We start from the raw sequence: 57,671 nt of genomic DNA, 5'->3' as shown, positions 1-57,671 counted from the left end.
TCTTTACTAGATAAAATATTAAAATAAAATTTTCTACTAATATTTTATCCAAGCAACTATGATACTGAAATTTATTTTCAATTATAGATCCATAATGGTTATTTGTCAATCTCTAGTTTATATAAAATACTTCTAATATATTACACTTATATCTATAAGCTTTCACTACTTGATAGACTCTTTTATTTCCTTTAACATTTCAGTAGTAGATACTATACCACCTGATGATATATACCAAAGTTCTGGATTTAATGAAATAATCTTGTTATTTCTATATGCCTTTGTAGTTTTTATTAGATCATTTTCTAATATTTTATTCACTGACTTATGTCCCCCTTGAACAACAGCCCCTCTATCCACAACAAAGATATAATCTGGATTTTTTTCTACAACATATTCAAAGGATATCTTTTGACCATGAACTGCTGTGTCTATATGTTCATCTGAAAGTGGAAATCCAAGTTCTTCATGTATAATCCCAAATCTTGATCCTTTTCCATAAGCACTTAATGCTCCATCATTAGCTAAAATCACTAAAGCCTTTTTCCCACTTTCACTAGCCTTCTTGTTTATATCTTTTACTGAATCATCAAGTTTCTTAATTTCATCTTTTACAAAATCTTCTTTATCAAATACTTTCCCTAATTTTTCTAAATTACTTTTAACTGACTCCATATATTTCCCATTCTCTGTATTAAGCTGTATTGTAGGAGCTATTTTATTAAGTTCTTCATATACCTTAGACTGTCTTGCTGATATAAATATTACATCTGGCTTAATCTCATTTAACTTTTCAAAATTAGGTTCAAATAAAGTACCTACATCTACATACTTATCATCTTTATATTTTGATAAGTAGCTTGGTATATTTGACTTTGGAAGTCCTTTTATTTCTATTCCCATTTTATCCAAAGAATCTAAAGTACCATAATCAAAAACTACTACCTTTTTAGGATTCTTTTTTAAAGTTGCCTCTCCAAGCTTATGAGTGATCTTGATATCTACACTACTTGCTTCCTGTTTTTTATTTTCCTTAGGTTTAAAAAACAAAGCTCCACCCACAATAAATACTATTAAAATTCCTACTATTGTCCATACTTTTTTATTCATTTAATTCACCTCAATAATTTATTTTAATTATTAATTCTAACTAATTAAGATAATATAATATATAGATAGCTAAATTAGAAATATATACAAATTCTTTGGTCCTCTATATCTTTTATATTAAAATCCATTTCATATATATTACTTAAAATATTTTTATCTATAATATCATGAGTATTGCCTTCACTTGCTACAACTCCATTTTTTAGAGCAACTATATAATCTGAATAGCAAGAGGCAAAGTTAATATCATGTATGACTAAAATAACTGTTTTATTTCGCTCCTTAACCAACCTCCTTAAAATTTTCATAATCTGCACTGAATGTTTCATATCTAAATTGTTTAAAGGCTCATCTAAAAGTATATATTCTGTGTTTTGAGCAACTATCATAGCTATATAAGCTCTTTGCCTTTGACCTCCACTTAGCTCATCTAAATATTTATTTTCTATATCCTTAAGTTCTAAATAGGCTATAGCATCATTAACATATTTTAAGTCCTCTGATGAAAGATTACCATTACAATAAGGAAACCTTCCAAAACTCACTAATTCTTTAATCGTTAACCTTATATTTGTATGATTGGATTGCTTTAATATAGATATTTTCTTTGCTAAGCTTTTATTATCCCATTTAGAAACTTCTGTCCCATCTATAAACACCTGTCCTACATCTTTAGTGATAAGACGGCTTATTATAGAAAGCAAAGTGCTCTTTCCTGCTCCATTAGGACCAATAAAAGAAGTTATTTTTCCTTTTTCTATATTTAAAGACACGTCATCTATAACTTTCTTATGTCCATATCTTTTTGTTACATTTTTTATTTCTATCATAGTTTACTCTCCTTTAACAGTAAATACATGAAATAGATTCCTCCAATGAAGTTTATTATTACGCTTAAGGTTGTACCAAAATTTAAAAATCTTTCAACAATAAATTGTCCTCCGACTAAAGCTATAATACTTATAAATACAGAACCTATAATTAAATACTTATGCTTATAGGTATTTATAAACTCATAGGTAAGATTTACAGAAAGTAACCCTAAAAAAGTTATAGGCCCTACTAATGCTGTAGATATAGATACTAATATTGAAACAACTATAAGCATTTTTTTAACAACTTTATCGTAGGAAACACCTAAATTTATTGCCTGCTCCCTTCCTAAAAGCATTACATCTAAAACTTTCACATAATCATATATATAGGCTATAACGAGTAAAATTACTATAATACATATAAGGATAACATCAGTATTTACCTTATTAAAACTTGCAAACATCTTATCTTGAATTACTAAAAATGCATTAGGATCAATTATTGTCTGCATAAAAGCTGCTAAACTTTGAAATAGTGTTCCAAATATTAATCCTGTTAAAAGTAAAAAGAAAATATTTTTATCCTCTCTTTTAAATAAAAATTTGTATAAAATCATTGAAAACACCACCATAAGGCTGACGGATATAAGGAAATTAAAATTGCTACTCATAACAACCATACTATTAGCTCCAAAGATAAATACTACAAAAGTTTGTATAAACATATATAAGGAATCTAATCCTAATACACTAGGAGTTAATATTCTGTTGTTAGTTATAGTTTGAAATATCATTGAAGAAAAAGCTATGGAACCTGCAGTTAAAGATATAGCTAATACCTTTAGAAATCTCCTTGGCAGAACATAATCATAATTGCCTTTACTTATTCCTGTAAATATGAATAATACTATAAGAGCTATAGAAAAAACACCTAATAAAACTACTCGTCTTCTACACTTCATTGCCATTCCTCCTAAACAAGAGATAAAGGAATACTGTACTTCCTATAACCCCAACTACAAGTCCTATAGATATTTCATAAGGATAAATAATTAATCTACCTAGTATGTCACAGCCTAAGAGAAATACTGCTCCAAGCAATGCTGTACTATAAAGACTATTTTTTAAATTATCTCCTTTATAAAGAGTAACTATATTAGGTACTATAAGACCTAAAAATGGTATTTTTCCTACAGTAATAACTACCAGTGAAGATATTAATGCTACTATTACAAGTCCTATATTTATGATTCTGTTATAATTAACACCTAAATTCTTAGAGAAATCCTCTCCCATACCTGCTACTGTAAATTTATTAGCATAAATAAAAGCTATGACTACAATAGGTAGACTCAGATATATAAGCTCATAATTTCCTTTAATAATTAAAGAAAAATCTCCTTGAAGCCAAGAGGCTATACTTTGAATAAGATTATATTTATATGCAAAAAACGTAGTTATTGAATCTATTATATTCCCAAGCATTATACCTACAAGTGGTATAAATATAGAATTTTTAACTTTTATTTTCTTTAAAATTTTCATAAATAAGAATGTGCCTAATAAAGAAAATATAAAAGAAACTATCATTTTTTCAGTGAGAGTTGCGGAAGGAAATATCATTAAAGCAACTAAAATCCCAAGTTTTGCACTATCTACAGTTGAAGCTGTATCTGGTGATACAAATTTATTCCGACTTATTTGTTGCATAATAAGTCCTGCTATACTCATACTCCCTCCTACTACAATAATACTTATAAGTCTTGGAATTCTACTGATTAATAATACCTTAAGCTTTACATCATCTGAATTAAATATATCTACAAAGCTAATATCTTTTACTCCAATAAATATTGAACAAATAGATAAAATAATTAATGCCAAAATTAAATATCTCTTTTTCATTCTTCATCTCCTTTAGGAACATTCAAAAAACATCTTATGGTATAATTTTGCATTTTAACCTGCCTTATATGTAAACAACATTATATTTGACACCTCCAATACTCATTGATATAATCATTCACATATATAATTGTTTTTGATATTCATTATCAACAACATTGTACAACCTTATTTATTTTTTAACTTTAATTATATTTAGATTTTTATAACTATATTTAGATAATTTTAAAGGAGTGAGATATACTTGTCTGATGCAAATAAACATATATGTTCTATTGCTGAAAAGTTCTTTTTATGTACTAATATCCCAATAAAATCTTTTAGTTACAAAGGTGACTTAATAGATTCCAGAGGATATAATTACATGTTTCAAGATTTATTTGATGATAATAACATCTATGAAAAATTAGATAAGGATTCTATGACTAAAAATGGGTATTGCACTATAAGTACTAATGATTTGAATAAAGTTAATTTTACAGCTTTTTATATTTGCCCTAAAACTGTTCATAAAGGTGTATATATCATAGGACCATATTCTTCATCTAAAGGAAATAACAATGGTGTACCCTATAAGCCTCTTTGCTGTATTCCTCATTTGATTTCTCTTTTAAGAAATATAGCTCTAGATAGTAGATACATTAAAGAAAAAGTTCTTACACGTAAAATGCCAAATAGTCTCCATATTAGAAAGGCTATGGATCTTTTAGATGCGAATTATAGTGATGATATATCTTTAGATGATATATCTCGACATTTAAAAATAAATAAATCTTATTTTTGTTCTATATTAAAAAAAGAAACGGGGAAAACTTTTTCCCAGCTTGTAAATGAAATTAGAATAGAAAAAAGTAAAGAGCTTTTAACAAAAAATAATTTATCTATATTAGAAATTGCTCTTTCTGTTGGATTTAATAATCAAAATTATTTTAGTTCAACCTTTAAAAAATTTAATAATAAAACTCCTATTGAATTTAGAAATGAAAACCTCATACTACAATAAAATATTGATTACATTTAAACAATACTTCCTCCTGTAAGATGAGAGTCAATAAGACACAAAAACAATAGTGCAACACTTTGTTGCACTATTAAAGATAGAGCCTTTATAAAATTATAGGACAAAATAATAAAAATATTTTTACAATAAACTTGAATCTAAAGAGTAGTTATTATCTCTATAATAAACTTGGTTCCAACTCCAAGCTCACTTTCTACTCTAATATGCCCACCATGAGCTTCTACTAAAGTTTTTGTTATGGTAAGACCAAGACCTGTACCTCCTGTAGTTTTATTCCTTGATACATCACTTCTATAAAATCTTTCAAATATATGAGGTAAATCCTCCTTTGGAATTCCCTCTCCATTATCTTCAACCTTTATAAATATTTTATCTTCTCCCTTTGATAATGAAACCTTCACTAATCCATCTTCATTTAAATATTTATGTGAATTAGATAAAAGATTATGCATAATTTGCTTTAATTTATCCTTATCTATAAAACCATATACATCCTTCTCCAGTTTAGTAACTATTTTAAAGCCGCTTTTTTCATATAAAGGATTAAATGTTTCCACAACCTTTTCTATTTCCTTTGTAATATTTAAGTTAGTTTTATTTACAACTGTTTCGGCTTTTTCTAATTTAGAAATATTTCTTAAATTATTCACAAGATTTGTTAATCGCTCTAATTCCTCATAAAAAACTTGCAATCTTTCCTCTGTAGGCTCCCATATACCATCTATTATTGCCTCAACATGAGTTTTTAAAGTTGTAATTGGAGTTCTTATTTCATGAGCCATATCTGAAGTCAATCTTTTACGAAGAGCCTCCTGTTGTTGTAGTGTTTCTGCTAAATAATTTATAGAATTTGATAATTCCTGAATTTCTGTTGTATTACTTTTTATATTAGATCTTATATTTAAATTTCCCATTCTCATTGTATTAGCTATTTCTTTTATTTTAACCAAAGGTTTTGAAAATTGTTTTGATAAAATCCAGCTCAATATAAGCCCTAAAATAAAGGTTATGACCATAGATATAATAAAGGAATGATTTAAAGTTCTTTTAAATGTTAATGCTTCATTGTTTAAATATGAAGTACCAAAATATCCAATAGTTATCTTTCCAAAAGTTGCATTGTTCTTTTTAAGCCATTGTTCTTCTTCCTTATAATCCCCTGAATCTAAGTTTTTCATTTTCCCCATCATATTGCCCATTCCATGCCCCATCATATTGCCCATTCCATGCCCCATCATAGAATTCATCATACTCCTATGTTTAAGATGGTCATCCCCAGAGGTAAATATCTTGCTACCTTCTTTATCTTTTATTTCTATATAAAGTTCATTTAAAACTGCATATCTTTTTATTTCATCATACTTTAGTGCTTGAAAGCCTTTATCTTCTTTATACATATCTTCAATTGCCACTATAATTTGGTTTATTTTATTTTTATGTTCTTGAACCAAATATTCATTAAATCTGTTATTTATCATATAATTAGATATGGAACTAGCAATTATTATTGAACCTATAACCGCAATTAAAAATCCTAAAGAAAGTTTTTTCTTTAAAGACATTTTCATTAATTTTTTCCTCCAAATCTGTATCCAACTCCATATACAGTAGTAATATAGTTAGGTGCCTTAGGATTATCTTCTATCTTTTGTCTTATATTTTTTATATAAGTATCTACAGTCCTATCAAAACTTTCATAATCATATCCAAAAGCTTGTTCAACTAACTGTTCTCTAGTAAAAACCTGTCCTGGATTAGTTAATAATGAAACAAGCACTTTAAACTCATAAGATGTTAATGTAACCACTTTTCCCTTTTTTAATACTTTCATTTTTCTTATGTCAACTTCTAAGTCTCCATCATTAAGTATTAAATGCTCTGCCAATGGATACTTTCCTTTATATGCCCTTCTAATAAGAGCTTTTACTCTTGCCACAAGCTCCCTTACACTAAAAGGTTTTGTAAGATAATCATCTGCTCCTATAGAAAGACCTTCTAGCTTATCCTCTTCCTCTACCTTTGCTGTAAGCATAATAATTGGAACATTAGAAGATTCTCTTATCTTTGAACAAACCTCTTCACCAGATATCTTTGGTAGCATTAGATCCAATATAACTAAATGAAATGATATTTCTTTAAATAACTTAATTGCTTCTTCACCATCCATTGCAGTTATCACTTCATAACCTTCTTTTTCTAAATAAGCTTTTACCACATCTAATATCCTTTCTTCATCATCTACAACTAATATTTTAAAGAGTTTCTTCATATCTTCTCTCCTAACCATCTATATTTAAATTCTATCCCATTGCCATTATTGCTAATATTCCTAATGTTTATAAGCTTAGTATATATTAGAACTCTTCAGCTTCAGAGCTTAAAAATTCTTATACTATGTACAAGAACTATCACACAATTTAATAAATTATTTAACTAAATAATAATGATTTCTAGCACACAAAACATTAGTTAACTCTCACCTTTATTATATCAAAATAGCTAGAGATTAATCTCTAGCTATTTAAGTATATAATTTTACTATTTAGACATTATATTTTTTCTTTTTAAATATTCTTCTTCGCTAATTTCTCCTGTAGCGTATTTTTCATTAAGTATTTTTACAGCATTATTATTATTAACCATATGACTCTTAAATAGCTTTACTACTGCATATATTATACCTATAATTATTAAAAGTTTAAATATCATAGGTACAATCATCCATGTTGACCATCCACCTGTAAAGGCTGATCTACCAAATCCACATCCAAACATTTTTTTCTCATCCTCCTATAATATATTTATAATATCTTATAGAAAACATCATTATTTTCTATGAATATTATTAATCTAATTTTAAATTATATTTTTTATCCTTGTGTATGTATTTATTATAAGATGAAATTATGGAGCAATTATGAATGATTTAATAGTATATTAGTAATATTTCTTTTTGATAGAGGAGTACAATTTGCTTCTTATAATTATGAAGATTTTCTAACAAATAATGTATTCATTGAAGATATGAGTACTAAAGACTACATTAAACATTAGAGTATAACTCAACTAAAGAATGCAAAATATCTTAGAAATTTTAAGAGCTCTATGATTTCTTATGAATCATAGGGCTCTCAACATCAATAAACACCTATATAATAGATGGTTAACTATATATAAATAGTTTCATTATTCCTCAGGTTTATTTAGTTCAGCTAACTTTCTATTGTCAATTTTATTATTTTCATTATTACAACAACTTGATTTCTTATTTCCACCAAACATCATTGGTATCATTGCAATCATCATTATTGGACATAAAAATGGCACTATCTTTGTAATTATACCACTAGCACTAGGACTAATTCTTGATATAAGTGGTAAAAGTCCTACAACAGCTATAGGTAATCCACAGCAAATAACCATATGCAACATATGCTTTAATGGATTATGCTTATGAGTTCCATCTTTTCCTTTGTTATCTCCATGACAATTCATACTTGTCCCTCCAATATATTTAACTTAATTTAAAAAGCATTTGCACTATAGATAAATTGTATATTATTTATATGTAGAACATATGTAGAAACCTAAAATGTTAAAATAATATTGATATACTACAATGATAATTTCTGCAACAAGAATATAATAATATAATTTAGATGTATTTTTTCAACAACTCTAGTACCACTAATAAGACGTATATATTACTTATAATTATATTATTTACTTTCTACTTAACTTTCTTCATATAATCAACATATCTTTTTTATATACTCTTATTTATAATAAAAGTTTAGTTTCTAAAAATACAAATTTATTGTTAGTATTTTACTTAAGAAAATAAAAATCATCTAACCTTTTATTATGATAGATAAAGTATAAATTTGCTTTGTCTTATAAGTACATATTAGGAGGAATTCTATGAGTATTAAAAAAGAAAGAATCAAAGTATATGATATGACATGTACCTCTTGTGAAAATCGAGTTGAAAAAGCTATTAAAAAATTAGAGGGAGTATTACATGCAAAAGCTTCTTACATGAGAGAGTTTGTTGAAGTTGAATATGATGATAAATTATGCAACCAAAATAAAATTAAATCTGCTATAAAAAATGCTGGATACAGCACACAAAGTTCTAATGACTATAATTTTATGGGAATTCTTATAATAGCTACAGTTATTATATTCTTAGGCTTAAAGACTAGTGGTTTTGATATGGAAGAAAAGCTAACTAATGCTTCCTATATGATTCTTTTCGTAGTAGGGATTCTAACATCAATTCACTGTGTAGGCATGTGCGGTGGAATTATGCTTTCACAAAGTTTATCTAGTGAAAGTGAAAATAAGTTTGAAGCCATGAAGCCAGCAGTTTTATACAATTTAGGAAGAGTTATATCTTATACTCTACTTGGTGGGATAATTGGTGCCCTGGGTTCAGTATTTTCACTTTCTATTACTACAAAAGCAACTCTTCAAATATTTGCTGGTCTATTTATGATTATGATGGGTTTTAATATGGCTGGATTTAATATATTTAGAAAATTCCATATTAAGTTACCCCACTTTGCATGTAAATTTAAAAGCAAATCTGGGTCTCCATTTATTGTTGGTCTTTTAAATGGATTTATGCCCTGTGGACCTCTTCAAACTATGCAGCTTTTTGCTCTAGGTACAGGAAGTGCAGTAAAAGGCGCTTTATCAATGTTTATGTTTTCTTTAGGAACAGTACCACTTATGCTAACCTTTGGTGCATTATCAGGTCTTTTAAGTAAAGGTCATACTAAAAAGTTGCTTAAATTTAGTGGAGTCCTTATTATAGTTCTTGGGTTTATAATGGGTAACAGAGGTCTTACTCTTGCTGGTATAAATATTAATCCTATGAAAGCTCTGGCTAGCAATACTAGAAGTTTAGCTAATTTTTCTAATGCAAATGTTGCTAAAGCAACTTTAGAAAATGGTGTTCAGGTTATTAAAATGACTGCTAATAACAATGGTTATACACCTAATGCTTTTTATGTGGAAAAGGGAATACCTGTTAAGTGGATAATTAATGGAGAACAACTTAATTCATGTAATAATGCCATTATAGCTCAATCTATAATGGAAAAAGAATTTAAGATAAAAAAAGGAGAAAATATTATAAACTTTACCCCTGGTGACAAAGATATAAATTTTAGCTGTTGGATGGGAATGATAAGTGGCGTAATTAAGGTTGTAGATAACCTTGATGCCGTAGATACATCAAAAACTGATCCATCATTACCTCCTGCAAGCACAGGTCCTAGCTGCTGTGCTGTACCAGTAGATGAATCTTCCCAATCAGAGCAATCTAGCATTTATGGCAACAATATGGCTCTAGTGCCAACTGAAAAGTTAATTAATAAAGCTCTGCCATCTGGTGAATACCAAAGTGCAACATTTAAAGGCATGGGTTCTGAATTACAGCCATTAATAGCTGTTACAGGTAATAGTTCAAAAACTAAATTAACCTTTAATTTAAATGATTTTGATAATGCTGAAGGTAAATATATAATCTTAGATTTAGAAACTCGTAATGAAGTCTTTTCATTTACTGCAAAAAAAGGTGTAAATGAAGTAGAGTTTAACCCTAAAAAATCTGGTAGTTATGGAATATTAAAAGATAATATTATTTTAGGAATAATTGAAGTAGTTGATGATTTAAAATCCGCTGATATGGAAAAAATACGAGAAAAACATCTTGAGTAAACAAAAATATTTCTAAAATTTCTAAAAAGAGAAGTGTATTATAAATTTAATATCATCCTTCTCTTTTTTCTTATCTATCTTACTATATCTATTTCAATTTATTTTTATACCAAATTAATTCCTCCTAAATTATTATCACTTTAAAATTTTCTTTTAATATTAGTCATAATAAATCCACTTTTAGGCAATGTAGGTATTTTTATTAGACTATAGCTTAAATCCTGCTTTGGAACCTGAAACTCAATCTTATTAACAAGAAAATCTAAGCTTCCTTTCATAATTTCCATGGTAATCCCTTCTCCTGGACAACGGTGTGTCTTGACAGGATCACCTCCACCTTGAGGAATAAAAGCAAATAAGCTTCCTTTCCATTCTTTAAACCTCTCTGGATAAAATTCATTAGGTTTTTCCCATATCTGTGAATCATGATTTGTACCGTACATATCGAGTAACACTAGCATTCCTTTTTTAAATTCACATTCATTCAATATAAAATCCTTTCGCACTCTTGCACCAATAAAAGGAGAGAAAGGATAGTATCGTCGAACTTCCTGTACAAACATTTCAACATAGCTATCGCCACCTGAAATTAATTTTTCTTTACATTCTGGATGTTTATATAAAGCTAAAGCTGCAAAAGTAATAAAGGTTGAAATAGCAACAATAGGACGCAGTACATTAATAAGTTCTATGGCTGCCATTGAGGTATCCATTTGATTGCCATCAAGATCCTTATGAAAAGCCATAGCATATAGTGGTGAATCTTCTTCTGCATCCAACCTACCAGAACGAACATCTTTGATTGTCCCTCTCATCCACTTTTCCGCTCTGGATCTAGCCATTTTCCCTTTCCAATACTGTGGTCCAACTGCCCCTAAAGCATTAACCATTAAATTAAAATCCTCTGCCCGATTTTTTATTTCTGATTTATGTAATGGAACTCCTGCCCAATGACATGATATCTGGCATAAAATTTCCTTTTCCTCATTAAAAAGTACAATCTCCTTCTTATCTTCCCATTTATCAATAGAAGATTTCCATTTCTCCATTACAAGTTCAGCTAATATCTTTTGAGATACTGGAGTCATTAGTGACATAAAAAGGTGCTTTCTATGAGTATGTTCTTCATCATCCATAGTCTGGATTGCATTTTCGCCAAACAATGTTTTTTGTACCCGCTTAGGTGCTGCACCATTTCGTTGAAACAGTTCCTCCTTGTAAAACAACTTTGCAGCTTCCTCACCAGTCATGCATATTACCTTTTGTCCAAATAAGTGAGTTTCAAACAAATTAGACTGATACCTGTCGGCCCTGTTTTTGATAAATAAATACCCCTCCTGTAACAAAGCGAAAGTGTTGTCAATGCCTTTATCCTTTGGAATATGTTCCTCTATTAACATACACTTATCTTCTCCTTCTTTTCTTATTGTAAAATTAACATATACTATATCAATTAGTAAAATGTATCTTTTTTATACATAAGAATAGGTACTTCAACAAAAATAAAAATAGCAATCTTCTTATTTTTTATTTTTGCAAAGTCTTCACACTTAATAAAACCTATTTCATATTTTACATTCCCCACCATACTAAGAAATTATTCGCAGTGTGAATATTGCTGAGATAATAAACTTTCTTCAATTATCTTATCCCAGGCTGTGCAAGTAATGACTTCTATATTAAGATTCTTTTCTCACTTTTTCTCTACTTACTCTTATTATCAGTTTTTCTATTATTATTTGACTTATTTAAATCACAACAATCAAGCTTATTATTACCAAAAGATTTACCATTTTCCTGTTCTAATTTTTGTAGAAATTTTTTTAAAAACTTGAACACATTAAACTTCCTCCCGTAGCTTATTTCTGAATAATATTTTCCAAAATATCTATTACTCCTCTATTTTGTCCACTAATAGATGATTTAATTGCAATTATCCTTCAATCTATCAGAGGTATCTTGTAAACAAATAAAAATTTATTACGTTTCTATTTCGTATACTTTATATATTTTGTTTACATACAAAAATATAATACCTAAATCTTATTTCTTCATGATACTTCTAAAAAATGTTGATTTAAGCAATATACTTGTACAAAATAAATTATAAATATAGATATTGATATAAAAATCATTAAATCAAATATTGAAGTTCCTAATCTCATTTTATTTTTTATAAAAAACCATGCCTATATCTATTTTAGCTATCTACATTTTTATCAAAATAAATTTTAAAGGTAGTTCCTTCACCTTCTTCACTTTCAAGATCTATACTTGCATAATGGAGCTGCAATATATTTTTTACGATAGTTAAACCTATACCATTTCCTTCAAATTGGTGTCTACTCTTGTCTCCCCTATAAAGTCTCTCAAATATAAAAGGCAAATCTTCCTTCTTAATTCCTACACCATTATCCTTAACTTCTACAACAATTTTTTTATCACTTTTATATATTTTAATTAGTACCTCTCCGCCATCTTCTGTAAATTTAAGAGCATTAGAAAGTAAATTTATAAATACTTGTTTTAATCTATCTCTATCTCCAGTTATACTATAATCCTCATGATTTTCCATATGGTATTGCAGTTTAATATTCTTGTTTTCCGCTATTGCATAAAAATCGCTACATATATCTGCAATTAATTCATCTAAGAATATTTTTTTAAAATTAAGCTTAATACTCTCAGATTCAAACTCTTTTAATACATTTAAGTTATTTAATAATCTACCAAATCTAACTACTTCTTCATTCAAACAATTTAATCTTTCTTCTGTAACAGGTAAAACCCCATCTATCATTGCCTCTAGGTTATTTTGCAATACATTTAGTGGTGTTCTAATTTCATGAGATATGTCAGAAACTAATCTTCTTCTTAGAGAATCTTGATACTTTAATTTTTCAGCTAGTATATTAACACTTTCTCTTAAATTCTCTAGCTCTTCAATATTACTTTCAACACTTGATTTCCCATCGAAATCTCCTTTCGATAAATTTACAGACAAATTAGCAACCTCCTTAATTGGAATTGAGAATTGTTTGGAAAAGTAAAGACTTATGGTAATTATAATAACAAGAGTTAGAATTCCACTAGCAACAATACTTTTATTTATAGATGTTTTAAAACTTATATCTTCTTCAGATAATAGTAAAGAGGAATACTGTCCAATCCCCACATATCCAACTACTTCACCTTCTGATTTAATTTCAAAAGTCTTAGTATTATAAACACCTCTATCCTTTACAGGCATTGTATTTAATCTTATATCCTCTGGGTTCATACCCCATATAGTTTTTTTATTAATATCTAAAAGTGTTAAACAATAATTTCCCATATGAGCTTCATGCATCAACTCAACGCCAGAATTTTTAGTCCACTTTCCTTGTGTTTTATATACTTCTTCAAAATAAGATACTATTCTTTCGTATCTTTTATCTTGGACATCTACCATATATGCATCAAACTTTTTATTTATAGTTGCATTTACAAATAATGTTACAAGCAATATCCCCGCTACTGAGCAAATAACAAATAAAATACTTAATCTTTTTCTTATTGTATGCACTTAATTTTCACCACCAAATTTATAACCTACCTTCATAACTGTAACAATGTATTTAGGATTCTTAGTATCTTCTTCTATCTTCTTACGAATATTCTTTATATGAACATCAATAGTTCTATCATACCCATCAAAATCTATACCAAATATTTTATCTATGAGTTGTTCTCTTGATAAAACTTTACCCTTGTTTGAAACAAGTGCATACAGTATGTCAAACTCATTTGGAGTAATTGAAACTTCTTTTCCATTAACTTTTACAACTCTTTTATCATAATCAATGCTTAGCTTTCCATCATCAAAAATTAAATTTGAAGTACTATTATCTGTACTTAATCTTCTAAAAAGAGCATTAACTCTCGCTGTAAGTTCTCTAGGACTAAATGGCTTAATCAAATATTCATCTGCACCAATATTCAAACCCTCTATTCTATCATTTAAAGCTCCTTTCGCTGTTAGCATAAAAATATGCACATCTGAACTCTGTCGTATTATTTTGCACACTTCTTCTCCGCTGATATCTGGCAGCATTAAATCTAGAATTATTAATTTTATATCAATTGATTTAAATATCTCTATACCTTCTAATCCTTTTGTAGCGCAATATATTTTATATCCTTCTTTCTCTAAATAAGCTTTTAGAACTTCAGAAACTCTTTTTTCGTCTTCAATTATTAAAATGCTACTCATATATTTCACCTCTTATCTAACATAATTCTTATCTTAAAATTATACCAAACTTATTAATTTACTGTTTATTTTAAAGAGATTATATCAATTTAATTTGAAGATAATATGAAGGTTTATCCTAATATATTTAAAATAGTTGTTTTCTATTAATATAATTGAAAATAAAAAATAGTAGCCCTACTACTGTAAGTAAAAAGCTACTAATTTTTATTATAAAAAATTACATATATCCGTTTTTCTTATCTCTTGCTTCATCTTTAATTTCTTCTCTCATACCATCAAGTGCTTCTCTTCTTCTTTGATTTTTTTCTATTAGCGTTTCTTTCATTTTTTCATCATCTGTTTTTGCAATCATTTCATCTGCGAGCTCACAATTTTGGATAGTCTTAGTAATATTATATTGAATTTTATCTACATTATCTCTTCTATCATCTGGTTTATTTTTCATAACATCTATCTCCTTTATTTCATTATACCTATTTTTTATTATGGCTAGAAATATGTTTTGTTATGCAATAATATTAATAAGTTTTATCTAATCTATTTATTAATAAACTTTCTTTTTTTATATCCAATTCTAACTTTCTTTGACTGAACAGCATGTCTATTTTTTAGATTTTGTGGTAGTATTTATATACTCTATATTGCTATTTTTATCTGCCCGCATTTCTATAAAACATAAAATTCTAATAATAACTATTATAAAAATAAAACTATTAAATTTTCTTTGTCGAATAGTAACTTTTTTATTTATTCTCATTACTTATCTGTAAATATTCCTCTAAAGTAATACCCTTATTCATAATTTCTGTAGCCGCCTCTACTCCTACATACCTTATATGCCAAGGCTCAAAATTATAACCAGTAATATTTTCTTTTTCCTTTGGATATCTAATTATAAATCCATACTTATAACAATTTTCTTTAAGCCATTTATATGCTCCAGTATTAACAAAATTTTCATCTAAATTAGTATACTCAGTTGAAACTACATCCATAGCTAAACCTGTTTGATGCTCACTTGTTCCTGGGTGTGCAACATACTTATCCGCATGTTGTTGTCCATTTCTATAAATCGAATTATTATAAACGTTTACTTGATAATTATAGCTTCTATATCCTGATACCCCTAATAATATTATGTTCTCATTTTTAGCTTCCTTAAAAAGATTTTCTAAAGCTTCACTAGCTACTCTCCTTAGTCTCCTTATTTGAAAGTTTCTATTCCCTAAAAATCTTATATTAGGTACAATAAGATCATGAGGTAGATAACTTTCATCTAGTTTATTATCTCTATTTACTAATACTAAACTTTGATTTGAAATTTGTTGTTTATTATTTTTACTATTAGGTTCCTTTTTCTTAATAGCTTGTTGTTTATTATTTTCACTAACATCTTTCTTTTCTTTAACAGTTTGTGCTCTTTTAGATTCTATACTTCTGTTATATTTATTTGATAATATCTGTATAGTACATAAAATTATAACTATACTTATTATAAAATTAATTCTTCTTAATATTCGTTTTTTCTGTCTTCTATTTCTCATGTATATCCCCCTATGGCCTAATTAATTTTATCAGAGAAAAGTTTTAAAAATTTTTATTACTTGTTTCATAGTTGTTAAACTTTCTAATATAGCAAGAAAGATTGCATTATTAGTAAACTTAAACTAATTAGCAACCTTTAAAAATTTAATCTTCAAATCTATAACAAACCTTATATACAGTTTTTCAAAATAAATATCTTTGATGTGAATTTAGCAAGTAACTCCATTAAGATCTGATGTTACTAGATTTTATTCTTATCTAATTTTAAAATTACTGCTTAAACAAAAATAAAACAAAGAAAAAAGATAAAGTTCTTATAAAATTATAACACAAAATCATAAAAATATTTCTAAATAAACAAATAAATGGATATTAACAATTTGTAAATACAAATTGTTTTTCTTAAAATAATCATCTGCAATCATATGAGTATGATATAATTACCATTAGTTAAATTAACATAATGATAAAGTAAAAAACAATATAATTTAAATAAGACCTAAAGGAGGACTAGCTATGAATTTTAAGGAGATAACAATATCGGATATAAAAAAACTTGCAGATATGTATGTTGCTACATTTAATTCTCCACCTTGGAATGATGAATGGACAATTGAAACTGCCTCAAAACGCTTATATCAAATGGTAAACTGTGAATCTTCCTATGGACTTGTAGCATATGAAGATAAATTAATTTGTGGAATGATCTTAGGTAGTGAAGAACAGTATTATAATGGTATAATGTTCAATATTAAAGAATTTTGTGTAAGAAATGATGTACGTAGCAAAGGTCTTGGTACAAAAATTTTTCAAGAATTTGAAAATCGCTTAAAAGGTAAGGGAATAACTGAAATTATTTTACTTACATCAAAAGATGATAGTACAGAAGGATTTTATAAAAGAAGAGGCTTACAATCATATGATGAAATGGTTTTGATGGGTAAACAGATTTGATTACATAGCCTAAATTATACATCAATCAAAACATAAGAATCATCATAAATTGAAATCCCACTATTTCTCTTTAGTGATTCTTATTGTTTTGTTTTTGTTGAAATATATAAAATTTCTGATGAATTTAAACCAGCATAGAAAACTTCCCCTACATTATAAATAAAATCATAAAATGTTATATTTGATATTAATTTTCCTCCCATTATTCTTCCTAAGAATAATATATGTAAAAATGCTCCTAAGAATTATTTCTATAATTTTTCCTGTCATAGTATACCCCTCATGATAATATTTCCCTATTTATATATTCACCTTCCCCTTAAAAAATATCCATTTCATATTTTTAGGTTCTCTTATATAACTGTTAGGCAACTATGATCAATTTGAATAAAATTATATTAAATTCATCATCACTATTATTACTTAAGGAAAATAAAAAAAGAATCTATTTTTCAAGTATTTAGAAAATAGATTCTTTTATATTTTTTTATTTTGATTTAGTAGGTTTACATGAACTGTGACAGTCACAACAATTTCCGCTACAACAATTTCCACTTTTCTTATCTTTATAAACTTTGTGTCCAACAAGAACAAATGATCCTATTACTAATGTACCAATTATAAATGTAGCCATAATTATTATCTCCTTACGCGCTATGCGCTAATATTTTCTGTCCTATCACCTTTGATATTAGTTGAATTAGAAAAATCTTTTTGTGGTCTAAATAACATATATAAGAACCATGCTAATAATACTAAAGCAACTAATGTTCCAATTCCAAATCCTTTTCCTGTGAAAAGTAATCCTAATTGGTAAAATGTAAGTGCTACTCCATAGGCTAATGCAGTTTGATATCCAACAGCTATCCAAGTCCATTTAGCATTACCCATTTCACGTTTAATTGCACCAATTGCAGCAAAACATGGAGCACACAACAAGTTAAATATTAAGAATGAATATGCAGATAGTTGTGTAAATGATCCATGTAAAGTTTTCCAAATTTCTACACCATCTTCAGCTACTTCTCCAGCTCCATATAAAATACCGAATGTACCAACTACATTTTCTTTTGCAATTAATCCTGTAATAGTGGCTACTGCTGCTTTCCACTCTCCCCATCCTAATGGATTAAATATAGGAGCTATTACTTTACCCATTGAAGCTAACATTGAATCTGGAGTTTCTACCATTGCTAATGACCAATTGAAACTCTTTAAGAACCATATTAATCCACAAGCAAGGAATATTATAGTACCTGCCTTTTTAACAAAGGATTTTGCTCTATCCCACATATGAATAAGTACACCTCTTATGCCAGGCACATGATATTTTGGTAATTCCATAACAAATGGAGCAGGCTCACCTGCAAAAGCTTTTGTTTTCTTTAAAATTATTCCAGAACATATAATAGCTCCGATTCCAATAAAATATGCTGAAGGTGCTACCCAAGCCGCCCCTGGGAATAATGCTCCTGCAATTAAAGCTATTATTGGTAATTTAGCAGAGCAAGGCATAAACGTAGTAGTCATAATAGTCATTTTTCTATCTGATTCATTTTCAATGGTTCTAGATGCCATAATTCCTGGAACTCCACAACCTGTTCCTATAAGCATAGGAATAAATGACTTACCTGAAAGACCAAACTTACGGAATATTCTATCCATTATGAAAGCTATACGTGACATGTAACCACAATCTTCTAAAATCGCAAGACATAAAAATAATACCATCATTTGTGGTAAGAATCCAAGTACAGCTCCTACACCAGCAATAATACCATCATTTATTAAAGAAACTAACCAATCAGCAGTTCCTATAGATGTAAGGAATCCTTCTACTGCTGGAGGTATAATATCACCAAATAAAACATCATTTACCCAATCTGTAGCTCCAGTACCTATTGTTGAAATAGATAAATAATAAACAAGGAACATAACAGCTGCAAATATAGGTAATCCTAAAATTCTATTAGTAACTATTTTATCTATTTTATCAGAAGTAGTTAACTTAGATTTATTTTTCTTAACTACACATTTAGTAATTATTTTACTTATGTAATTATAACGTTCATTAGTTATGATACTTTCGCCATCATCGTCTAATTTATCTTCAAAACTAGCTACAATTGCTCCAACTTTATCTTTTGAAGATTTTGAAATATTTCCTTGTTCAATTGCTTTTTCATCATTTTCAAATAATTTTATAGCAAACCAACGTAAATGTTCTTTTGAAACCTGATTATAAATTTCATTCTCAATATCAGACAACACTTTTTCCACATCATTTGAAAAAGCATGTTCAATTACATTTTCTTTATGTGATTTAGCTAATTCTATTGCTTTATTAATTAATTCTTTACATCCATCACCTTTTAAAGCAGATGTTTCAACTACAGTGCATCCCATAGATTTACCTAACTTGTCCTTATCTATGATATCTCCATTTTTTCTAACAATGTCCATCATATTTAGGGCTATTATAACAGGAATTCCAAGCTCCATTACTTGAGTTGATAAATATAAATTTCTTTCAAGGTTTGTACCATCTACTATATTTATAATAACCTCTGGTTTTTCTCCAATAAGATAGTTTCTTGTTATAACTTCTTCTAAAGTATATGGTGAAAGTGAATATATTCCGGGCAAATCTATTACTTTTACATCTTTGTGCTGTTTTAATTTACCTTCTTTTTTTTCTACAGTTACTCCAGGCCAGTTACCTACATACTGTGAACTACCAGTTAAATAATTGAACATTGTAGTTTTACCACAATTGGGGTTTCCTACAAGAGCAATTCTTATATTTTCCATTTAATCCCCTCCTAAAAGGTATATATTTTATTTTTTTACTTTACTTCTATCATTTCCGCATCGGCTTTACGAAGTGTTAATTCGTAATTTCTAATATTTACTTCTATTGGATCTCCTAAAGGTGCCAATTTACGAACAAAAATTTCAACCCCTTTAGTTATTCCCATATCCATAATTCTTCTTTTTACAACTCCTTTTCCATGGAGCTTTACTACAGTTACTTTTTTACCACACTCAACATCTTTTAATGTCATCATAAATAATTTCTCCCTTCTAAATAATAATTCTATTAGCCATACTTTTACCAATAGCTATTCTTGAATCTTTTACATTTATTATCATGTTTCCTGATATTTCTGATATGACAGTAACGCTTTCCCCTTCTACGAAACCCAGCTTTGCAAGAAACTGCCGAACGTTATCTCGACCCGTTATTTTCTTTATTTGATTTACTTCACCTTCTCTTGCCATCGCTAATGTCATAACAATCACCTCCTATTAAGATAGTTACTCCTGACTAATCTTTTTAGTATGTATATTTTTATAAAACATCATCTCTTGAAAAGTTAATGTATTAAATTATCACCTGAAGTGTTATAATTTAAAGTTTTCTTCTATGTTAGCTTAAGCTAACGCCCGTACAAAATAAATAAGTTAGCAATACTAACTCCAATGCAATGATATTATATCACCATTGATGAATTATTTCAATAGGTATTGAAAATCTTTATCAAAATAATCGTAATCCACTCATTTCTTTAAATGAATTTATAAATTTCATAGGTTATTTGTATAAAGCCCATTCCTGTAATATTTAATTTTTTTAAAAACTACTCCATCTTTTAACCAATCCTTTTTATATTTAATATAAAGTTCACTCTTTTTCAGTAATTGCACAACATATATACTCTCTATCAATATTATTTTTATTTATCTTAATAATCTACATAACATACTCTTTGCAACATTTTAATAAATTATATAATATAAAATATGATATCATTATTTCATATTAGTAAAAAAATAAGTAGAATCCTTATTATTTAAAGATTCTACTTTATTGTGTCTTTTAGTCCAAAAGCTCACTAGCTTTTGCCCAATTAATATCTTGAGTTTTCTTTCTGAATAATATAAAAATTATCAACACCATTTTTTTTCATATCATCATTATTATCTTGCCATACTTTAGTAAGAGATTTATTATATGTTGTTGGATTACAAGGGTATTTAGAACACTCAAAACAAAAGTTCACTTTTTCTTTTTTATGGCACATATTTATACTGCATTGACATGTAGGCTTGTCACTAAAACGGCACCCTTTACAGTCTCCCTTTGAAAAATGCCTTAAAATTGCTAAAAATTCTTCATAGTGCTTAAATATAGGCATAAAATTTTTTATTTTTTCAGCCATATTTTCAAAGTTTACTAAATTCTCATTAAGTTCTTTGCTCAATAGAACTATTTTACTGTTCTCAAAACACGCACATCTTGAGCAATCATTTCCGCAAGGAGCTAAATCCTTCACAGCTTTTTCATAGTTATTCATAACCATTCCTCCTGTTATAACATAAAAATTTTTTCTTTCACTTATATAGATGCAACAAAAAGAGGAAAGTCACGTTTTATAAATAATTTTATCTAATTTTTATTAGTATACATTTCATTTATTATATGAATAACCTGTTGATACCACTCTTCAGAGGGCTTTCTATCAGGCATGTTTTTATATAAAAAATTTATTTTACCACGAACTTCATCATCAAAATTATAGTTTGATTCTTTATAATCTAATTTTGTAATTAATTTATGTTTATTAGAATTCTTTTGTAAATCATCTCTCCTTTTAGAAAACTCAATCCATGCTTTACAGCTACAAGGATTACTTACATTTAAAAGATTACAGTGCTTATAAAAAAATGAGTCTAAATTCATATGAGCACGATAAAGAAGTCCTTTTGTTGCACTCTTTGAAATACCAATCAAGCTAGAAACTTCATCTAAAGATAGTCCAAACATATCAATTAGTGAAAATGCTATTCGTTGATGTAATGTGAGGTATCTTACCATTGCTAAAAAACAGCCATTTTGTAGCTCACTGATAGCTTCTTCTACAATTACTTCATCTTCAGGTCTTGGAGGATTATATTTTAATAAGTGTTCTTCTTTTTCAAGAAGATTAATATCATCATAAAGTAATTCAGTATAATTTTTATTTTTTCTTTCATGCATTAGAAAATTATTAAAACATATTTTTCTAAGCCAAGATTTAATTGCATTTGAATCTTTTAAAGTATTAATCTTTTGCCACGCATTAATAAATGTTTCCTGTGTTAAATCCTCTGCAACAGAAGGATTACAAGATAGTTTTAGAGCATAGTTGAAAACATAACTTCCATATGTATTTATAATTCTTTCAATATCCATTAACCCACCTCATTTTCTATAATTTCTAGTAAAATTTATAAATTCATTCTATACTTTATTTCCAATTAGCAGAATTTTTTAATGTAATTTCTATTAATTTACTCATTGGCAAGGATATACTTTTGTTTTTATGATATGCAAGTTGAGTTCTGAACTTATCAAATGGTTCTTTTAATTTTACTGTCTTAAGACTTCCTTCCTTTATCTCATTTCTAACTGTATAAAAGGGTAAAAATGAAATTCCTAGGCCATTCATTACACACTTTTTAGCCGCTTCTATACTTGAAAATTCTAAAGGATTTACATATTTTATTTTTTTCTGTTTTAAGTATTTTTCAAATGCTATTCTAAAACTACATCCTTTTTCACTAAATATGATACTTTCTCTTGCCAATTCACCTTCATAGTTTGTTGATAAAAATTCTAAGTCTGCATCCGGTGCACCAATAATAACCATACTTTCATCTTTTAAATTTTTAACAATTAAATCTTTATCCGTAATTTCAGGTTCAATAGTGAATATAATGTCTAACTCTCCACTATATAATTTACTTCTTAAATCGCTACAAATTGAATTCTTTAAAATAATGTTTACCTTTGGAAATTTCTTTTTGTATTCCTTTAAGATTTTACCTAAACGATATATGGATAGGGATTCCCCTGCTCCAATAATTAGATCACCGGATACACCTTTTTCTTCTGATGTTATGTTCTTAATTTCTTTATATATATGTAACATTTGTTTAGCATATGGAACCAATTCTTTACCTACATTAGTTAAAACTATTTTCTTACCTAAACGATCAAATAAAACTTCCCCTAATTCATTTTCTAAAATTTGAATATGAGCTGTTATAGTAGACTGAGCATATCCTAAATAATCTGCTGCTTTTGTAAATCCTTCAAGTTCAACTATAGTTATAAATGTCTGCAAATGCCTAATCTCCATTAATCTCACTTCCTCATACTTTAAATATATAATATTATGATATCACATATTTTGATTATTCACTTCATTTATTTCAATTTTACTGATGGCACATATAGGGTTATACTTAAGAAAACCGAATCTGAAATATATAACTAAAAGGAGGTATTTAAAGTATGAAAAAAGTATTATTACTTCTTGCCAATGGTTTTGAAGCCGTAGAAGCAAGTGTTTTTACAGATGTTATAGGATGGAACAAATTAGAAGGTGATGGTACCACAGAATTAATAACTGTTGGAATAAGAGAAAAATTAAAATGTACTTTTAACTTCACGGTAACTCCTGAAATGCATATCAATGAAGTTAATATTGATGAATTTGATGCGCTTGCAATACCTGGTGGATTTGAAGAAACAGGATTTTATGAAGATGCTTATAGCGAAGATTTTTTAAACATAATCAGAGAATTTGATAAAGCAGGAAAAACAATAGCTTCTATTTGTGTTGGTGCATTGCCTATCGGGAAAAGTGGAATACTAGTTGGGAGAAATGCCACAACTTACAATCTAGGGAATGGTAAAAGACAAGATCAATTATCTGAATTTGGTGCAAATGTTCTTGCTGATACATCTATTGTTATAGATAAAAATATAATTACTTCCTACAATCCATCAACTGCTTTCCATGTAGCTTTCAAACTTTTAGAGCTGCTCACCTCTAAAGAAAACTGTGTTAATGTTAAGAGACTAATGGGGTTTTAGCAAAATAATAAAGTACCAAATCTACTATATTAGAACAAAAGCAATATTCTTAAAAGACGTAACAAGGACTTACTTTTTTATGGTAGGTCCTATTTTATTAAGTCTATCTTAATAATGTTAGCTATAATTACTTTACTATAAATCCGAAGTCTTATAATGCTGATAATAAAAAAGTCTTCGTCATCTATTTTATAACATATTTCAATAATATTATTGAAATTGTTTATTGGATTATAACTCCATATTTCAATATCATCATCTATTATTCTATTGATCACATTTACTCATACTTACTACAATATCCTAACATTATAAAGATTTTATATACACGTTTTTAGATAATTCTCGAAGTTTTTCCTCATCTAATATATATATTGTTTTACCCTCACATTTTATAATTGATTTTAGTTCAAGTTCTTTAAAGATTCTATTTAAATGCCTATAGGTTGTTCCGAGGAATTGAGCAATTTCTAAGAATGATGAATTTAAAATTATATAGTTTTTATCTTCTATATGTTCAACTAGATAACTAGATAATCTATTTATGAGCGGATATACAAAATTGTATGAGCTATTATTAATTGTTTCATAAAGGCTTTCGCTTAAAGAGTCTATTAAGTGGTGTAAAAACTTTATATTATCTAAATACTTTTTTCTAAGTATATCTGAAGGTATTGCTATCAAATAAGTATCCCCTACTGCATCAACGTCACAAAGTATTGGAATGTTTTTTAAAAACTCTAGATTTCCTATAGTATTAAAGTCTTTATAAAACTTTAAAAGCATTGATTTACCGTTTTCAAAGGGATAAGAAATTTTGATTTTCCCATCTACAATCAAATAATAGTATTCAAGATTAGAATCTGCTTTTAATATATATTCCTCTTTTTCATAAAAATGAAGTTGTGCATATTTTAATATATCCTTATCAAATATACTTTCTATATTATGCTTATCAATATAATGGTTTAAAAGGTCATTATTCAAAATTTTTTTCATAAGTCCTCCTTAACATGACATATGTCATATTAAAATCTATATAATTATTGTAATTTATTTATAACCTATTGTAAACCAAAACATAGGAGTAATTTATATATATAAACTTATCTCTTATAAATGACATTATACTTATCATAATTATTTTTTTAAAGAGATATTAGCAAGAATGACAAGACCTTATAAATACAAGCAAAAAATCTTAAATTATATGACGATATCCAAATGCATTAATTTATTCAACAATCTAAGATTTTTTATAAAAAATTTGTATGTTATAATTAAAAAATTAGACGTATCAGGAGGATTATTATGAAATACAATATTATAATATTTGATGCAGATGAAACTTTATTTGATTTTAAAAAATCTGAAAGAGATGCTTTTAAAAATGCTATGCTGGAATTTAATATAAAATATGATGAAAACCATCATTTAAAAGTGTACAAGGATATAAATAAAGCTATATGGAAAGAGCTTGAAAATGGACTTATTACCCAAGAAGAATTAAAGGTTGAAAGATTTAAAAGATTGTCTCATAAATTAAATATTAAATTTAATGAATATGATTTTGCAAAATTATATATGAAACATTTATCCCATGCATCATTTTTGTATGATGATAGCATAAATCTTATAGAAAGTTTACATAAAAATTATAGACTTTCTATAGTTACTAATGGTCTTAAGGATGTCCAAAATAATAGAATTAGAAAATCTATTATAGGAAAATACTTTGAAGATATAGTAATATCTGAAGAAATCCAGGTATCAAAACCAAACCCTAAAATATTTGAATATGCTCTAAATAATATGAATCATACAGATAAAAGAAATGTTTTGATGGTGGGCGACAGCTTAACCTCTGATATACAAGGAGGTATAAATTTTGGTATAGATACCTGCTGGTTTAATCCTAATAAAATTATAAATAAAACAGAAATAAAACCTACTTATGAAATTTCTAATTTAATGGAACTTAAGAATATACTTAAAAAATAGATATAAATTAATGGGGCTGTTTCAAAATACGATTAAAGCTATTTTGAGACAGCCCCATCTTTATATTATTTTTATTAGCATTATCAACTAAATATTTAAAATATACTTACTTACCTGCTACTATGATCATCATTTATTAACTGAGCAAACTTATTAATATTTTCTTTTGAAATTTTTGATGTGTCCTTATCAATCTTACCAACTTTTTTCATTATAAATCTTTCAAAAAAATTCATATTCTTAAGTATACATTCACCACCAAAACATTCTTTTGCAACAGTATTAGTTAGTAATCCTTTGGGGAAGGCATTGTTTAACTGTGCCTCTATATCTTTCTCATTTAGTCCACATATAAAAATCCCAACTCTTTTTTCTTTTAATACATTAATATTTTCTATGGAAAAATTTTTTACTTCCTTTTGAATCTGTCCCATATAAATTGATCCACCAATAATTATGTTATTAAATGAAGTTATATCTGGCATATTTTCTTTTTTTATATTTATAGTTACAACTTCTCCTTTAACTTTGTCTTTTAAAAAATTACTGCATTTTTCCGTAGTGCCATGTTTAGTTCCATAAACGATAAGTGTTTTCATTTTTTATTCTCCCCTTTATTTTAACAATCCACTTATAAGAATCTGAAAATGATGATCTATAAGTCTTTCCCTTTGCTGTTGTGATATATTTTTTTCTAATATCAACCTAGACAAAAGTCCATGAGTTGAAGTCCATATTATTTGCGCAGTAAGCTCTATATCCATATCTCTAAACTTACCTTTTTCAATCCCTAGCTCTACTAATCTACAAAGCTGTTGTATACTCTTTCTATCCTTTGAAACACCTTCATGAAGCATATTTACTTTTTCTTGTATAGATTTAATATCATTCATTAAAACTGTTCTAAATTGCTCCGGGTACTGTAACATAAGTTCAATATATTTTCTTAATCCCTGCTCTATAGTCTTTTCTGGATTTTCATTATCTACTGGAACTTCATTTATGCTTTTTAATATCCTGCCATACCCCTGTTCTACAACAAGAGTTACTATTTCAGATTTATCTTTAAAATAATGATAAATAATACCTGGAGAATACTCTATTTTATTTGCTATTTTTCTAATTGATAAATTTTCGTACCCTTCCTCAACTAATATTTGGCTTGCTGTGTCTATTATTTTTTTTCTTATAATTTCTTTCTCTAATTTTCTTCTTTCAGTAATACCCATAAACTCCTCCTTCATTATAGTTATTTATCTCGCTGTTGCCATTTTCAATCCTTCAATCCTGCTCATGTAATTCATTTACCTACACCAAATTAATACTCTATTAAGCATCTCACACCCAATATTTTCTCTGTGTAAGCGACTCACTCCAAATCAGCACTCTGTGTAAGCGACTCACTCCGAATCATAGATTTGGATTCTCTACTTAAGATTTGAGTTATCTGCTTAGGATATAAATTATATACTTAAGATTTAGGATATCTGCTTTTCTATAAAAGTAGAATCTAATCACTGCTACGCACCTGGATAACTTAAATACTTTACAACTAATACAAGAAACTATTTAGTGCACTAGAAGATATTACTTTTTCTTAACTTAAGCACTTTATAACTTTTGTACATCTTACTGAAAAGGATATAATAACCAATATTAAAGTTATCCATATAAGCATATTTATATAGATAATATCCAATCCTATATAAGTCAATAAAACCATTCCAGGTATTAAAAAAAAGTTCATTGCAGCAATACGACCAAAATAATCAAATTGAAAGAGATTATTAGAAACATTATAGTACTTTTTAATAATGTAAGATGTAATAAAAAACTCTATAAATTTAATTAACGTAAGTACTGTAAACCATATAGGAATCCTATTATTAAGATTTAAAAGAGCTAGTGAAGATATGATAAAAATAAAATCTGCAGTTACATCTAAAAAACTTCCTAAAAGAGATTCCGCCTTTATTTTTCTTGCAATTTTTCCATCTATAAAATCTGTTACACATATTAAAAAAAATACTATTCCAGCAGATGCAAAATATAATCTATTATTACTATAAAAATTCAAATTATCCAAGAGCAATAGATATATATAAGTTAATACTATACGTAATCCAGTTAAAACATTAGGCGTACATTTTGGTATTTTCATAATTTATTCTCCTGCAATTTTCTTCCCTATTTCATAAGCCTTACTTTCATCATCTATTCCCTTTTTAAACCCTACTTTTTCTGTAGCTTTTATCTTGCTAAGATTTTGCTCCATTTTGTCCAATTCATTATTTTCTAGTTGAGCTCCAGTAGCAAATAAAAGTATTTTTTTATTAGAAAAATCTTTTATAGATTTCATATAATCAGCTAAAGTAGATGATGTTTCTCCAACATAAACTGGTGATCCAAAAACTATAATTGAATATTGTGAAATATCCTCTGCCATATGCTTTCCAGGATAATTAATAGTAATTTCATAGCCTTCATCTTTTATCCCCCTGGCAATTTGTTCCGCAATTTTTTTAGTTAACTTACTTTTAGATGGTTGATATACTACTAAAGCCTTTTTATTACTTACCTTATCTGACTTCAATACTTTAGAATTCTCACCATAATCCTTACTATTTCCTTTTATAAACCAAGAAAATAATAACATTACTGAAATTAATAACACTATAAAGCTAAGAAAAACTCTTTTCATAATTTTAAAGCCTTTTTTCATTTTCCACCTCTCATTTACAAATATAATTAAACACTGTAATAATATTAAATACTGTTCAATATTATTTTATAATTATTTATCCTTATTTGTCAATAAACTTAATTGATATTATAAATAACTTCTATTGACAAAACAAATATTAAAGAGTAATATAAAGATTAAAATCTTTGATGGGAAGAGTAGATATTTATTTAGTATCCACAGCGAGTAGGGTTGGTGTGAGCCTATGAGAAAAATAATATTGGAAGACATCCCGGAGATGCTTATTTGAACAGAAATATTAAGTAGAGTAAGCCGGCTTTCCTCCGTTAAAGGGAATAGAGATAACAAAGTATTAATACGTTGTTAAATTAGGATGGTACCGTGAACACAAGCTTTCACTCCTACAAGGAGCGAGAGCTTTTTTTATATAGAAATTTGAGCTCATTCTATATGTGATACCTATTCTAATTTTGTATAAACATTGTTAAAAAGGGTGGTACCGCAAATTATTTTGCCCCTTGGGTTTTTACTCAAGAGGCTTATTTTATTTAGGAGGTAATAAATATGAAAAGAACATTAATAAGTGAATTTAAAAATTCTATTAATGAAAAAGTAAATCTTCAAGGGTGGATTCATAAGATTAGGAAATTAAAAAATATAACATTTTTGATCATAAGAGATAGATCAGGATTGGTTCAGTGTATTGTAGATAATAATAAATTGGATTTATCTAAGGTAAAGATAGAATCTATAGTGTCAATAAGAGGAGCTGTTAAAGAAAGTACTAATAATTTAAATCCTTTTGAAATACAAGTAGAAAATCTAGAAATTATAAATGCTGCTTTAGATGAACTTCCAGTAGAGATAAACAAAGAAAATTTAGAAATTAATTTAGATACTATGCTTAATAACAGGGTGTTAAGCTTAAGACATCCTAAGGTAAATTCAATATTTAAGGTGCAAAACTCAATAGTAAATGGATTTAGAGAATTTTTAAATAAAGAAGGATTTACAGAAATTTATACTCCAAAAATTGTATGGGAAGGAGCTGAAGGTGGTACAGAAGTATTTAAGGTAAAATACTTTGAAAATACTGCTTATTTAGCTCAAAGCCCTCAATTTTACAAACAGATGATGGTAGGAGCTGGATTTGAAAGAGTATTTGAAATAGGTCATGCCTATAGAGCAGAAGAGCATAATACTAATAGACATCTAAATGAATATATTAGTATGGACTTAGAAATTGGATTTATAGAAGATGAGAAAGATATCATGGAAATTGAAGAAAGGCTATTAAAGTTCATATTAGAGAAGCTTAATAATGAATGTAGAGAATATTTTAATTTATTGGAGGCAGAATTACCAAGGATTCAAGGCGGAATACCTAAAATTACATTTAAGGAAGCATTAGGTATATTAAGTCGGGAATATAATAAAAATAACTTAACTTATGACCTAGATCCAGAAAGTGAAAAACTAATCTGTAAGTATGCAAAGGAAAAGTTAAATAGTGATTTCATATTTTTAACTAACTATCCTAGAAAGAAGAGACCAATGTATACTATGCCTCTAGGTGAAGATGGCACTCACAGTTTTGATCTGTTATTTAGAGGTATAGAGATTACTACAGGGGGCCAAAGGATTCATGACTATAACATGTTAATAGACAATATGAAATTTAAAGGATTTAATCCTAAGGATTATGAGAGTTATTTATCTGTTTTCAAGTATGGCATGCCTAAGCATGGTGGCCTTGCCATTGGCTTAGAGCGATTGACAGCAAGGCTTTTAGGATTAGAAAATGTTAGGGAAGCTGCATTAATTACAAGAGATAGAACTCGTTTACTTCCTTAAAGTTACTCTATTATCACAATTATTTTCCTAGCTCTTTATAAATTTCAATATCTTATTTATTCATAAGTATCTTAGGGAGAAACATTAATAATTTACTCCCTAAGTAATTATAAATATAAAAACTCTAAAATTCATATAAAATTTAGTAAGAAAATAAAATGCATCTCCAATATAGCATAAAGAGATTAGAATTCTCTCCCCTAATCTCTTTATGCTTATACTTATATCTATAAATTTGAAACGGTCGTAAACTTAAAAGTTAAACCCTTATATTTATTATTTAAAATTCAAATTCAGTATTATTTATATCTACAAATCCTACTTTTATTTCACAATTAAAATTCTTTTTTAATATTTCTGCCAGTTCATTTCTTGCATCAATTACATTATTATAGTTTTTATCTTTAAATCCATCTATAGGGAAAAATATATTCCTGCTCTCTTCAGTAATTTTACCTTGTTCGCTTTGTCTCCATATCCATCTTCTTGTTTTTACTTTGTTACCTACAGAGTAAATAAGTTCATCCTCTCCTAAAAGTTCCAATTCATTTTCACCAAAAGGAAGGAATGTATCTCCTTCTTTTGAAAATCTAAGACAAATGTCTTCTTTGGCAGTATCTATATCATGAGCACCTAGCGGAACTAGATATTTTAATGAAACTGCATTTCCTATATCCACAACTGGATTTATATTAGGGAATCCTTTCTTTTTTGCTACTCTTGTAGTTATTGCTTCAATGGAGCTTTTAAATTTATTAGGATTAATACCTAATTTCAAAAATGCTTCTCTATAATACACCATCTCTTCTGTTTCTTTTACATTTTTATCTTTAAATTTTGTTTCAATTAATTCTATACTATCTTTTAAAAGCTGAGTAGCCTCCATACTCTCTTTATTATTAATTCCCTTAGCTACCACAATACCGAAACATACATTATCCAGATTCTCAAAAACTTCTTTTGCTACTATAAACTTCATAATTATCCCCCTTAAAATATAATTTAGTTCATTGTAATGACATTTAACAAAAACAAAATAATATCAATATGTATAATTATCTTTTAAGTTTAATTATCCTTTAAAAACTACAACTAAAATACTAAGTATAATAATTAAATAGATTTCACTATTGTTATTATAGATTAACAATTTATCTATTTTACAAATTATAAAGTCTCTAGTTACTAGAGTGTCAAGATTTATTTATTAATATTTGAATTTCCGTTATAAATTCTGATTTTTCAGTAGTTAATCCAAAATCAATTAACGTTATTTCTATTGAATCATCAATGATTGTATATCCTTTTTCTTCAATGTATTTTAAAAGCTTATCATAATATACTGGAGAATTTTCGTGAGTTCCAGTAAAACGAACACTAATGTAAGTACCTTCTGGTAATACTTTTATCAGATTTTTATTATATCTTTCCCCTTCTGTAAATAAAAAAATATAATCATATTCATCAAGTATTCTATTCTTCAATTTATCTATAGAGATTGATACTCCTATTTTCCCGTTAAAAATAGAAGCATTTTTATTAGTCTTATTCTCTAAATGTCTAATGGATAATTCTAAATCATTATTGGATTTTATTTTTTCTTTTAATAAAACAATACTTCTCTCTTCAAATTCAATCTCTCGAACCACGTCCAAGTTATGGTATTGCCTTGCATAGTTAATTTGATTTATTCTGTTTTGAATTTTTTGCTTTGTAAATTCTAATTCTTTTATCTTTTCTTCCGTAATTTTTTTCTGTTTTTCAAATAACTCAATAATATTATCAATACTACGTTTCTTTAAATGATAATCTATTGTGTTTAATGACATTCCAAGAGCTTTTAAATACTTTATTGTGTTTAATTGTTCAAATTGATCTGTTGAATAATATCTATAACTATTAGTTCTATCTATAAATATTGGCTTAAATAAGTCAATTTCATCATAATATCTTAATGTTCCTATATTAACATTAAATAATTTTGATATTTCTCCAATTGTAAATAAATCTTTCATTTAATTTATCTCCTAATTATTAAAAAAATAATTTTTATATTAATAGATGATTTATGCATATTTAGATTATATCAAATTCATTTAGTTAATTTAATATTTTTACATAGCTTGTCCTTTAGTATATTTTATAAATTGAAAAAACTATGAAATTTATTACCTAATTAGTTTTTACAATGCTTTTATACTTTTTTATATTTATAAGTATACTCTTGTACATTTTACTTATATTTTTTATTGTACTTTTTAAAATCTATCAACAACAAACATTCCTTATTTAGATAAATAATTTAGATTATATAACTTTCTCTAAATCATCTAAAAATTTTAAAATAGTAGTTATTTCTTCTTGTTTATAGTTACTTAAAATTTTCATTAACTTTTCTTGTTCTTTTTTATGAAGATACTCATGTAGTTTAAACAAAACTATACCTTTTTCTGTTAAGCTATAATAAATTTCTCTTTTATCATTTTCAATCTTATCTGCTTTAATAATATCTTTTGAAAGAAGTTTTGAATTTATTTTTGATATACCACCTTTGGTCATATTAAGCTCTTTTGCTATGAATATATTATTAGACATATTATTTTTACCTATACATTCTATAACGTGGAACTCAGATAAGGATATTTCTTTTATATCATTATCTGTTATTTTTTTAAATTCCTTATCTCCTTCTTCTTTATCTTCCTTTATATTTAAAATTGCTTCAATTAAATTTTTCTCTTGATCTTTTTCTATTTCACTTAAATGGTTTATAAAAGAAATAACTTTTTCAAATAATTCTACTAATTTATTATTTTTCTCTTCTATTATCATAAATTACTCTCCTCTTTTTGTTTCTTATTTACTCATATATATTATAATTGAAAAAAATTTTTATTCAATTATATCTAAATAGTTTACAAGGAAACTATTTTGTGATACTATTAAGTAGTTTCCTGGGAAACCACTGTGAATTTAATGGAGGTTTTAAAAATGAAAATTGATTTAACATTAGAAATTGGAAAGGAATTACTTTCTTCAACTCTAAAAAAAGCAATAAATGAAGATAAAGCATTTGGTTCTATAGGCCATTTAGCAACACATTTTGATGTTATGGATAAAGAATTTCCTCTTGATTATATAAAAAGAAGAGGAAAAATATTTAATGTATGCCACATAAGAAATAATGAGATTTCTTTAAATGATATAGACTTAAATGAAATTGAAGAAAATGACTTTATTATTTTTTACACTGGATACTTAAAAGAAACAGGATATGGAACATCTGAATACTTAAAAGATTATCCTGAGCTTTCTAAAGAATTAATTGATTATTTAATAAACAAAAAAATTAGTATGATAGGTATAGATACAACTGGAATAAAAAAAGGTTCTGAGCATAGGTACATAGATCAGTATTGTGCAGATAGAAATGTATTTATTATTGAAAATATGAATAATCTTGATCTATTATGGTCAGAAGCTAAAAATAATTCTTTCACCATGTACACTTTTCCTCTTAATATAAAAGGTGTAACGGGCCTTACATCTAGAGTTATAGCTGAACTATAAAAACATATAATACTGTATAAATAATTTTGTGTGAACTAAATATTAGATACTCTTTCCTAAACATGGTAACCTTGCCGCTGGATTAAAAAGAATAACATCAAAGCTTCTGGGATTAGAAAACCATTGATTAGGTAGCAAGCTTAGTAGCTTGTTACCTAACCAATATAAATATAAAAGATATATTATGTATCTTTTCAAAGGTTTACTTATATGGAATAAATTTATTAATTTCCCTGTTGAAAACATAATTTCATAGTTTATTGTAATAATCTTTTAACAAAAATAAAGTAATAATTTAATAATATTATGAATATTTCTTTTTTTTAATCATAATTAACTATTTGTAATTACATAAAAAAATTTTAAATACTTTATTATATTTAATTGTTAAAATTCTTCTATTAAATCATATGTATAAGTGTTAACCATGCCTGCAAATATTGGCTCATTTAAGCCAATTTCATTATAATATTTGAAAATATACATTAATATTAAATAACTCTAATATTAATATAATAATCAATAAACTCTTCAATCAATTTATCTTATAGTTATTAAAATTTACTGAGAAAAAAGCTTTACATTTTACCAGACATTAAATTATTAGTATTATATTTATATATATATTGTTAAATTTCAACATAAAACTAATAAAAAATTAGTCAAAATCAATTTTATATGTTATAATAATAACAAACATGTAGAAATGTAGAATTTGTATAAAAATCATCTATCTCTTTCTCAATATATATCTACACATGAAAGCAAAGTCTATTTTAAATATAATTTTTTATATTTAAAATAGACGGAGCTTTTATAAATATGAAGAGGTATGGATATTTTGTTAAATGTCAGAAAATTCAAAAATTCTATACCAGGGGAAAGTGTTATAAAGTAAAATAAATAGATGATGAAAAATATTTAAAAATTTAAGGAACTAATATCTTATAAAAGATGTTAAAGATAATAAGTTCAAACTATATTGTTTTTAGGGGGAAATTAAAATGATTTCAAATGAAATGCTTAATCTTGGAAAAAAACGCTCTATAATACGTGATATCTTTGAATACGGAGCAACTAGAAAAAAAGAAATAGGCGCAGAAAATGTATACGATTTTAGCTTAGGAAATCCTAGTATTCCAGCACCAGATTGTGTAAATGAAGCTATTAAAGAGTTATTAGAAAAAGAAGATTCTATACGTTTGCACAGCTACACATCAGCCCAAGGAGATCTTAGTGTTAGAAAAACAATTTCAGATTCTATTAACAATAAATATTCTACAAACTTGAGCCCTGATAACATATATATGACAGTTGGAGCAGCAGCTTCACTTAGTATATCTTTAAAGGCATTAGCTGTTCCAGGAGATGAATTTATTGTTTTCACTCCATTTTTTCCTGAATACCGTGTATTTATTCAAAATGCTGGTGGAACACCTGTTGTAGTTAAGTCCAATGAAGAGAATTTTCAAATTGATATAAATAATTTAATTGAAGCAATAACACCTAAAACTAAAGCTGTTCTTATTAATTCTCCTAATAATCCTTCTGGGGTTATTATATCTGAGGAAAGTATTAAATCACTTTGTAAGGTACTTGAAGAAAAATCAAATGAATATGGTCATCCAATATATTTAATTGCAGATGAACCTTATAGAGAATTAGTTTATGATGATATTGAAGTTCCTTATTTAACAAAATACTACGCTAATACATTCGTTTGCTATTCATTTAGTAAATCTCTTTCATTACCAGGAGAAAGAATAGGATATATAGTTGTATCTAATGAAATGGAAAACTGGCAAGACGTATATGCTGCAGTATGTGGAGCAGGTAGATCATTAGGATATGTGTGTGCTCCAAGTTTATTCCAAAGAGTAATTGCAAAATGTATTGGCCAAACTGCTGATATCTCAGTTTATAAGAAAAATAGAGATTTATTATATAATGGACTAACTAAATTAGGTTATACATGTGTAAAACCAGATGGTGCATTTTATCTATTTGTTAAATCAATGGAACCAGATGCTTATGCTTTCTATGAAAAAGCTAAAAAGCACGAATTATTAATAGTTCCTGCTGATGATTTTGGAGCTCCGGGCTATGTAAGAATTTCTTATTGTGTTACAACTGAACAAATAAAGAACTCTATGCCTGCTTTTGAAAAACTTGCAAAAGAGTATAAATAGTAAATAAGAATTATATAAAAATAGGACAACCGCTAATTAACTGTTAAGGGTTAATTAGCGGTTTTTAATATTATTAATTTAAATCATGAGTTACCTTTAATATATTCTACATAATTTGAATATTCATATTAACCTTCCAATATCTATATTTATTTTTACAATCAACCTAATTGTTTTTTGATTATATTAACTTCTCAATAATTAATAAATCTATATTCATCTTTCCAGCCAACATAATTGTTTCCTTGATTACACTCATTTTTTCCCTATCACCATTAACTAGGTTTTTTGTGTACTTTATAGTGAATTTATAAAGTTTCAATTTGAACTTTTATGGCTGTAGCACCTTCTAATTGAAACCATTTTAAATCTGCCTTAAATTCTGAATCAACTTTATCTAAATTACATATATTTTCTACCACATAAGCTCCTTTATTTTCAACATATTTATCTATGGCTACGTGATGTTTTCCATGCTGTATTCCACTTAAATCAATCCCTATTAATTTTACATTAAGATCTAGTAATTTATCTACAAGATCATTAGTTAAGTATGGACTTGATTTAGAATTAAAATACTCTTCACTTCCGTACCCATAGTTTTCTAGATATCCTGTTCTAAATATTACAAAAGAATCCTCTTTAATCGATATATTATCTAATATATTAATGTCTATAATATCTAATTTTCTAGCATCTATTACCTTAACATCTATTTTTGACGGTAGCTCTATTTTTGATAGATTATAGCAATCTATATGAGTTCCTATATGTTGTCTTTGATGTGCTGGTTGAGAATCTCCCCATTTTAATATTTTTTCTGGAATATTAAATTCCTTTAAATGTAAATTCATATTATATATCTCCTTTTGATTCTATTATTTTATCTAAATAGCTATTAAATTTTTTTAAAAAACTATCTACAATTTCTTGTTCTTCTTTATCTACATTTTTAAAAAAGTTATTATTTCTTTCTTCCCACTCCCTATGTTTTATTTCATGACGTTTATATAATTCTTCACCTGATTTTGTTAATTTAAAATATATCTCTTTATCATTCTCAGGTTTTTTATATTTATGGATAAGATTATTATTTAAAAGTTTTTTGCAAATTTTACTTATGGCGCCTCTAGTCATATTCATACTTTCAGATATTTTAGTGACATTAGGATTATCTATTTTGCCTATGAAATCTATACAATGTATTTCTGAAACCCCATACTTTTCATATTCCCCCCTAAATGCTATCTTTCCTAAGATTTCTTCTTTTTCATATATTTCTTTAAAACCTTCCATAATACTATTGATATTATCCACTTCAAACACCTACCTACTATTTTTAACAAAACAATAACACAATTTTTTGTTTCTCCGGATACAATATTAATATATTTTTGTTTCCATGTCAACAATTTTATAGAATTTAATTTATTTTATGATTCAATTACAGGCTCACTTTTTTATGGAATACAAAAAAGCTATAAGAATAATAATTCAAATAGCTTTTTATCAATAATTTATAAATTGAATTTAAATAACTCCCTAAGAATATACTAATTGGGATCTATCTTGGTATTTGTGCTTTTTATCAACTTTTACTTTCTTAGATTGAAATGAATGATTAAACATGCAACAAAGAACTTACTAAACAATTGGCCAAATATCAAAAATTGGGCTTTGTAAAGTTAAGTTCTCCTTTTTCTAAAATTCTAAATTTCATAATAATCCTTAATTTATATTAATGCAGCAGTTAAATCAATAAAAATTATATTATATATAAATTAAGCATTCCATTTTCCAAGACCTTAAATCTTATAATAAAACCTCCTTTAATTTATATTGGATATGTTAAGCTATTTAAACATTACTCTTTTCAACTCTAGTAAATATAATGAATTTTTTTAAAAACAAATATACCACAAAATAAGTAGAAAAGAATAATGAACAAAACAATTGTAAATTGCTTTCTTTTCCATTTTAATAAAATATAAATTGGGATTTCATTAGAAAGCTAATAAAAAACTATCAATATAAAAAATACAAAGGCCAATTTTATATATAAATATAGTAATAAATATTATTGTTGTCTAATTAAAACTTTACGTAAACGTTCTTTATTTATAACTGTTTTTATAGCTGTTTTTCCTTGTTTAATTTTTATTGGTTTGAATATTGCTAAACCATGTTTTTTGCAATATTCAAATTGCTCTTTTGAATACATATCATAAGGATAGGTAACAGGCATTTGCTCTGGCTCCATTTGGTTATAACTGTACTTTGAGTCTGATGGTAAATTTAAAATTATATTACCTGATGTGACTCCTGCAGTTATGGAATTCACATTATCAATACTAGATAATGCAAGGTCTAATGCATTTTTCCCATCTGAAGGTATATTTACTTTAAACACTGCGCTGTCCAAGGGATTTATATTTGCACCAGTTATAGTACCAATATTAGTTTGAGCATGAATTTTTGCTGAAATATTTTGTAAATCAATATTTCCTAATTCACTGTAAATACGTACTTCTTTAATTGTATTTGGTATTTGCACATCAAAATTTACTTGTATTCCATTTGCATTTGAACTGGATTTAACCCAATCCCAATAATTACGAGTTTTATTATTTGCATATAAGGGTTCGTAAAAAATTATATCCTTTTCAATTTTAGGTTTAATGACAAGATTATTTAACTTTTTATCTATATCTTTCATTGACTTAGTTTGTACCAACTTTGCCTTAACCTTCAAATCATTAGTGTCTGATTTGCTAATTCTAACATCACCGTTAGAGTTAAAAATAGACAACACATCAACATTTGGTTCTCCCTTATAGTTATAAACATCATGCACAATAGGAGCTTCAAGTGTATCTCTATCTTTTCCATTTTTAAAATCATTTAAGGTTCTATTTGTAGAACATGCACCTAATAACACTCCAATTGTACCAATCAGTAATAGGCTTACTAATTTTCTTGTTAACATAGTCAATCCCCCTAAACTTGTTACATGGATTCATATTTCTTTAATTTTGAAAATCATGTTATTAGTTCTATCTTAGTACAATTTTTATTATTACCTTCTTCTTTTTCTAATTTATTTATCACACTTATAAAAAAAGTTATCTTCAAAACAAAAACATAACTAGTTTGAATTCTAATAATTTTTTACTATAATTGCATTTTTTATTTTTCCTAGTATTAGCATAAAAGCTATTATGAATAATGCCATTATTATGGTTATTGAGATTTGTTTATTATCAACAAACCAAAATATCAATCCTATTCCAATCAAAACAAGTAATATAATTTTTGTTCTTTTTCTATAAACATCTATTTCCTTTTGATCTAGGGGTTTATTACTATCTTCTACTGGTTGAAGAGTAAATATTATACTTGTAGCACAAAAGGTTATAATACTACAAATAAAATTATTCCAATATATGAACTTTATTCCTAAAAATACTACTATCATAATAATTATGGAAAACATATAACATCTTAAGGGTGTTTTTGCATGATATCCCCCAGCATAAGATCTTAGGGGGATATATGCCATTAAAAAAATCACACTTTCCAATACCATTTTAAATAAAAGGCCTATAGCTATGGCAGTAAGGATATTAAAAATTATTAAAAATCCTTGATGGAATCCATATGTATATAACTCTTTATCCTCACTCTCAATGATATTTCCATCAATGAGTTTGTCCACAACTTTTTCTGATATAGAAAATCCCATTAGAATTTTCGCAATTTTTCTGCGCCTTTTGGCATCTTAGGTTGATGAACAAGGAATATACAAGCTGCGTTTATATTATAGGCTGTAACCATCAGTGCCAAACTGGCTAAAATTTTACCCATCTTCATTTTAAAACTTCTCACTGCTCCTCCTCCATTTCTGTTAGAATTATTTCATACTTCTATTAAACCACTTTTATTTTTCTGTGCAGACTTTTGCAGCGAAATATATATTCTTTTGCAGTGAACTAAGATTTTTATAAAACTTATATTTTAAATCCACAAAATAGCAGCAGAATCTTTTACAATTCCGTTGCCACTGCTATTTTTTTAATTAATATAAAGTAACAAAGTCACTGAAAATACATTGTCATCATGCTGTATTTCCATAGAGCCATCATATTTTTTTAAAATAACTTTTATGCTCTCAATTCCTATACCATGATTGTTTCTATCCCCTTTAGTTGTAAGCATTTTGTTACCATTTATTAATATTTCTCCATTAAATGGATTATCAATTCTAACAATCAATCTTCCCTTAGTGTATTTCATTTTAAAATTAATATATCTATTACATTCTAGTTTATCTACTGCATAGATTGCATTGTCCATCAAATTCCCAAGAATAATTGACATATCAAATGACGGAATCTCTATACTCTCAGGTATATTTAAATTAAGATATGCACTTATATTCTTCTGTCTTGCTTCCTGAAGTTTAAAATTAAGAACGCTGTCAATAGCGGTGTTGCCTGAATATACATATTCTTCCTTGCTATTATACACTTCTATGATATCTGATATGTGCTTTAATGCTTCTTCACTTTTTTCCTTTTGCAACAAAGAATAAACTGTTAATAGATGATTCTTTAGATCATGCTTTATAGCCTTCGTTACTTTCATGGAAGATTTCATCAAATTAAACTGCCTCTCATAGTACTTATTTTGCTGAATAATCCATAACTTTTCTGTTTGCTTTGCACAGGTTAAAGAAATTACTTCATATAAATAGAAGGTAGAAAAATTAATCATCAGTATAAATATAACCCCCACAATCATAAAGGTCATATTGGCAATATTCAAATGAAAAAGTAATAATATAATATACATAGATGCCATTGGAATAAGTGTAATGGATATCCAATAGGAAAGTGGTACTTGCTCTCCCTGCTTCGACTTTTTATATTTATTTAAAAGTAAAACTATAATATATGTAGCTAATTTTAATATAACTAAACTGTAAGCATAATAATATTTATTTTCTGCAAATATATCAAATTGCAATCCTGAAAGCAGATTAATCACAATGATTTCAATACACATCAAAATTAAATAGATAAACATAACCACAAAAATTCTTTTTTTCATGTTAGATTTATAGTTCAGGGATATTATAAAGAAAGAGAAAATATTACACAGCATCATGACTATCGGAATTTTTATAAATAAGTAAACCAAAGAAATAGCAAAAAAATATCCCACATAGGAATATATCTCCATTTTCTTATTTGCATCTTCACGCGAAAAAAACACCATCATAAACTTAAAAATGATGTATGTTCCGAAAATATTAGTTGTAATATATAAAAAGTCATACATATTAATATTCATCATTTAACCCTCATTTTCAAAAGCAATCTGGAGTTTTCTTACTTCGCTCCTTCTTGATTGTCCTATAGGAAGACAGGAGGAACTAGACATAATAACTTCCTCATATTTAAACCGGCTTACATGAATATAATTTATGATATATGACCTGTGTATACGAATAAATTGATATCTAGCAACCCTATTAAATATTTCATCTATAGCTCCATAAAACATATCTTCTCCTCTTGTTGTAACTATCTTTATTTTTCTGTTGAGACTCTCAAAATAAATAATGTTTTTAATAGGTACCCTTAATATTTCATATCCCTTCTTATAGCTAAATACAAACCTTTGTTTTTGTAATAATTTCATTGCTAAATTTAAATCTGCAATAATCTTTTTCCTATTAATTGGTTTGGATAAAAAGTGCATAGGCTGTACATCAAATAATTGCCTATCATAGCTGTCTTTACCTGAAATATAAACAATTTTGGTAAGATAATCATCCATTTCTTGCCGTATTTTTCTTCCTACTTCAACACCATTCATCTCTTTCATTTCAATATCTAAAAATATTAAATCAAAAGATTGTCCCTTTTCCATATATCTACATAATTCTTCTCCAGAATAAAACACTTCAATTTCTATTTCTTCAAAATTATATTTTTGATAATTTAACAAAACATTCTCAATGTCCCCACAGATAACGGGCTCATCATCGCAAATTGCTACTTTAAACATAAACGCAACCTCCCCATACTCCTAGTCTGTGTAAAATTAAAGTAATAAAGTTTATTTTTAAAATTTACGATGAAGTTTACTATCCATCATGGTAAATTTTACTACATATTTGAGTTTTTTTCCACAATAATCCAAGTACTTATAAAAAAAATTCATCTATTATATATTCTAATACTAATGTTTCATACAAATAAAAAATGAAGAAGCTCACGAATTAGAAAAATATTCATGAGTTTCTTCATTTTTCACTTTAAAAAGCTCTATTATTTTACTGACAAACTTTACCTGGGTTCAATATATTCTTAGGATCAAATGCTAACTTAATATTTTTCATAAGTTCCATGTATTCCTCACCATATTGCTCAAATAAATAAGGTTTTTTAGCAAAGCCTATCCCATGTTCTCCAGAAACTAGTCCATTTAATTCTACAGATTTTTTGTACATACATTCAAATACATTCTTTAACTTTCTGTCCCATTGTTCTTTAGTTAAGTTATCTCTTAATACATATACATGTAAATTTCCATCTCCTGCATGACCAAAACTTCTTATTCTTACATCAAATTGTTCTTGAAGTTCATCTGTATATTTCACAAAACTTGCCACTTTATTTCTTGGAACTACAACATCACATTCATCCATTTCTGTAGTAGATGCTTTAACTGCTTCAAGGAATGCACCTCTGGCTGACCATACTGCTTCTTTTCTTTCATCTGTATCTGAAATATATACGTCAAGAGCTCCTTCTTCTAAACAAATATCTGCCACCTTTTCATAATCTTTTTCTATGTCTTCTTTAGTATTTCCATCAAAAGTTAATAGTAAATACGCATCTGAAGAATTGTCTGGAAACTTCTTTCCTAAAAATTTTTCTGCTGCTAATATAACCTCCCTTTGCATGAATTCTATGGCAGTTGGTATTGCTTTTGATTTTATTATTTTTGGCACAGTATTTATTGCCATTTCTAAGTTTGGGAATGGTATAAGCAAACTTATAGCCTTCTTTGGCAATGGTAATAATTTTAATATAGCTTTTGTAACTATAGCTAAAGTTCCTTCTGCGCCACAAACTAAATCCTTTATGCTATATCCCGAACTATTTTTAACTACCTTTCCACCAATTTCAAGAACTTTACCATTTGGAAGAACTATTTCTAATCCTCTTATATAATCTCTTGTAACCCCATATTTTACTGCTCTCATTCCACCAGCATTAGTACTTATATTTCCACCTATAGTTGCTGATTTTTCACCTGGATCTGGGGGATAAAAAAGATCATGCTCTTCTACAAATTTTCCAATCTCCATAAGGAGAACTCCTGGCTCTACAGTAAGAGTTAAATTTTCTTCATCTATTTCTAATATCCTATTCATCTTTGTCATGTTTATCATTATTCCACCATGAATTGGAACAGATGCCCCTACAAGTCCAGTTCCTGATCCTCTTGCAACTACGGCAATATTATTCTTATAAGCATAAGCCATTATTTTTGATACTTCTTCTGTACTTAAAACTTCCACCATAGCATCAGGGATTTTACTTATTCCACCAAGTTCATCATGACTATAGTCTTCATTTATATCTTCACCTGTATATACTCTTTCCTGCCCTACTACACTTTTTAGAAACTCTATATCTTTAACATCTAATTTTTTATACTCCATAATAATTACCTCCAAAATTGAATTATCAGTTAGTCAATTAATCCTTAATACCCTAGAAATTATACGGCTAATGCTTTACCTTCTTTTATATTATTTATAAGTGTTGGTATTACCTCATAAATGTCTCCTACTATTCCATAATGAGCTACATTAAATATAGATGCCTTCGGATCTTTATTTATTGCTACTATACAATCTGCATTATTCATTCCAGCTGTAAATTGTACGGCTCCTGATATACCACAAGTAATTATAAGTTTAGGTTTTACTGTTCTTCCACTCAAACCTATTTGACGTTTTGCATCTGTCCATCCTGCTTCTATTAATGGTCTTGTTGTAGCTATTTGAGCACCTATTAATTCTGCCAGTTCATTTATCATATCTAAATCTTTTTCTTTTTTAAGTCCTCTTCCAACTGCAATTATTATATCCGCATCTGATATACTTTCTTCTACTTGTTTCTTTGTTACTTTTAATACTTTTATTTGTGAATCTAAATGGCTTTTATCTATGCTACAAAGAGTTACTTTCCCCTTTTTTTCTTTACTTCTCTCTGGTGCATCCATAACCTTATATCTTACTGTTGCAAGTTGAGGTCTATTATTAGGATTTATTATTTGTGCCATTATATTTCCACCAAAAGCTGGTCTTATTTGTACTAAATCTGTATTTTCCTTTATATCTAATATTGTACAATCCGCTGTAAGTCCTGTTCTAAATCTAGCTGCTACTCTTGGTGCAAGAGATCTTCCTATTGTTGTTGCGCCTACTAATAATGTAGATGGTTTATTTTTATTTATGAAATCTTCCATAGCTTTAGTGTATGGTTCTATTCTAAAATCTTTTAATTCTTCATTATCATATACAAATACTTCATCTACTCCATAGTGAAGAATTTCTTCTGCTTTTTCCTTTATATCATGGCCAATAAATACTGCATATACTGGATGATTTATTTTATTCGCTAATTCTCTTGCTTTACCTATAAGCTCATAAGTTACTGGATGAATATCTCCATCTACATGATCTACATATACAGCTATGCCTGTCCAAAGACTCTTATCTATATGTGATTTTTCTTCTTCTACAAACTCCATAACACCCGCTGGCCCTTTTTTAACACATAGCTTACACATTTTACAAGCTGCTGAAATTTCTATTTTCCCACTATTTTCTCCTAGTGCTCCAAAAGGACATATTTTAACTAATTCCTCTATAATTGAAGGAGTTAATTTTTCTTGATTTACCACTAATTTTCCCATATTAAAATCCTCCTTAGTATTACTTTATTCTATACGAATTTCATTACTTTAAGTTTTTCTGCTAACTTGTGGCCTAATTCTTCTCCGGTACCTGTCCACATTTCTTTATCTGTATTTACTGCTGGTGGAAATATTCTCTCTACCTGTGTTGGTGATCCATTTAATCCATACATATTTTCATTTTTATCTTCAAAATCTTTTAAGCTTAACATTTTAACTTCTCTGTCCTTTGTCTCTAGTTTCTTTCTGTAGGATGGAAGTCTTGGCTCATATATATCTTTTTCTACTGTTAAAAGACATGGATATTTTACCTCTGCTACCTCTATTGTGTTTGGCATGTCCATTTCCACTACTATAGAATCATCTTTAATTTCTTCTATTTTTATTACATTTGCTATATGAGCTATATCTAGATATTCTGCCATCTCTGGTCCAACTTGAGCCGTATCACCATCTGTAGTTTGTTTTCCACAAAGTATTAAGTCAAATTCACCCATTTTTCTTACACCTTGAGATATGGTATAAGATGTTGATAAAACATCTGCTCCTGCAAACTTTCTATCTGAAAGAAGTACTCCTTCATCGGCTCCCATCATATAAGCTTCTTTTATAACTTCTGCTGCTTGAGGAGGTCCCATACTTATTACCTTTACAACTCCTCCAAATTCTTCCTTAAGTCTTAATGCTGTTTCTAAAGCATATAGGTCATATGGATTCATCTTTGAATCTACACCATCTCTTTTTAATACTCCTGTTACTGGATCCACCTCTACTTTTGATGTTCCCGGAACTTGTTTTATACATACTAAAATATCCATATAAATTACCTCCAAAATCTATTTATGTTTAATAATAAATTTTTATCTTACGATTACAGAAACGCCATCGGGTATTACCGCTACTTTAGCGTCTTCTCCCTTTAGCTTATAAGCTCTATTTAAAGCTTCTTCAAAATTATATGCATGCTCCATATGCATAGCTTTAATCATATTAGGCTCACACATATCTGTAACCAAAATAACTGTAAATTTATCTAACATCCTAGCTAATATTTGAAACTCCCATTGATCTGGAACTGTTTCACATCTAGGAACTTTTGCTATTCTATCCAAAAGCTCTCTTGGTGATTTGCTATTAGCTAAGTTATCATAAAATGATTGGCCTCCATGCCCATCATTACAAGCTGCTACCATTATTATTACCCCGCCTTCCCTACAGGTGGACTCAGCAGCTGTCATACCTTTTACTGATTGATATATATTTTGATCTAATGGATATCCTCCATTACTTGAAACCACTATATCTGCTTTTACCTTTTCAACTTTTGAAAGTTCAAGTACAAATTTACATCCTGTTTCATGGGCATATTGTCTATGTCCTGCAAAGGCATTTATAACCTTTTTTTCACTATCTATTACCACATTTAATATAAAAGCTAAACTAGCTTTTTCAGCGGCATAAAGCATGTCTTTGTGTACTGGATTATCTTTTAATATTCCAGTTCTAGCATTAGGACTAGCAATAAATTCACCACAGTGATTTGCCATTATAGTTTTTCCAGAAGCTATTCCAGGTAATATACTCTTTCTTCCACCTGAAAATCCTGCAAAAAAATGTGATTCTATAAATCCCTCTGCTATTAAAAGTTCTGTTTCCATTGCTAATTTATTTAATATGAGCTCTCCACCAGATGGTAATGTTCCAACCTTCACTAAAGTGCTGTCATCAGTTGATACATGCATAACTATATTTTCATTTTCAACTATTTCTTCGCCAAATTTATTTATAAGTTCTTCTTTTGTTGATTCTCTATGAAAACCTGTAGCAATCAATATTTTTATATCTATATCAGGATTAACCTCTCTTATTCTTCTTAAAAGTATAGGCATTGTTACCTTACTTGGTACTGGTCTTGTATGATCACTAGTTATTATAACCATGTTCTTCTTTCCCTTTACCAAATCTTCTAATTTTTCGCATTGTATAGGATTGTCCAATGCAGCCTCAACAATTTCTTCTTGACTTAAATTTCTTTTATATTTGTCTGCCTTTGATTCTAAAATCCCTTCTAAATTTTTATCTTCTATCTCTATTTCAATCATTCTCTTGTGATATGGTATTTTTATCTTTGCCATATTTCATCCTCCTCATTAGTTAAGCAATTAGAATCCAAACACAGGTGCCATAAAATAAGCCATGATTCCTAAAACGATTACGTAAACTATACAAAATTTTATAGTTGCATTTAATATTTTACCTTCTGCTCCAACAAGTCCAGTAGCCGCTGTAGCCACTGCTATACTTTGTGGTGATATCATCTTACCAGCAGTAGCACCACCAGTATTAGCTGCTGCAAGCCAGTACGGATTTAATCCTAAAGTCTTAGCTACTTCAACTTGAAGTCCTCCAAATAATACATTAGATGAAGTATCACTACCTGTTACAAAAGTTCCTAAAGCCCCGATTATAGGTGATATTAAAGGATAGTAACTACCCGTAACTGCTACTAACACAACTGCTATTGATTTTATCATTCCGCTATATCCCATAATCTTTGCCATAGCTACTATGGCTATTATTGTTATTGCAGATTTACTCATTTGCTTTATAGTTTTTACTAATACTGAAACTATTTCAGAAAACTTAGCCCCTTGTATTAATCCTCCTATAAAAGTAGCTATTATAATTAATGTTCCTGGTGTAGCAAGCCACAAGAATGTAAATGGCTTAGCATGAGCACCTGTATAAATGTAAAGAGTTGTTTGTATTTGAGATAATCCCTTATTTATTGCTGGGAACAATGGACTAGTTAAAATTATGAAAACAAAGACTAATATAAAGGGTAACCATGCTATAACTGCCTTTTTGAAAGGTATTTTTTCTACATTTTTAGAAGCAGTATCTTTATAAAATATCTTTGCCATAGCTATAGTCACTACCATACATGTTATTGACCCTAATATAGCTGGTAATTCTGCCCCCATATACTTAGCCATTAATAATTCTGGTATTGCAAATGAAAGGCCTGAAGCTAGGGCTATTCCAAAGACACCCTTAATAGATTTCACACTTTTTCCTGTTAACATTACTAAAACTATTGGAATTATGACTATTAGAACTGATAACTGTAATCCTACTGCATAACTAAGTTGAATTACATCTATGTTAGTTACCTTAGCAAGAGTTGTTACTGGAATTCCTATACCTCCAAAAGCTGTAGGTGTAGTGTTTGCTATAAGACATATTATAGCTGCAAAAACAGGGTCAAATCCAAGTGCTGCCATTATACTTGCAGGAATAGCAACTGCAGTACCAAACCCTGCTATAGCCTCCAAAAATCCGCCAAATCCCCAAGCAAGTATTAAAACCAAAATTCTCTTATCTGTAGTTATTGAAGTCATCATCTTTTTTATAGTATCCATACTTTTAGTATGAATTGATAAATTATAGGTAAATACTGCAGCAACGATTACAAGTATTATAGGCCATAAAGCCAATGCCGTTCCTTCTAAAGCAGCAGAAGCTGCATCTAAAATTGGCATTTTCCATACTATAGCTGCTAAAATTGCAGTTAATACCAATGTTGCAGGACAAGTTTTATAACCTGGCATTTTTAAAATTCCTAATGAAACCATTAACCAAGCTATAGGCACCAAAGCAATGAAACACGTTAGATACATATTCATATAGGTTCCCCCTTACGGTAATATGGTACGACCTCTTATTGCTTTCAGTTTACTCCATTTTTCATAAGATTTCTATAATAGTTATTTTCTTAACTTTGGTTAAAATTTCCTGAAGTGCGACTTTCTCCTTTCATTGTAACGTTTTCAAAAATACTATATATAAAATTTTTTTTTATTTTTACTCCTCATTTTTCGAAATTAATGAAATAAGTTATTTTCTTAACTTTCATATTTTACTATTTGTAATATGGTACTACCACATCTTTATTTATATATAAAACTATCCGATTCGCAATTTATAACATTATTAATTGATTTATAATTTAAAAATATATTTTAAAATTGTATTAAGTTAACTATATTCCTTCATTTTAACAATAGCAAAAAAGATGTACACAAAATAATTTTGCGCACATCTTTTTATAAAAAATAATATTGAACTTATTATATATTTCGTCATATATTCTCCTATTGCACGTTTTACTCTCCTATGTTAACAGTTAAAAGTATAGAATTGTCTTCAAGTACTTCTTCATTATCTATATACATATCTGTTTCATTTAATTTTTCAACTACCTTTTTATAGGTATACTCTTGTACATTATGTTTATATTCTTCATCTATTATACTAAGATGATGATAAACATTTTTTAATGAAGATGTATCTTCAATTTCAACATTATAACTTCCACCATCTTCTTTATGAAAAATTAATTGACACTCTTTAGTATTACACTGAATCTTTTCCTCAGCTAATTCTTTAGGACAAGCTCCACATTCCTTAAGAGTTTTTAAAAGCAACTCCTTATCTTTAAAATTTGTAGGAAAGATTTCTTTCTCTACCTTAGGAAGTTCTAATATTTCTTCTACTGTTGTTGAGTTTTCATTCCTATTTTCCATATCTTCAATTGACTTATATATAACCTTCCTACCTGCTTTATTATTTAAATTCATTATAAAATCAACTATCATTTCTTTGGAGTCATATTTTGAAAATACAACATTCCATATTCCATTTTCTTTTTCCCAAGTAACAAATTCTTTCTCTCCATTTATCTCTGTCTTAATTAAATCTCCATGTTTATTTATTTTATACCCAGCCTGCTTCACAGTTTTAATAATCTCTTTCTCATCTTTTAATGTTGTTGGCATATTTATTTTAGAATCTTCTACCCAGTTATCAAGGTCTTTTTCATTCATAACAACCTTAAGAGTCAAAACTGCAGGAACTAATGCTAATGATATAGACATAGCTTATACCTCCTTTAAAAATCTATAGTTCTACCACCTCTAGATATTCTTATATCATCCTCTTCCTTTTTTTCACCTTTTTTTTCTTCATTTACTTCTAAATACTCACTTCTATCCTCTTTTGCTGTGGCAGCAACTGCTCTTACATTTGCCCATTCTCTAATCTTTATAATTTGCTCTCTTTGTGTTACTGAAAGTGGAACTGTATTTTTTATTACTCTTTCTAAATCAATTACTCTTAAAGCTCTATCTTCTGAAAAGGCCTCAAAAAGTGCAGCTATGACAGCTTGTTCTATTTCTGCTCCTACAAATCCTTCTGTTATATCTGCAAGATTAGATAATAATTCTTCTGTAATACTAACTTCTTCACAAACCTCTGCATTGGTAAGTCTTTTTTTCAAATGTAGTCTAAATATATCCTTTCTTTCATTTTTTGTAGGCAAGTCTACAAAAAATATCTCATCAAATCTTCCTTTTCTTAAAAGCTCTGAAGGAAGATTGCTTATATTATTGGCTGTTGCCACAACAAATACAGGCTTAGTCTTTTCTTGCATCCATGTAAGAAAAGTTCCAAAAATTCTCATAGAAGTTCCACTATCTCCTGAGGCACTAGCCCCACTAAATCCTTTTTCTATTTCATCTATCCAAAGTATAGATGGTGATACTGCTTCTGCTGTTTTTATTGCTTTTCTCATATTTTCTTCAGAACTTCCTACAACACCACTAAATATTTTTCCCATATCTAATCTTAAAAGTGGAAGTTGCCACATTGCACTTATAGCTTTTGCAGTTAAACTCTTACCACAACCTGGCACCCCTGTTATTAATACTCCCTTAGGTGCAGGTAGGTTGTATTTTTGAGCAGAATCAAGCCAAGACTTGTTTCTCTTTAAAATCCATCTTTTTAGATTTTCAAGTCCTCCTACATCCTCCATTTTCAAGTCACTTTTTATAAATTCAAGTATTCCTGTCTTCTTAATTACTTGACATTTTTCTTCTAAAACCACATCAATATCATCAATATTAAGCTTTCCATCTTGAACCATAGCTCTTGCAAAAGCATTTTCCGCTTCCTGAAGAGTAAGTCCCAATGCAGCCTTGCAAATTTTCTCCTTCTCTGATTCATTAAGGTTCATATCAATTCTTCCGCTTTGCTCATTTACATAAATCATTTCATTAAGCATACTCTTAATTTCATCTATAGTTGGCAGATCAAAATCTAAAATAGTAATATCTTTTTGAAGTTCATTAGGTAATACCACTGTAGGTGAAAGAAATACTACACTTTTAGGATTGGGACTTGCCTTAAGTACTGTTACCAAGTCTCTAACTTTTCTTATTAAAGTATAGTCTATATTTTTTCCTTGTACTCCAAAAAATACATGGAAATCCTTTAAAATAAAAACTGCTGGTTCTTCACATTTTTCTATAAATTCTAGTGCCTTTAATGGCTGTTTAGTTTCCTCTTTTCCTTTAAGATTTTCTATAGCCATTCCATTTGTTTGGCTCCATATATAAGTTGTTCTAGGAGTTTTTATAAGTGAAGCATCCTTCGCAACCGAATTTATAACTGATATAGCTCTCTCCTCTTCCCAGGTAGATATGTAAACATAAGGAAATCTCGCTTTAAACATATTTGCTAAATATTTTTTTGTTCTTTCTGTGTTATTGCTATTCTCTATACTCATTTTATTCACCCTCCTCTAAATTTTTTAATTTGTTTTTTAAACTATTGAAATCACCCATACCATTTAAAAAAATTGTACCGTTTTTATGTAATCTCACTTCTATTTTGTTTTTTATAGAATTCAGATTATTTTCTAAATGCTTATAAGAAGAAGTTAAAAACCTATAATTTTGATTAGAAGAACCTACCCAAGGCCTTGAAATATCAAATTTGGTCTCATCAAAAGGTCCATCTATTAAAAGATCCGTAACAGATAAAAGATCATTCCACTCTTTTTTGTTAGATTTTAAAATATGCTCATAGGTATATCCTGTAAAGATTAAAACTGTTAAACCTATATTTTTAACTCTTAATGCTATATCATATACCGCTGAAGCTTGAGCAAAGGGTTCTCCTCCTAAAAAAGTTACTCCTTCTATTTCCTTAGAGTTTTTTATAATATTAAATACTTCATCCGTATCTAAAAGTTCTCCTCCTTTGAAATCCCAAGTTTCTTTAGCACCACAACCTTTACAATGAATAGGGCACCCCTGTACCCATATACAGCATCGGGTGCCCGGACCTTCTACTTCAGTTTTAGGTAAAATTCTATGTATTCTAATTTCCATTAAAAATCTACTCTTCTTCCAGACATTTTCACAGCTTCAACCGTTTTAACTGATTTGCAACATATCATAGTCTTTACTGTATCTACAAAGTGTGGTTTAACTCCTACCATTTCAATAAATTCATCTACTGAATCAAAACCATTTTTGCTATTTCTCAAATTAACTGCTTTTTTAGCTAATATGAGTCCTATACCTGGAAGCCTTGAAAGTTCTAATTCGCTACATAAATTAATATCTAAAAGTCCCTCATTATTTATACTATTTCCCATATTGTTTACTGTACTTTCTACTTTTTTGGGCATTACTGGTGGAATATTATCTATATTTTCTTCTTTATTCTTCATATGAAAATTTTCTATTTTAGCTTCTGTATTAATATTAGATTTTTCTCTTACTAAATCATTCTGTGATGTATTTTTAATTGGATCATTTGAATTTATATCATCTAACCCATATTCCTTAGCAATTTTACTTCTCATAGAGTTCATCTCAATTTGCTCTACATCATTTTTGTATTCTAAAATTTCACGCCTAATTAAATATTCTTTTCTTATTTTAAAAGAATGTACAATACAAGCTATATAATCTAAAAGAAATATAATACAGCCTATACTTTGTAGAAATCCTGTCAATTCTCCACCCATAATTAAGCCTATCCATGATATTGCTGTATATATTAATCCATAATTATACCATTTTTTTACCTTTGTCTTTTTTCCCGCAAAATACATGCCCATTCCATTTACTAAAAAAACAAAACTACTTATTATCCATAGTGATTTTTGCATTTCCCACTTATTCCCTTTTTGAGTTACAGCCATATTATATCCCTTCCTTTAGTGTTATATTATCTTCTTCATAGTTTTCAATAACCTCTTCTTCATAATATTCAGAGGTATACTCTGAATCATCTACCTTAGCCTCTAAAAGATTTTCAATTATCCCTATGTAGTTTGTACATTTTTTACCCTTTATACCTTCTACTTCTGCTTGAACAATTCCATCAGGATATATTCTAAGTTTTATTTGTTTTGTCAAAATTCTCCCTCCTATGTCAATTGTTAATAATTAAATTTAATTCCATATTGTTATATTCAACAATTTACTTAAAATTCCTCTACATAATTACATAGTATCTATAATTTATACTATTTGGGTAATAAATTATATGATATATTTAGAGAAATTTAATATATCTTAGAGAAATGTGTATTAATAATTTATGTATTTTATAAATTATTAATAGGCTATGAAGTTCATTAATTTTTTCATAGCCTTTTCATATATTTTTATTTAGTTTAAAATAAACTTAGTAGTACTGTAAAACTTTTATTTTACTATATATTTTTCTTCATAGTCTTTTTATTTTTTATAGTCTCTTTTATTTTATCTAAAATAAATTTTTCTTATTTTTAATTAAAGGACCTCCAAAATTCTCCTGTCTCATTGATTATATCCATTATATCCTCATAAGGTATTTTAAAGGTAGGAAATCCTGCAGCATAAGGTGCAATTTCATAGGGATAAAAGTATATATATAATGCATCCTTTGATACATAAAAAGGTTGATCTTCTTTTATTCCATTATAGCTATCAGGAAATATATAGGAGTATTCTGGATTATTTTTTATTTGTTCTCCTATTATATCACTTAATACTTTCACATAATTACTATCTTCTTTAAATAAATCCTTTAGTTCATAAAATTCTCCTGTAGTTAAATCTATTTTTGTATATATTTTATTTGGCATACCATGGGCTGCTCCAAAAGGAAAATTATATCCATGAAGCTCTAATACTAATAAGTTTTTGTTAAAAAACTCTATTTTGAAATCTCCTAAATAACTATATTCTAATTGAACATTTTCTTCTATAGGTTTTACTTCTGATAAAATTTTGAGCCTATTATTAACCTCATCTTCTAAAGTCTTATCTTCCATTCCCTTAAGCTTTGGATAGTATACTAAATAATCCTTATTAGGTTTATATTTTTCTTCTATAACTTTGTACTGATCATTTAAATGAATAACTGAATTTTCTTCCCATATTAAATTTCCTTCTGTATCAAAGTAAGAAATTCTATAATCCACATAAGCTTTTATTAATTCATTTTCTATAGTTAAGGTTCCACTGCCTTCTACTACAGGTAAGTTTTCCACTTTGTTGCCCTCTTTATCGATAAAAAATGTATTGTTATTATCATAAACAGAAGCTATTCCATTTTTGTAATTTGAAACTCCATAATAGATGAAATCTGTTAATATGTTACCCTCTGTATCTGCAATAGCATATTTAGATCCTATAAAAGGTGATGTTTTATCTATAGCTATTCCAACAGCCATCCTATTATCTCCTAATAAAATTATGTCATTATACTTAGGTGTTATTATATAATTTCCTTCTTTATCTATTACACCATAATTATTTATAGTATTTCCAGAGGCATTTACCACAGCTCTTCCTTCACTAAAATCCTGAGCATAGGTGAATTGCGGTTTTATAACTACATTTCCATCTTCATCTATGAAGCCATATTTTCCTCCCATATCTTCCTTAAAAGATAAAAGACCCTCTCTTAAATTTCCTACAGAAGCATATTCATATTTATTTAATATTTCTCCATCTACATTTATTAGAGCATATTCATTTTCTTTTATTCTAACCACAGCTTTTTCTTTATAAAAATCATTTGCATACTCATATTGTGCTGGTATAATTTCCTTTCCATCTCTATCTAAGTACCCATAAAGATATCCTTTATTAGTATCTATAATGCCATATTGAGCCCTTCCTTCTTTAAAGTTTCCTATATAACTATAATTTTCGGTTTTAGAAATCAATTCCTCTCCCTTTTCATTGATTATATTAAATCTTTCATTATCAATAACTATAGCTCTTCCTTCTGAAAATTCACTTATAAAGCCATACTTATGCTTTACTATATAATCTCCATTCTCATCTATAATTCCATAAAAATCATCTATTTCCACAACTGCAAGTCCATTACATTGAAATTCTAAGGCTAAATCATATATAGGCTTAATTAGAAATTCTCCCTTTTCATTTATATATCCCCATTTAACACCCTTAATAGTATTTATAGGTGCAGGATATACGCTTATATTTTTGCATTTTATAAATAATAATATATAATCCTTTAATTTTAATAACTCTCTTTTAGAAGGATAAGCTTTAGGAAGCTCTAAAGCTTTATCTATAGATTTCAAAGCATCCTCATACATCATTCCTTTAATCTGAGCATCCGCTAAGTAATACCAATATACTGGGAAGTCTGGTTCTTCCTTTACTTTTCTTTTATAAAAATCAATTACTTTCTCAAAATAATAAGGATACACATCTTCGGCTTTTACTAATTTCCCCAAACTCCATCTATATACTTCCACTTTATAAGCTTCTGCTGTGTCATGTAACCATAAAGCTATTTCATTTTTACCATTCATAGCTTTTACACTTTTCATATTTTCCACTTCAATTTTACTATAATATATCCCCTCATCTATTACTCTTTTAAAACCATATGGCGTCCACTGAAGTATATCTAACTCAGACCATATAGCACCTCTTCTCCATCCTATAATTAAATTATCTATTGTATTATCTGTTATAGGTGCCACTTTTAAATAAGAAATATCATAACCCTTTCCCTTTATATTATCTATTACACACCAGTGATTATAGTACTTTTCTAACACCATAATATAATTTTCTCCTTGCCATCTATAACCTACAATTATTTCTCCTAATCCATATCCATTTAAATCAGCTCTTATTATTAAAGGCTCATTGTTATTATCTTCTTCAACTATTATTTCAGAGCCTATAGGTAAGTACTTATTAATAATATTAAACAAATTTCTTTCAAACAAAATAATACACCTTTCATATAGTGCTTTTAACAGCATTATATGAAAGGTGTATATTATAGGTTACTTAAAATAACCTTATTATATTTAGTTATTATACTATAATTTTAATAATAATTATTTTGAAAATATTATATTTACTAAATCAAGTAACTTATCTTTAATTAAATCTTTCTTAATAAAGTAAGCCGCTCCAAGAGCCTCACATACTCCTGAATCATTAGTAAAATTATCCTTTCCCCCATCAGAAAAAACAATTATTTTGGTACCTTTATATTTTTTTTGTAATTCTACTACAACTTCTAAACCGCTTTTTTTAGGCATATATATATCTGTCATTACTAAATCAATGTTTCCACATTTTTTATATACCTCAATGCCTTCTTCACCGTCACAAGCTTCATAAACCTTGTAGTTGGCTTTTTCTAAAATATTTCTTACAAAACTTCTAATACTTGCAGAATCATCAATAACTAATATATTCTTTTGTGAGCTACTCATTTTTTATAACCTCCCCCTTACTTATTAATAAGCATCTACCATCGCAAATCAATAAAATAAAGATACCAATATTAGATTAAAATTGTACTAAATATTAATAATTATAGCTTAGACAATAAGTTGCAATAATTGCCTTTTTATTTGAAATAAATATAATATTTTAATACAGACAAAAATTATTTGACAATTTAAATCACAACTTATTAATATCTTTATACCTATAATATTAGCATAATTTAAAATCATACTAAAGTAAATTTTTATTTAATATTAATATAATTATTTTCTTTTTATTATAAAATATTCTTTAAATTTTATTTATATGTTTTTGTAATAAATTGTTATTTTATGACTTTTATTAGGTTTTAATGTAATAAATAACACCCTAATTATAAACCACTTTATTATATTTTTCAACAGAGAAAGAACTGGATATAATGTTCTTTATTGGATATATATATATTACAATAAATTATATC

Annotated in this window: 56 protein-coding genes and 1 other annotated feature; of the genes, 8 read left to right on the top strand and 48 right to left on the bottom strand. The window is 27.7% G+C overall.

The annotated features are described in order from the left end of the window. Positions 1-165: 165 nt before the first annotated feature. From ACYUEW_RS11515 to ACYUEW_RS11500, 4 genes are all read right to left on the bottom strand, one after another. Positions 166-1,110, bottom strand: a complete 945-nt coding sequence (locus ACYUEW_RS11515; protein ID WP_043031720.1) for a siderophore ABC transporter substrate-binding protein — start codon at positions 1,108-1,110, stop codon at positions 166-168. 74 nt (positions 1,111-1,184) lie between these two features. After that, positions 1,185-1,940, bottom strand: a complete 756-nt coding sequence (locus ACYUEW_RS11510) for an iron ABC transporter ATP-binding protein (protein WP_003489437.1) — start codon at positions 1,938-1,940, stop codon at positions 1,185-1,187. Next, positions 1,937-2,887 (bottom strand): iron chelate uptake ABC transporter family permease subunit, encoded by a 951-nt coding sequence (locus ACYUEW_RS11505; protein WP_460276806.1) that lies wholly within the window; start codon positions 2,885-2,887, stop codon positions 1,937-1,939. The genes ACYUEW_RS11510 and ACYUEW_RS11505 overlap by 4 nt, the downstream gene beginning before the upstream one ends. Next, positions 2,877-3,830 carry an ABC transporter permease gene (locus ACYUEW_RS11500; protein WP_106899112.1) on the bottom strand — a complete coding sequence of 318 codons (954 nt, stop codon included), beginning with the start codon at positions 3,828-3,830 and terminating at the stop codon, positions 2,877-2,879. The genes ACYUEW_RS11505 and ACYUEW_RS11500 overlap by 11 nt, the downstream gene beginning before the upstream one ends. Positions 3,831-4,074: 244 nt before the next feature. Here ACYUEW_RS11500 and ACYUEW_RS11495 point away from each other — a divergent pair, with 244 nt between their 5' ends. Then, entirely contained in the window at positions 4,075-4,833 is a 759-nt protein-coding gene (locus ACYUEW_RS11495; protein WP_460276805.1) for a helix-turn-helix domain-containing protein, read from the top strand. A 155-nt stretch (positions 4,834-4,988) separates the two neighbouring features. Here ACYUEW_RS11495 and ACYUEW_RS11490 read toward each other — a convergent pair whose 3' ends face one another. The 4 genes from ACYUEW_RS11490 to ACYUEW_RS11475 all read right to left on the bottom strand — a co-directional run bounded on the left by ACYUEW_RS11490 (position 4,989) and on the right by ACYUEW_RS11475 (position 8,346). Beyond that, positions 4,989-6,419 (bottom strand): sensor histidine kinase, encoded by a 1,431-nt coding sequence (locus ACYUEW_RS11490; RefSeq protein ID WP_460276804.1) that lies wholly within the window; start codon positions 6,417-6,419, stop codon positions 4,989-4,991. Next, the gene (locus tag ACYUEW_RS11485) at positions 6,419-7,120 is read right to left on the bottom strand and encodes a response regulator transcription factor (RefSeq protein WP_460276803.1); all 702 of its coding nucleotides are present in this window, start codon (positions 7,118-7,120) and stop codon (positions 6,419-6,421) included. Before ACYUEW_RS11485 ends, ACYUEW_RS11490 begins: the two co-directional genes overlap by 1 nt. A gap of 269 nt (positions 7,121-7,389) precedes the next feature. Continuing rightward, positions 7,390-7,626 (bottom strand): SHOCT domain-containing protein, encoded by a 237-nt coding sequence (locus ACYUEW_RS11480; protein WP_460276802.1) that lies wholly within the window; start codon positions 7,624-7,626, stop codon positions 7,390-7,392. A gap of 411 nt (positions 7,627-8,037) precedes the next feature. Beyond that, a complete protein-coding gene (locus ACYUEW_RS11475; RefSeq protein ID WP_265202997.1) occupies positions 8,038-8,346 on the bottom strand; it encodes a hypothetical protein in 309 nt (102 codons plus the stop codon). A gap of 426 nt (positions 8,347-8,772) precedes the next feature. Here ACYUEW_RS11475 and ACYUEW_RS11470 point away from each other — a divergent pair, with 426 nt between their 5' ends. After that, positions 8,773-10,578, top strand: a complete 1,806-nt coding sequence (locus ACYUEW_RS11470) for an urease accessory protein UreH domain-containing protein (protein ID WP_460276801.1) — start codon at positions 8,773-8,775, stop codon at positions 10,576-10,578. A 140-nt stretch (positions 10,579-10,718) separates the two neighbouring features. Here ACYUEW_RS11470 and ACYUEW_RS11465 read toward each other — a convergent pair whose 3' ends face one another. From ACYUEW_RS11465 to ACYUEW_RS11440, 6 genes are all read right to left on the bottom strand, one after another. Further along, a complete protein-coding gene (locus tag ACYUEW_RS11465) occupies positions 10,719-11,978 on the bottom strand; it encodes a cytochrome P450 (protein WP_460276800.1) in 1,260 nt (419 codons plus the stop codon). Between the two features lie 304 nt (positions 11,979-12,282). Further along, positions 12,283-12,417, bottom strand: a complete 135-nt coding sequence (locus ACYUEW_RS11460; RefSeq protein WP_003360996.1) for an LDCC motif putative metal-binding protein — start codon at positions 12,415-12,417, stop codon at positions 12,283-12,285. Positions 12,418-12,778: 361 nt separating this feature from the next. Further along, the gene (locus ACYUEW_RS11455) at positions 12,779-14,143 is read right to left on the bottom strand and encodes a sensor histidine kinase (protein WP_460276799.1); all 1,365 of its coding nucleotides are present in this window, start codon (positions 14,141-14,143) and stop codon (positions 12,779-12,781) included. Further along, positions 14,144-14,830, bottom strand: coding sequence for a response regulator transcription factor (locus tag ACYUEW_RS11450; protein WP_460276798.1), 687 nt, complete (start codon positions 14,828-14,830; stop codon positions 14,144-14,146). A gap of 220 nt (positions 14,831-15,050) precedes the next feature. Further along, entirely contained in the window at positions 15,051-15,278 is a 228-nt protein-coding gene (gene tlp, locus ACYUEW_RS11445) for a small acid-soluble spore protein Tlp (RefSeq protein ID WP_003491486.1), read from the bottom strand. A 298-nt stretch (positions 15,279-15,576) separates the two neighbouring features. Further along, positions 15,577-16,377, bottom strand: coding sequence for a M15 family metallopeptidase (locus tag ACYUEW_RS11440; RefSeq protein WP_460276797.1), 801 nt, complete (start codon positions 16,375-16,377; stop codon positions 15,577-15,579). A 517-nt stretch (positions 16,378-16,894) separates the two neighbouring features. Here ACYUEW_RS11440 and ACYUEW_RS11435 point away from each other — a divergent pair. After that, positions 16,895-17,332, top strand: coding sequence for a GNAT family N-acetyltransferase (locus ACYUEW_RS11435; RefSeq protein ID WP_460276796.1), 438 nt, complete (start codon positions 16,895-16,897; stop codon positions 17,330-17,332). Positions 17,333-17,819: 487 nt separating this feature from the next. On the opposite strand, the gene ACYUEW_RS11430 is transcribed toward ACYUEW_RS11435, so the two are convergent. The 7 genes from ACYUEW_RS11430 to ACYUEW_RS11400 all read right to left on the bottom strand — a co-directional run bounded on the left by ACYUEW_RS11430 (position 17,820) and on the right by ACYUEW_RS11400 (position 23,517). Next, a complete protein-coding gene (locus ACYUEW_RS11430; protein WP_003489396.1) occupies positions 17,820-17,966 on the bottom strand; it encodes a FeoB-associated Cys-rich membrane protein in 147 nt (48 codons plus the stop codon). Between the two features lie 20 nt (positions 17,967-17,986). Beyond that, a complete protein-coding gene (gene feoB, locus ACYUEW_RS11425; protein ID WP_460276795.1) occupies positions 17,987-20,143 on the bottom strand; it encodes a ferrous iron transport protein B in 2,157 nt (718 codons plus the stop codon). Between the two features lie 35 nt (positions 20,144-20,178). Beyond that, a complete protein-coding gene (locus ACYUEW_RS11420) occupies positions 20,179-20,400 on the bottom strand; it encodes a FeoA family protein (protein ID WP_003489392.1) in 222 nt (73 codons plus the stop codon). 16 nt (positions 20,401-20,416) lie between these two features. Next, the gene (locus ACYUEW_RS11415; protein WP_003489390.1) at positions 20,417-20,626 is read right to left on the bottom strand and encodes a FeoA family protein; all 210 of its coding nucleotides are present in this window, start codon (positions 20,624-20,626) and stop codon (positions 20,417-20,419) included. 617 nt (positions 20,627-21,243) lie between these two features. Next, complete coding sequence (locus ACYUEW_RS11410; RefSeq protein WP_257411900.1) at positions 21,244-21,690, bottom strand: DUF3795 domain-containing protein; 447 nt, start codon at positions 21,688-21,690, stop codon at positions 21,244-21,246. A gap of 92 nt (positions 21,691-21,782) precedes the next feature. Then, entirely contained in the window at positions 21,783-22,568 is a 786-nt protein-coding gene (locus ACYUEW_RS11405; protein ID WP_257411901.1) for an RNA polymerase sigma factor, read from the bottom strand. A 55-nt stretch (positions 22,569-22,623) separates the two neighbouring features. Then, positions 22,624-23,517, bottom strand: coding sequence for a LysR family transcriptional regulator (locus ACYUEW_RS11400; RefSeq protein ID WP_460276794.1), 894 nt, complete (start codon positions 23,515-23,517; stop codon positions 22,624-22,626). Between the two features lie 155 nt (positions 23,518-23,672). Here ACYUEW_RS11400 and ACYUEW_RS11395 point away from each other — a divergent pair, with 155 nt between their 5' ends. Continuing rightward, positions 23,673-24,257, top strand: coding sequence for a DJ-1/PfpI family protein (locus tag ACYUEW_RS11395; protein ID WP_257411903.1), 585 nt, complete (start codon positions 23,673-23,675; stop codon positions 24,255-24,257). A 309-nt stretch (positions 24,258-24,566) separates the two neighbouring features. Here the strand turns inward: ACYUEW_RS11395 and ACYUEW_RS11390 are convergent, their stop codons facing one another. Then, positions 24,567-25,256, bottom strand: a complete 690-nt coding sequence (locus ACYUEW_RS11390) for a Crp/Fnr family transcriptional regulator (RefSeq protein ID WP_040109411.1) — start codon at positions 25,254-25,256, stop codon at positions 24,567-24,569. A gap of 312 nt (positions 25,257-25,568) precedes the next feature. On the opposite strand from ACYUEW_RS11390, the gene ACYUEW_RS11385 reads away from it, so the two are divergent. Next, the gene (locus ACYUEW_RS11385; RefSeq protein ID WP_460276793.1) at positions 25,569-26,258 is read left to right on the top strand and encodes a YjjG family noncanonical pyrimidine nucleotidase; all 690 of its coding nucleotides are present in this window, start codon (positions 25,569-25,571) and stop codon (positions 26,256-26,258) included. A gap of 110 nt (positions 26,259-26,368) precedes the next feature. Here the strand turns inward: ACYUEW_RS11385 and ACYUEW_RS11380 are convergent, their stop codons facing one another. The 4 genes from ACYUEW_RS11380 to ACYUEW_RS11365 all read right to left on the bottom strand — a co-directional run bounded on the left by ACYUEW_RS11380 (position 26,369) and on the right by ACYUEW_RS11365 (position 28,980). Continuing rightward, positions 26,369-26,857 carry a flavodoxin domain-containing protein gene (locus ACYUEW_RS11380; protein ID WP_460276792.1) on the bottom strand — a complete coding sequence of 163 codons (489 nt, stop codon included), beginning with the start codon at positions 26,855-26,857 and terminating at the stop codon, positions 26,369-26,371. Between the two features lie 15 nt (positions 26,858-26,872). Then, entirely contained in the window at positions 26,873-27,487 is a 615-nt protein-coding gene (locus ACYUEW_RS11375; protein WP_460276791.1) for a TetR/AcrR family transcriptional regulator, read from the bottom strand. Between the two features lie 368 nt (positions 27,488-27,855). Then, positions 27,856-28,419: a CDP-alcohol phosphatidyltransferase family protein gene (locus ACYUEW_RS11370; protein WP_040109405.1), complete on the bottom strand. Its 564-nt coding sequence runs from the start codon at positions 28,417-28,419 to the stop codon at positions 27,856-27,858. Between the two features lie 3 nt (positions 28,420-28,422). Next, on the bottom strand, positions 28,423-28,980 hold the full coding sequence (locus tag ACYUEW_RS11365) for a flavodoxin family protein (RefSeq protein WP_003489378.1): 558 nt from the start codon (positions 28,978-28,980) through the stop codon (positions 28,423-28,425). Between the two features lie 158 nt (positions 28,981-29,138). Then, positions 29,139-29,368: a binding site (T-box leader), on the top strand. 158 nt (positions 29,369-29,526) lie between these two features. Here ACYUEW_RS11365 and aspS point away from each other — a divergent pair. Beyond that, complete coding sequence (aspS, locus tag ACYUEW_RS11360) at positions 29,527-30,816, top strand: aspartate--tRNA(Asn) ligase (RefSeq protein ID WP_040109403.1); 1,290 nt, start codon at positions 29,527-29,529, stop codon at positions 30,814-30,816. 280 nt (positions 30,817-31,096) lie between these two features. On the opposite strand, the gene ACYUEW_RS11355 is transcribed toward aspS, so the two are convergent. The 3 genes from ACYUEW_RS11355 to ACYUEW_RS11345 form a co-directional block, all read right to left on the bottom strand. Beyond that, on the bottom strand, positions 31,097-31,795 hold the full coding sequence (locus ACYUEW_RS11355; protein ID WP_003489374.1) for a B3/B4 domain-containing protein: 699 nt from the start codon (positions 31,793-31,795) through the stop codon (positions 31,097-31,099). A 214-nt stretch (positions 31,796-32,009) separates the two neighbouring features. Continuing rightward, positions 32,010-32,831, bottom strand: coding sequence for a MerR family transcriptional regulator (locus ACYUEW_RS11350; RefSeq protein WP_003489372.1), 822 nt, complete (start codon positions 32,829-32,831; stop codon positions 32,010-32,012). Between the two features lie 292 nt (positions 32,832-33,123). Continuing rightward, on the bottom strand, positions 33,124-33,648 hold the full coding sequence (locus tag ACYUEW_RS11345) for a MarR family transcriptional regulator (RefSeq protein WP_003489371.1): 525 nt from the start codon (positions 33,646-33,648) through the stop codon (positions 33,124-33,126). Between the two features lie 159 nt (positions 33,649-33,807). Here ACYUEW_RS11345 and ACYUEW_RS11340 point away from each other — a divergent pair, with 159 nt between their 5' ends. Together ACYUEW_RS11340 and ACYUEW_RS11335 are read left to right on the top strand one after the other, a co-directional pair. Next, on the top strand, positions 33,808-34,386 hold the full coding sequence (locus ACYUEW_RS11340; protein WP_043031709.1) for a cyclase family protein: 579 nt from the start codon (positions 33,808-33,810) through the stop codon (positions 34,384-34,386). A 1,004-nt stretch (positions 34,387-35,390) separates the two neighbouring features. Next, entirely contained in the window at positions 35,391-36,575 is a 1,185-nt protein-coding gene (locus tag ACYUEW_RS11335; RefSeq protein WP_045898117.1) for a pyridoxal phosphate-dependent aminotransferase, read from the top strand. 308 nt (positions 36,576-36,883) lie between these two features. On the opposite strand, the gene ACYUEW_RS11330 is transcribed toward ACYUEW_RS11335, so the two are convergent. The 19 genes from ACYUEW_RS11330 to ACYUEW_RS11240 all read right to left on the bottom strand — a co-directional run bounded on the left by ACYUEW_RS11330 (position 36,884) and on the right by ACYUEW_RS11240 (position 57,192). Further along, entirely contained in the window at positions 36,884-37,429 is a 546-nt protein-coding gene (locus ACYUEW_RS11330; protein WP_460276790.1) for a cyclase family protein, read from the bottom strand. A gap of 1 nt (position 37,430) precedes the next feature. Next, a complete protein-coding gene (locus ACYUEW_RS11325) occupies positions 37,431-37,901 on the bottom strand; it encodes a MarR family transcriptional regulator (protein WP_003489364.1) in 471 nt (156 codons plus the stop codon). Between the two features lie 751 nt (positions 37,902-38,652). Then, the gene (locus ACYUEW_RS11320) at positions 38,653-39,561 is read right to left on the bottom strand and encodes a hypothetical protein (RefSeq protein WP_460276789.1); all 909 of its coding nucleotides are present in this window, start codon (positions 39,559-39,561) and stop codon (positions 38,653-38,655) included. 171 nt (positions 39,562-39,732) lie between these two features. Continuing rightward, the gene (locus ACYUEW_RS11315; protein WP_003489360.1) at positions 39,733-40,317 is read right to left on the bottom strand and encodes an accessory gene regulator ArgB-like protein; all 585 of its coding nucleotides are present in this window, start codon (positions 40,315-40,317) and stop codon (positions 39,733-39,735) included. Next, a complete protein-coding gene (locus tag ACYUEW_RS11310; RefSeq protein WP_073860740.1) occupies positions 40,317-40,460 on the bottom strand; it encodes a cyclic lactone autoinducer peptide in 144 nt (47 codons plus the stop codon). Before ACYUEW_RS11310 ends, ACYUEW_RS11315 begins: the two co-directional genes overlap by 1 nt. A 186-nt stretch (positions 40,461-40,646) precedes the next feature. Next, positions 40,647-41,660, bottom strand: coding sequence for a sensor histidine kinase (locus tag ACYUEW_RS11305; RefSeq protein ID WP_460276788.1), 1,014 nt, complete (start codon positions 41,658-41,660; stop codon positions 40,647-40,649). Between the two features lie 270 nt (positions 41,661-41,930). Then, complete coding sequence (locus tag ACYUEW_RS11300) at positions 41,931-42,647, bottom strand: LytR/AlgR family response regulator transcription factor (protein WP_003489354.1); 717 nt, start codon at positions 42,645-42,647, stop codon at positions 41,931-41,933. A gap of 268 nt (positions 42,648-42,915) precedes the next feature. Then, positions 42,916-44,313, bottom strand: coding sequence for an FAD-binding oxidoreductase (locus tag ACYUEW_RS11295; protein ID WP_460276787.1), 1,398 nt, complete (start codon positions 44,311-44,313; stop codon positions 42,916-42,918). Between the two features lie 59 nt (positions 44,314-44,372). Further along, on the bottom strand, positions 44,373-45,575 hold the full coding sequence (locus ACYUEW_RS11290; protein ID WP_163200664.1) for an electron transfer flavoprotein subunit alpha/FixB family protein: 1,203 nt from the start codon (positions 45,573-45,575) through the stop codon (positions 44,373-44,375). A gap of 29 nt (positions 45,576-45,604) precedes the next feature. Further along, the gene (locus tag ACYUEW_RS11285; RefSeq protein WP_003489348.1) at positions 45,605-46,393 is read right to left on the bottom strand and encodes an electron transfer flavoprotein subunit beta/FixA family protein; all 789 of its coding nucleotides are present in this window, start codon (positions 46,391-46,393) and stop codon (positions 45,605-45,607) included. A 42-nt stretch (positions 46,394-46,435) separates the two neighbouring features. Then, positions 46,436-47,710 carry a nickel-dependent lactate racemase gene (gene larA / locus ACYUEW_RS11280; RefSeq protein WP_460276786.1) on the bottom strand — a complete coding sequence of 425 codons (1,275 nt, stop codon included), beginning with the start codon at positions 47,708-47,710 and terminating at the stop codon, positions 46,436-46,438. A 27-nt stretch (positions 47,711-47,737) separates the two neighbouring features. Continuing rightward, on the bottom strand, positions 47,738-49,261 hold the full coding sequence (locus ACYUEW_RS11275; protein ID WP_003489343.1) for an L-lactate permease: 1,524 nt from the start codon (positions 49,259-49,261) through the stop codon (positions 47,738-47,740). 480 nt (positions 49,262-49,741) lie between these two features. Then, positions 49,742-50,512, bottom strand: coding sequence for a hypothetical protein (locus ACYUEW_RS11270; protein WP_040109380.1), 771 nt, complete (start codon positions 50,510-50,512; stop codon positions 49,742-49,744). Positions 50,513-50,526: 14 nt separating this feature from the next. Further along, on the bottom strand, positions 50,527-52,200 hold the full coding sequence (locus ACYUEW_RS11265) for an AAA family ATPase (RefSeq protein WP_460276785.1): 1,674 nt from the start codon (positions 52,198-52,200) through the stop codon (positions 50,527-50,529). 1 nt (position 52,201) lies between these two features. Continuing rightward, positions 52,202-52,807 (bottom strand): 4Fe-4S single cluster domain-containing protein, encoded by a 606-nt coding sequence (locus ACYUEW_RS11260; protein WP_003489337.1) that lies wholly within the window; start codon positions 52,805-52,807, stop codon positions 52,202-52,204. Next, positions 52,807-53,628 carry a helix-hairpin-helix domain-containing protein gene (locus ACYUEW_RS11255; RefSeq protein ID WP_040109376.1) on the bottom strand — a complete coding sequence of 274 codons (822 nt, stop codon included), beginning with the start codon at positions 53,626-53,628 and terminating at the stop codon, positions 52,807-52,809. The genes ACYUEW_RS11260 and ACYUEW_RS11255 overlap by 1 nt, the downstream gene beginning before the upstream one ends. Position 53,629: 1 nt before the next feature. After that, on the bottom strand, positions 53,630-53,845 hold the full coding sequence (locus tag ACYUEW_RS11250) for a DUF2997 domain-containing protein (protein WP_163200656.1): 216 nt from the start codon (positions 53,843-53,845) through the stop codon (positions 53,630-53,632). 374 nt (positions 53,846-54,219) lie between these two features. Next, positions 54,220-56,694, bottom strand: coding sequence for a WG repeat-containing protein (locus ACYUEW_RS11245; protein ID WP_040109372.1), 2,475 nt, complete (start codon positions 56,692-56,694; stop codon positions 54,220-54,222). A 114-nt stretch (positions 56,695-56,808) separates the two neighbouring features. Next, positions 56,809-57,192 carry a response regulator gene (locus tag ACYUEW_RS11240; RefSeq protein WP_003489330.1) on the bottom strand — a complete coding sequence of 128 codons (384 nt, stop codon included), beginning with the start codon at positions 57,190-57,192 and terminating at the stop codon, positions 56,809-56,811. Between the last annotated feature and the right edge of the window lie 479 nt (positions 57,193-57,671).

This window comes from Clostridium sp. CTA-1 (genome assembly GCF_054768215.1).
The sequence above is the reverse complement of the archived record's forward strand: the minus strand, read 5'-3'. Positions and strand labels throughout refer to the sequence as shown.

Coding starts and splice junctions, on each gene's coding strand:
- ACYUEW_RS11515 (WP_043031720.1), bottom strand. CDS start 1,110: ATGAATAAAAAAGTATGGACAATAGTAGGAATTTTAATAGTATTTATT.
- ACYUEW_RS11510 (WP_003489437.1), bottom strand. CDS start 1,940: ATGATAGAAATAAAAAATGTAACAAAAAGATATGGACATAAGAAAGTT.
- ACYUEW_RS11505 (WP_460276806.1), bottom strand. CDS start 2,887: ATGAAGTGTAGAAGACGAGTAGTTTTATTAGGTGTTTTTTCTATAGCT.
- ACYUEW_RS11500 (WP_106899112.1), bottom strand. CDS start 3,830: ATGAAAAAGAGATATTTAATTTTGGCATTAATTATTTTATCTATTTGT.
- ACYUEW_RS11490 (WP_460276804.1), bottom strand. CDS start 6,419: ATGAAAATGTCTTTAAAGAAAAAACTTTCTTTAGGATTTTTAATTGCG.
- ACYUEW_RS11485 (WP_460276803.1), bottom strand. CDS start 7,120: ATGAAGAAACTCTTTAAAATATTAGTTGTAGATGATGAAGAAAGGATA.
- ACYUEW_RS11480 (WP_460276802.1), bottom strand. CDS start 7,626: ATGTTTGGATGTGGATTTGGTAGATCAGCCTTTACAGGTGGATGGTCA.
- ACYUEW_RS11475 (WP_265202997.1), bottom strand. CDS start 8,346: ATGAATTGTCATGGAGATAACAAAGGAAAAGATGGAACTCATAAGCAT.
- ACYUEW_RS11470 (WP_460276801.1), top strand. CDS start 8,773: ATGAGTATTAAAAAAGAAAGAATCAAAGTATATGATATGACATGTACC.
- ACYUEW_RS11465 (WP_460276800.1), bottom strand. CDS start 11,978: ATGTTAATAGAGGAACATATTCCAAAGGATAAAGGCATTGACAACACT.
- ACYUEW_RS11450 (WP_460276798.1), bottom strand. CDS start 14,830: ATGAGTAGCATTTTAATAATTGAAGACGAAAAAAGAGTTTCTGAAGTT.
- tlp (WP_003491486.1), bottom strand. CDS start 15,278: ATGAAAAATAAACCAGATGATAGAAGAGATAATGTAGATAAAATTCAA.
- ACYUEW_RS11440 (WP_460276797.1), bottom strand. CDS start 16,377: ATGAGAAATAGAAGACAGAAAAAACGAATATTAAGAAGAATTAATTTT.
- ACYUEW_RS11435 (WP_460276796.1), top strand. CDS start 16,895: ATGAATTTTAAGGAGATAACAATATCGGATATAAAAAAACTTGCAGAT.
- ACYUEW_RS11430 (WP_003489396.1), bottom strand. CDS start 17,966: ATGGCTACATTTATAATTGGTACATTAGTAATAGGATCATTTGTTCTT.
- feoB (WP_460276795.1), bottom strand. CDS start 20,143: ATGGAAAATATAAGAATTGCTCTTGTAGGAAACCCCAATTGTGGTAAA.
- ACYUEW_RS11420 (WP_003489392.1), bottom strand. CDS start 20,400: ATGATGACATTAAAAGATGTTGAGTGTGGTAAAAAAGTAACTGTAGTA.
- ACYUEW_RS11415 (WP_003489390.1), bottom strand. CDS start 20,626: ATGACATTAGCGATGGCAAGAGAAGGTGAAGTAAATCAAATAAAGAAA.
- ACYUEW_RS11410 (WP_257411900.1), bottom strand. CDS start 21,690: ATGAATAACTATGAAAAAGCTGTGAAGGATTTAGCTCCTTGCGGAAAT.
- ACYUEW_RS11405 (WP_257411901.1), bottom strand. CDS start 22,568: ATGGATATTGAAAGAATTATAAATACATATGGAAGTTATGTTTTCAAC.
- ACYUEW_RS11400 (WP_460276794.1), bottom strand. CDS start 23,517: ATGGAGATTAGGCATTTGCAGACATTTATAACTATAGTTGAACTTGAA.
- ACYUEW_RS11395 (WP_257411903.1), top strand. CDS start 23,673: ATGAAAAAAGTATTATTACTTCTTGCCAATGGTTTTGAAGCCGTAGAA.
- ACYUEW_RS11390 (WP_040109411.1), bottom strand. CDS start 25,256: ATGAAAAAAATTTTGAATAATGACCTTTTAAACCATTATATTGATAAG.
- ACYUEW_RS11385 (WP_460276793.1), top strand. CDS start 25,569: ATGAAATACAATATTATAATATTTGATGCAGATGAAACTTTATTTGAT.
- ACYUEW_RS11380 (WP_460276792.1), bottom strand. CDS start 26,857: ATGAAAACACTTATCGTTTATGGAACTAAACATGGCACTACGGAAAAA.
- ACYUEW_RS11375 (WP_460276791.1), bottom strand. CDS start 27,487: ATGGGTATTACTGAAAGAAGAAAATTAGAGAAAGAAATTATAAGAAAA.
- ACYUEW_RS11370 (WP_040109405.1), bottom strand. CDS start 28,419: ATGAAAATACCAAAATGTACGCCTAATGTTTTAACTGGATTACGTATA.
- ACYUEW_RS11365 (WP_003489378.1), bottom strand. CDS start 28,980: ATGAAAAAAGGCTTTAAAATTATGAAAAGAGTTTTTCTTAGCTTTATA.
- aspS (WP_040109403.1), top strand. CDS start 29,527: ATGAAAAGAACATTAATAAGTGAATTTAAAAATTCTATTAATGAAAAA.
- ACYUEW_RS11355 (WP_003489374.1), bottom strand. CDS start 31,795: ATGAAGTTTATAGTAGCAAAAGAAGTTTTTGAGAATCTGGATAATGTA.
- ACYUEW_RS11350 (WP_003489372.1), bottom strand. CDS start 32,831: ATGAAAGATTTATTTACAATTGGAGAAATATCAAAATTATTTAATGTT.
- ACYUEW_RS11345 (WP_003489371.1), bottom strand. CDS start 33,648: ATGATAATAGAAGAGAAAAATAATAAATTAGTAGAATTATTTGAAAAA.
- ACYUEW_RS11340 (WP_043031709.1), top strand. CDS start 33,808: ATGAAAATTGATTTAACATTAGAAATTGGAAAGGAATTACTTTCTTCA.
- ACYUEW_RS11335 (WP_045898117.1), top strand. CDS start 35,391: ATGATTTCAAATGAAATGCTTAATCTTGGAAAAAAACGCTCTATAATA.
- ACYUEW_RS11330 (WP_460276790.1), bottom strand. CDS start 37,429: ATGAATTTACATTTAAAGGAATTTAATATTCCAGAAAAAATATTAAAA.
- ACYUEW_RS11320 (WP_460276789.1), bottom strand. CDS start 39,561: ATGTTAACAAGAAAATTAGTAAGCCTATTACTGATTGGTACAATTGGA.
- ACYUEW_RS11315 (WP_003489360.1), bottom strand. CDS start 40,317: ATGGGATTTTCTATATCAGAAAAAGTTGTGGACAAACTCATTGATGGA.
- ACYUEW_RS11305 (WP_460276788.1), bottom strand. CDS start 41,660: ATGTTTATCTATTTAATTTTGATGTGTATTGAAATCATTGTGATTAAT.
- ACYUEW_RS11300 (WP_003489354.1), bottom strand. CDS start 42,647: ATGTTTAAAGTAGCAATTTGCGATGATGAGCCCGTTATCTGTGGGGAC.
- ACYUEW_RS11295 (WP_460276787.1), bottom strand. CDS start 44,313: ATGGAGTATAAAAAATTAGATGTTAAAGATATAGAGTTTCTAAAAAGT.
- ACYUEW_RS11290 (WP_163200664.1), bottom strand. CDS start 45,575: ATGGGAAAATTAGTGGTAAATCAAGAAAAATTAACTCCTTCAATTATA.
- ACYUEW_RS11285 (WP_003489348.1), bottom strand. CDS start 46,393: ATGGATATTTTAGTATGTATAAAACAAGTTCCGGGAACATCAAAAGTA.
- larA (WP_460276786.1), bottom strand. CDS start 47,710: ATGGCAAAGATAAAAATACCATATCACAAGAGAATGATTGAAATAGAG.
- ACYUEW_RS11275 (WP_003489343.1), bottom strand. CDS start 49,261: ATGAATATGTATCTAACGTGTTTCATTGCTTTGGTGCCTATAGCTTGG.
- ACYUEW_RS11270 (WP_040109380.1), bottom strand. CDS start 50,512: ATGTCTATATCATTAGCATTAGTTCCTGCAGTTTTGACTCTTAAGGTT.
- ACYUEW_RS11265 (WP_460276785.1), bottom strand. CDS start 52,200: ATGAGTATAGAGAATAGCAATAACACAGAAAGAACAAAAAAATATTTA.
- ACYUEW_RS11260 (WP_003489337.1), bottom strand. CDS start 52,807: ATGGAAATTAGAATACATAGAATTTTACCTAAAACTGAAGTAGAAGGT.
- ACYUEW_RS11255 (WP_040109376.1), bottom strand. CDS start 53,628: ATGGCTGTAACTCAAAAAGGGAATAAGTGGGAAATGCAAAAATCACTA.
- ACYUEW_RS11240 (WP_003489330.1), bottom strand. CDS start 57,192: ATGAGTAGCTCACAAAAGAATATATTAGTTATTGATGATTCTGCAAGT.